At 60.3% G+C, this 57,030-nt stretch carries 53 protein-coding genes, 1 tRNA gene and 2 pseudogenes (1 of these 56 only partly in view); 24 read left to right on the top strand and 32 right to left on the bottom strand.

Translation table 11 applies throughout. The annotated features are described in order from the left end of the window. The 6 genes in view from sctL to FRT59_RS00250 are tightly spaced (at most 55 nt apart) and all read left to right on the top strand, a layout consistent with a single transcriptional unit that may run on beyond the window. Nucleotides 1–37: the final stretch of a type III secretion system stator protein SctL gene (gene sctL / locus FRT59_RS00275; RefSeq protein ID WP_034117985.1), read on the top strand. It extends 536 nt beyond the left edge of the window; only the last 37 of its 573 coding nucleotides appear in the window; its start codon lies off the left edge, out of view; it ends in the stop codon at nt 35–37. 55 nt (nt 38–92) lie between these two features. Next, nucleotides 93–368, top strand: coding sequence for a hypothetical protein (locus tag FRT59_RS00270; RefSeq protein WP_153838960.1), 276 nt, complete (start codon nt 93–95; stop codon nt 366–368). A gap of 1 nt (nt 369) precedes the next feature. Beyond that, nucleotides 370–759 carry a PIN domain-containing protein gene (locus tag FRT59_RS00265; RefSeq protein WP_153870126.1) on the top strand — a complete coding sequence of 130 codons (390 nt, stop codon included), beginning with the start codon at nt 370–372 and terminating at the stop codon, nt 757–759. Between the two features lie 14 nt (nt 760–773). Continuing rightward, the gene (gene sctC, locus FRT59_RS00260) at nt 774–2,912 is read left to right on the top strand and encodes a type III secretion system outer membrane ring subunit SctC (protein WP_153870125.1); all 2,139 of its coding nucleotides are present in this window, start codon (nt 774–776) and stop codon (nt 2,910–2,912) included. Further along, a complete protein-coding gene (hrpT, locus tag FRT59_RS00255) occupies nt 2,909–3,112 on the top strand; it encodes an HrpT family type III secretion system protein (protein WP_153870124.1) in 204 nt (67 codons plus the stop codon). Before sctC ends, hrpT begins: the two co-directional genes overlap by 4 nt. Then, nucleotides 3,109–3,474, top strand: coding sequence for a transcriptional regulator (locus tag FRT59_RS00250; RefSeq protein WP_153870123.1), 366 nt, complete (start codon nt 3,109–3,111; stop codon nt 3,472–3,474). The genes hrpT and FRT59_RS00250 overlap by 4 nt, the downstream gene beginning before the upstream one ends. 268 nt (nt 3,475–3,742) lie before the next feature. Here FRT59_RS00250 and sctU read toward each other — a convergent pair whose 3' ends face one another. The 11 genes from sctU to sctW all read right to left on the bottom strand — a co-directional run bounded on the left by sctU (nt 3,743) and on the right by sctW (nt 13,886). Next, nucleotides 3,743–4,840, bottom strand: coding sequence for a type III secretion system export apparatus subunit SctU (sctU, locus tag FRT59_RS00245; RefSeq protein ID WP_034117978.1), 1,098 nt, complete (start codon nt 4,838–4,840; stop codon nt 3,743–3,745). Further along, on the bottom strand, nt 4,837–5,625 hold the full coding sequence (gene sctT, locus FRT59_RS00240; protein WP_034117977.1) for a type III secretion system export apparatus subunit SctT: 789 nt from the start codon (nt 5,623–5,625) through the stop codon (nt 4,837–4,839). The genes sctU and sctT overlap by 4 nt, the downstream gene beginning before the upstream one ends. A gap of 10 nt (nt 5,626–5,635) precedes the next feature. Continuing rightward, complete coding sequence (gene sctS, locus FRT59_RS00235; RefSeq protein WP_034117976.1) at nt 5,636–5,899, bottom strand: type III secretion system export apparatus subunit SctS; 264 nt, start codon at nt 5,897–5,899, stop codon at nt 5,636–5,638. Nucleotides 5,900–5,906: 7 nt separating this feature from the next. Continuing rightward, a complete protein-coding gene (gene sctR / locus FRT59_RS00230; RefSeq protein ID WP_034117975.1) occupies nt 5,907–6,563 on the bottom strand; it encodes a type III secretion system export apparatus subunit SctR in 657 nt (218 codons plus the stop codon). Beyond that, nucleotides 6,560–7,573, bottom strand: coding sequence for a FliM/FliN family flagellar motor switch protein (locus tag FRT59_RS00225; protein WP_153870122.1), 1,014 nt, complete (start codon nt 7,571–7,573; stop codon nt 6,560–6,562). Before FRT59_RS00225 ends, sctR begins: the two co-directional genes overlap by 4 nt. Beyond that, nucleotides 7,570–7,926, bottom strand: coding sequence for a type III secretion system HrpP C-terminal domain-containing protein (locus tag FRT59_RS00220; RefSeq protein WP_325167929.1), 357 nt, complete (start codon nt 7,924–7,926; stop codon nt 7,570–7,572). Before FRT59_RS00220 ends, FRT59_RS00225 begins: the two co-directional genes overlap by 4 nt. Before the next feature lie 101 nt (nt 7,927–8,027). Further along, nucleotides 8,028–8,456, bottom strand: coding sequence for a type III secretion system stalk subunit SctO (gene sctO / locus FRT59_RS00215; protein WP_153838964.1), 429 nt, complete (start codon nt 8,454–8,456; stop codon nt 8,028–8,030). After that, entirely contained in the window at nt 8,443–9,801 is a 1,359-nt protein-coding gene (locus FRT59_RS00210; RefSeq protein WP_034117971.1) for a FliI/YscN family ATPase, read from the bottom strand. Before FRT59_RS00210 ends, sctO begins: the two co-directional genes overlap by 14 nt. Continuing rightward, entirely contained in the window at nt 9,798–10,703 is a 906-nt protein-coding gene (locus FRT59_RS00205; protein WP_034117970.1) for an FHA domain-containing protein, read from the bottom strand. The genes FRT59_RS00210 and FRT59_RS00205 overlap by 4 nt, the downstream gene beginning before the upstream one ends. A 37-nt stretch (nt 10,704–10,740) precedes the next feature. Further along, a complete protein-coding gene (sctV, locus tag FRT59_RS00200; RefSeq protein ID WP_198809551.1) occupies nt 10,741–12,834 on the bottom strand; it encodes a type III secretion system export apparatus subunit SctV in 2,094 nt (697 codons plus the stop codon). After that, a complete protein-coding gene (sctW, locus tag FRT59_RS00195) occupies nt 12,831–13,886 on the bottom strand; it encodes a type III secretion system gatekeeper subunit SctW (RefSeq protein WP_153870120.1) in 1,056 nt (351 codons plus the stop codon). The genes sctV and sctW overlap by 4 nt, the downstream gene beginning before the upstream one ends. A 264-nt stretch (nt 13,887–14,150) precedes the next feature. On the opposite strand from sctW, the gene FRT59_RS00190 reads away from it, so the two are divergent. Continuing rightward, the gene (locus FRT59_RS00190; RefSeq protein WP_034117967.1) at nt 14,151–14,702 is read left to right on the top strand and encodes an RNA polymerase sigma factor; all 552 of its coding nucleotides are present in this window, start codon (nt 14,151–14,153) and stop codon (nt 14,700–14,702) included. Between the two features lie 341 nt (nt 14,703–15,043). Further along, nucleotides 15,044–15,120, top strand: a tRNA-Met gene (locus tag FRT59_RS00185). Nucleotides 15,121–15,336: 216 nt separating this feature from the next. On the opposite strand, the gene FRT59_RS00180 is transcribed toward FRT59_RS00185, so the two are convergent. Continuing rightward, nucleotides 15,337–15,945, bottom strand: coding sequence for a nucleotidyltransferase domain-containing protein (locus tag FRT59_RS00180; protein WP_153870119.1), 609 nt, complete (start codon nt 15,943–15,945; stop codon nt 15,337–15,339). Between the two features lie 228 nt (nt 15,946–16,173). On the opposite strand from FRT59_RS00180, the gene FRT59_RS00175 reads away from it, so the two are divergent. The 3 genes from FRT59_RS00175 to FRT59_RS00165 are packed head-to-tail and all read left to right on the top strand — an operon-like array spanning nt 16,174 to nt 19,564. After that, entirely contained in the window at nt 16,174–16,953 is a 780-nt protein-coding gene (locus FRT59_RS00175; protein WP_162524923.1) for a PhzF family phenazine biosynthesis protein, read from the top strand. A gap of 37 nt (nt 16,954–16,990) precedes the next feature. Next, the gene (gene ggt, locus FRT59_RS00170) at nt 16,991–18,820 is read left to right on the top strand and encodes a gamma-glutamyltransferase (RefSeq protein WP_153870118.1); all 1,830 of its coding nucleotides are present in this window, start codon (nt 16,991–16,993) and stop codon (nt 18,818–18,820) included. A 27-nt stretch (nt 18,821–18,847) separates the two neighbouring features. Further along, nucleotides 18,848–19,564 (top strand): purine nucleoside phosphorylase YfiH/LACC1 family protein, encoded by a 717-nt coding sequence (locus FRT59_RS00165; protein ID WP_034117965.1) that lies wholly within the window; start codon nt 18,848–18,850, stop codon nt 19,562–19,564. 81 nt (nt 19,565–19,645) lie between these two features. Here FRT59_RS00165 and ddlA read toward each other — a convergent pair whose 3' ends face one another. From ddlA to FRT59_RS00145, 4 genes are read right to left on the bottom strand one after another with little or no spacing between them, the layout of a single operon-like run. Next, the gene (gene ddlA, locus FRT59_RS00160) at nt 19,646–20,740 is read right to left on the bottom strand and encodes a D-alanine--D-alanine ligase (protein ID WP_153870116.1); all 1,095 of its coding nucleotides are present in this window, start codon (nt 20,738–20,740) and stop codon (nt 19,646–19,648) included. A 44-nt stretch (nt 20,741–20,784) separates the two neighbouring features. Further along, entirely contained in the window at nt 20,785–21,423 is a 639-nt protein-coding gene (locus FRT59_RS00155) for a LysE family transporter (RefSeq protein ID WP_034117963.1), read from the bottom strand. Nucleotides 21,424–21,458: 35 nt separating this feature from the next. After that, on the bottom strand, nt 21,459–21,680 hold the full coding sequence (locus FRT59_RS00150) for a helix-turn-helix domain-containing protein (protein WP_153838971.1): 222 nt from the start codon (nt 21,678–21,680) through the stop codon (nt 21,459–21,461). A gap of 7 nt (nt 21,681–21,687) precedes the next feature. Then, nucleotides 21,688–22,248 (bottom strand): DUF2975 domain-containing protein, encoded by a 561-nt coding sequence (locus tag FRT59_RS00145; protein WP_034117961.1) that lies wholly within the window; start codon nt 22,246–22,248, stop codon nt 21,688–21,690. Nucleotides 22,249–22,452: 204 nt separating this feature from the next. Between FRT59_RS00145 and FRT59_RS00140 the strand changes: the two genes are divergently transcribed. Further along, entirely contained in the window at nt 22,453–23,262 is an 810-nt protein-coding gene (locus FRT59_RS00140) for an AraC family transcriptional regulator (RefSeq protein WP_153870115.1), read from the top strand. A 59-nt stretch (nt 23,263–23,321) separates the two neighbouring features. On the opposite strand, the gene FRT59_RS00135 is transcribed toward FRT59_RS00140, so the two are convergent. Next, nucleotides 23,322–24,665, bottom strand: coding sequence for an MFS transporter (locus FRT59_RS00135; RefSeq protein WP_153870666.1), 1,344 nt, complete (start codon nt 24,663–24,665; stop codon nt 23,322–23,324). Between the two features lie 122 nt (nt 24,666–24,787). Here FRT59_RS00135 and FRT59_RS00130 point away from each other — a divergent pair, with 122 nt between their 5' ends. Continuing rightward, on the top strand, nt 24,788–25,672 hold the full coding sequence (locus FRT59_RS00130) for a LysR family transcriptional regulator (protein WP_034117958.1): 885 nt from the start codon (nt 24,788–24,790) through the stop codon (nt 25,670–25,672). A 3-nt stretch (nt 25,673–25,675) separates the two neighbouring features. Here FRT59_RS00130 and FRT59_RS00125 read toward each other — a convergent pair whose 3' ends face one another. The 4 genes and pseudogenes from FRT59_RS00125 to FRT59_RS00115 all read right to left on the bottom strand — a co-directional run bounded on the left by FRT59_RS00125 (nt 25,676) and on the right by FRT59_RS00115 (nt 28,066). Continuing rightward, nucleotides 25,676–26,251: a flavin reductase family protein gene (locus FRT59_RS00125; RefSeq protein ID WP_034117957.1), complete on the bottom strand. Its 576-nt coding sequence runs from the start codon at nt 26,249–26,251 to the stop codon at nt 25,676–25,678. A gap of 60 nt (nt 26,252–26,311) precedes the next feature. After that, nucleotides 26,312–26,743: pseudogene (locus tag FRT59_RS27465) on the bottom strand (methyl-accepting chemotaxis protein); the annotation flags it as partial. Between the two features lie 108 nt (nt 26,744–26,851). Continuing rightward, nucleotides 26,852–27,538: pseudogene (locus tag FRT59_RS27460) on the bottom strand (PAS domain-containing protein); the annotation flags it as partial. A gap of 195 nt (nt 27,539–27,733) precedes the next feature. Beyond that, complete coding sequence (locus FRT59_RS00115; RefSeq protein ID WP_034117955.1) at nt 27,734–28,066, bottom strand: DUF2790 domain-containing protein; 333 nt, start codon at nt 28,064–28,066, stop codon at nt 27,734–27,736. Nucleotides 28,067–28,291: 225 nt separating this feature from the next. Here FRT59_RS00115 and FRT59_RS00110 point away from each other — a divergent pair, with 225 nt between their 5' ends. The 3 genes from FRT59_RS00110 (at nt 28,292) to FRT59_RS00100 (ending at nt 32,120) form a co-directional block, all read left to right on the top strand. Further along, nucleotides 28,292–29,611 (top strand): OprD family porin, encoded by a 1,320-nt coding sequence (locus tag FRT59_RS00110; RefSeq protein ID WP_153870113.1) that lies wholly within the window; start codon nt 28,292–28,294, stop codon nt 29,609–29,611. A gap of 338 nt (nt 29,612–29,949) precedes the next feature. Beyond that, nucleotides 29,950–30,624 carry a heavy metal response regulator transcription factor gene (locus FRT59_RS00105; RefSeq protein ID WP_034117953.1) on the top strand — a complete coding sequence of 225 codons (675 nt, stop codon included), beginning with the start codon at nt 29,950–29,952 and terminating at the stop codon, nt 30,622–30,624. Further along, the gene (locus tag FRT59_RS00100; protein WP_153870112.1) at nt 30,621–32,120 is read left to right on the top strand and encodes a heavy metal sensor histidine kinase; all 1,500 of its coding nucleotides are present in this window, start codon (nt 30,621–30,623) and stop codon (nt 32,118–32,120) included. Before FRT59_RS00105 ends, FRT59_RS00100 begins: the two co-directional genes overlap by 4 nt. On the opposite strand, the gene FRT59_RS00095 is transcribed toward FRT59_RS00100, so the two are convergent. From FRT59_RS00095 to FRT59_RS00075, 5 genes are all read right to left on the bottom strand, one after another. Then, nucleotides 32,038–35,181 carry a CusA/CzcA family heavy metal efflux RND transporter gene (locus tag FRT59_RS00095; protein WP_153870111.1) on the bottom strand — a complete coding sequence of 1,048 codons (3,144 nt, stop codon included), beginning with the start codon at nt 35,179–35,181 and terminating at the stop codon, nt 32,038–32,040. The two genes, FRT59_RS00100 and FRT59_RS00095, sit on opposite strands and share 83 nt — an antisense overlap. 17 nt (nt 35,182–35,198) lie before the next feature. Next, entirely contained in the window at nt 35,199–36,305 is a 1,107-nt protein-coding gene (locus FRT59_RS00090) for an efflux RND transporter periplasmic adaptor subunit (RefSeq protein ID WP_034117950.1), read from the bottom strand. A gap of 19 nt (nt 36,306–36,324) precedes the next feature. Continuing rightward, nucleotides 36,325–37,545 (bottom strand): TolC family protein, encoded by a 1,221-nt coding sequence (locus FRT59_RS00085; RefSeq protein WP_153870110.1) that lies wholly within the window; start codon nt 37,543–37,545, stop codon nt 36,325–36,327. A gap of 109 nt (nt 37,546–37,654) precedes the next feature. Then, on the bottom strand, nt 37,655–38,560 hold the full coding sequence (locus tag FRT59_RS00080; RefSeq protein WP_153870109.1) for a cation diffusion facilitator family transporter: 906 nt from the start codon (nt 38,558–38,560) through the stop codon (nt 37,655–37,657). A 192-nt stretch (nt 38,561–38,752) separates the two neighbouring features. Further along, on the bottom strand, nt 38,753–40,042 hold the full coding sequence (locus tag FRT59_RS00075; protein WP_034117947.1) for an MFS transporter: 1,290 nt from the start codon (nt 40,040–40,042) through the stop codon (nt 38,753–38,755). A gap of 186 nt (nt 40,043–40,228) precedes the next feature. On the opposite strand from FRT59_RS00075, the gene FRT59_RS00070 reads away from it, so the two are divergent. The 4 genes from FRT59_RS00070 to FRT59_RS00055 all read left to right on the top strand — a co-directional run bounded on the left by FRT59_RS00070 (nt 40,229) and on the right by FRT59_RS00055 (nt 45,501). Then, the gene (locus tag FRT59_RS00070) at nt 40,229–41,647 is read left to right on the top strand and encodes a short-chain fatty acid transporter (RefSeq protein ID WP_034117946.1); all 1,419 of its coding nucleotides are present in this window, start codon (nt 40,229–40,231) and stop codon (nt 41,645–41,647) included. A gap of 200 nt (nt 41,648–41,847) precedes the next feature. Continuing rightward, nucleotides 41,848–43,548 (top strand): acid phosphatase, encoded by a 1,701-nt coding sequence (locus FRT59_RS00065; RefSeq protein WP_153870108.1) that lies wholly within the window; start codon nt 41,848–41,850, stop codon nt 43,546–43,548. A 120-nt stretch (nt 43,549–43,668) separates the two neighbouring features. Next, entirely contained in the window at nt 43,669–44,838 is a 1,170-nt protein-coding gene (locus FRT59_RS00060) for a hypothetical protein (protein ID WP_153870107.1), read from the top strand. 138 nt (nt 44,839–44,976) lie between these two features. Then, a complete protein-coding gene (locus tag FRT59_RS00055) occupies nt 44,977–45,501 on the top strand; it encodes an SET domain-containing protein (protein WP_153870106.1) in 525 nt (174 codons plus the stop codon). Here FRT59_RS00055 and can read toward each other — a convergent pair. Next, nucleotides 45,498–46,142 (bottom strand): carbonate dehydratase, encoded by a 645-nt coding sequence (gene can / locus FRT59_RS00050; RefSeq protein WP_010213394.1) that lies wholly within the window; start codon nt 46,140–46,142, stop codon nt 45,498–45,500. The genes FRT59_RS00055 and can overlap by 4 nt on opposite strands. A 139-nt stretch (nt 46,143–46,281) precedes the next feature. Here can and FRT59_RS00045 point away from each other — a divergent pair, with 139 nt between their 5' ends. Then, complete coding sequence (locus FRT59_RS00045; protein ID WP_153870105.1) at nt 46,282–46,686, top strand: serine kinase/phosphatase; 405 nt, start codon at nt 46,282–46,284, stop codon at nt 46,684–46,686. 120 nt (nt 46,687–46,806) lie between these two features. On the opposite strand, the gene rimI is transcribed toward FRT59_RS00045, so the two are convergent. Both rimI and FRT59_RS00035 read right to left on the bottom strand, forming a co-directional pair. Then, entirely contained in the window at nt 46,807–47,259 is a 453-nt protein-coding gene (gene rimI / locus FRT59_RS00040; protein ID WP_034117941.1) for a ribosomal protein S18-alanine N-acetyltransferase, read from the bottom strand. Further along, entirely contained in the window at nt 47,252–47,998 is a 747-nt protein-coding gene (locus FRT59_RS00035) for a hypothetical protein (RefSeq protein ID WP_052224540.1), read from the bottom strand. The genes rimI and FRT59_RS00035 overlap by 8 nt, the downstream gene beginning before the upstream one ends. A gap of 187 nt (nt 47,999–48,185) precedes the next feature. Here FRT59_RS00035 and mksB point away from each other — a divergent pair, with 187 nt between their 5' ends. Genes mksB through mksF form a run of 3 tightly spaced genes read left to right on the top strand, consistent with a single transcriptional unit; the run spans nt 48,186 to nt 52,997 of the window. Next, nucleotides 48,186–49,463, top strand: a complete 1,278-nt coding sequence (mksB, locus tag FRT59_RS00030) for an Mks condensin complex protein MksB (RefSeq protein WP_153870104.1) — start codon at nt 48,186–48,188, stop codon at nt 49,461–49,463. Then, nucleotides 49,453–50,160, top strand: coding sequence for an Mks condensin complex protein MksE (mksE, locus tag FRT59_RS00025; RefSeq protein ID WP_034117938.1), 708 nt, complete (start codon nt 49,453–49,455; stop codon nt 50,158–50,160). The genes mksB and mksE overlap by 11 nt, the downstream gene beginning before the upstream one ends. Beyond that, nucleotides 50,157–52,997, top strand: a complete 2,841-nt coding sequence (gene mksF, locus FRT59_RS00020) for an Mks condensin complex protein MksF (protein ID WP_034117937.1) — start codon at nt 50,157–50,159, stop codon at nt 52,995–52,997. The genes mksE and mksF overlap by 4 nt, the downstream gene beginning before the upstream one ends. Before the next feature lie 180 nt (nt 52,998–53,177). On the opposite strand, the gene FRT59_RS00015 is transcribed toward mksF, so the two are convergent. The 3 genes from FRT59_RS00015 to FRT59_RS00005 are packed head-to-tail and all read right to left on the bottom strand — an operon-like array spanning nt 53,178 to nt 56,743. Next, a complete protein-coding gene (locus tag FRT59_RS00015; protein WP_153870103.1) occupies nt 53,178–55,481 on the bottom strand; it encodes a PqiB family protein in 2,304 nt (767 codons plus the stop codon). Then, the gene (locus FRT59_RS00010) at nt 55,474–56,097 is read right to left on the bottom strand and encodes a paraquat-inducible protein A (RefSeq protein WP_032878056.1); all 624 of its coding nucleotides are present in this window, start codon (nt 56,095–56,097) and stop codon (nt 55,474–55,476) included. The genes FRT59_RS00015 and FRT59_RS00010 overlap by 8 nt, the downstream gene beginning before the upstream one ends. Then, nucleotides 56,084–56,743 carry a paraquat-inducible protein A gene (locus FRT59_RS00005; RefSeq protein WP_153870102.1) on the bottom strand — a complete coding sequence of 220 codons (660 nt, stop codon included), beginning with the start codon at nt 56,741–56,743 and terminating at the stop codon, nt 56,084–56,086. Before FRT59_RS00005 ends, FRT59_RS00010 begins: the two co-directional genes overlap by 14 nt. Between the last annotated feature and the right edge of the window lie 287 nt (nt 56,744–57,030).

The raw sequence follows: 57,030 nt of genomic DNA, 5'->3' as shown, positions 1-57,030 counted from the left end.
GGCGTCGATGCGAGAAATATTGCTTGCACGGGCGTAGGACGCCTCACCGACATAACGGTACAGGCAGGCAATATCCTAAAAGATGGCCTCCGATGGAACTGGTTACAAACAACCCGCCACACAGTTCAGACACATCTGGAGTAAAAGTAATGGACTTCTACGGAAACCTGAAAAACCACCTGTTGAAGCAAGTTCAAACCGATATCAACCGCTTGAATACCGCCTATAAAGACTCGGAAGTTCTAGATACCGATATAGAACATTTCAGCGACCTGATGAAACAACAAAAGCTCTCGATCATCGCCTTCAACGAACAAGTTCGCTCCAGGCATACATTGCTTAAAACAGCACTGGATGGTGTGCAGTAAGTTGCACGCACTCATTGCCGGCTGGTTAAACGGCCACGAAGATCAGCTGATTCTGTTCGAAAATGACGATGAAATCATCTTTCAACGCGTATCGAGCAAACTGCTGGTAAAGGTTCAATTGACGAAAGCGGGGGAGGACAAAACCTTGCTACGAACCTGGATGCGCCTGGGAGGCCCCAGCCTGAGCTATTTTCACGGCGCTGTTGCACTGGCACCGACCACCGGCGCGCTCTGGCTTGTTCAATGTGTCGAGCAGCACCCCGGCGCACAGCCAGCCAAGTGCCTCGAGTCCCTTCTCAACCAACGCGACACCTGGCGCGCCATCGTCGCGCGCCAGGATCGGCCTGCACGCGCATTCATCCCCACGTCGCTGCGTTTGATACCGCACTAATCAGAGACTTTCCCATGCCTGACAAAATCGACAAGCACCAACGCTTGCGCCCTCACCTACCTGCTGCCACGCGCCGCGCCGCCTGGTGCTGGCTCGTCATGCTACCTGGGTGGCTGCTGCCACTGGACAGCACGTTGGCCGCGATTCCTCCTGAATGGAAAAATACGGCGTACGCCTATGAAGCCCAGCACAAACCTGTGCGCGAAGTGCTGGAGGATTTTGCCCAGACTTTTGGCACACAACTTCAGGTCGAGGGCCTGCTTGAAGGTAACGTCAATGGCAAGATCCGCGCAAATACACCCCAGTCATTGCTCGATCGCCTGGGAGTCGAACACCGTTTCCAATGGTACATGTACAACAACACCCTCTATATCAGCACTCTGGACCAGCAAGAGTCCGCACGCCTGGAAGTCTCTTCCGAGACCATTTCCGACCTTAAGCAAGCGCTGACCGATATTGGCCTGCTCGACAGCCGTTTTGGCTGGGGCGAGTTGCCAGAAGACGGTGTTGTCCTGGTCTCCGGCCCCAAGGTCTATATCGAGCAAATCAAGCGATTCAGCAGCCAGCGCCGCTCCGCGGATGAAAAACAGAGTGTTCTGAGCTACCCGCTGAAGTTCGCCAGCGCCGCGGACCGCCAGATGGAATACCGCAACGAAACAATCATCATCCCCGGTGTTGCCACTATGCTGCGGGGGCTGCTGGAGCCGCGCTCAACCTCCACGCCTTCGGCACAAGCTCAACGCTCCACCTCCCAGCCCGCATTCGTCACTCCCGTGGTTCCACGCCTGAGCAATCCGTTACTGGGGCAAATGCTCGGCCCGTCCACGCCGACCGGGCCGAACAGCTCAACCAATGCGGGCATGTCAATTACGCCGCGGGCCCCCGTCAGCCCGGCCCGGATCCGCGTTGAAGCCGACTTGCGCAATAACGCCATCCTGATTTATGACGTGCCGGAACGGCAGGCCATGTACCGCGAACTGATCGCCCAACTCGACGTGGCGCGCAAACTGGTGGAAATCGATGCAATCATCCTCGACATCGAGCGCACGCAATTGCGCGAGTTCGGTGTGAAGTGGGGCTTTCAGAACAGTCGCTTCGGTGGCGGAGCCGATGTGGTTCCCGGCAACTCTCAGTTGACCATTGGAAACCGCGACCGTTTCAACGCCGACATACGCGCTTTGGAGGCCAAGGGCTTGGCAACCATGGTGTCCAATCCGTCAGTGCTGACGCTGGAGAACCAGCCGGCAGTAATCGATTTCAACCGCACCCAATACCTGTCTCGCGGCAGAGAGAACGCAACGATTTTACCGATTACCGTAGGCACCAGCTTCCAGGTCGTGCCCCGGGTCATCACCAGCAAGGGGGGCCACCAGATTCAGCTGTTAGTGGACATCGAGGACGGTAACTTCGAAGAGTCCAACCCTACACCCAACAGCTACGATGTACGCCGAGGCAAAGTCAGCACCCAAGCCATCATGGCGGAAAAACGCTCGCTGGTAGTCGGCGGTTTCCACGTCACCGAAAGCGCTGACAGGCACAGCAAGGTACCTCTGCTGGGGGATATTCCGCTATTGGGCAAGTTGCTGTTTTCCTCGACGGAGCGACAGAACAATCGGCGTGAGCGTTTGTTCATCCTCACGCCGCGTGTCATTGGAGACCAGGCCGACCCGTCACGTTATTTACCACAAGCGGACCAGGTTGAATTGCAGGCCGCTCTCAAACCCCTGGCCAGGCGCTATGACCCTCACCAGCCGGTGGTCAAACGCAGCGACGTTATCAGCACCCTGGCGCACCTGGTCAGCGGAGAAGTGCCCAAGCCCTTCAAGGTAGCGCCGATGCCCCTGGGCCTGACCACCTTGTGCAACACCCGCAACTTACTGGCGCTCAATACTCAACGCAGTCAGTGGTATGCCGGCCCACAGTACAACGTAGCCGTGGTGGTACTGCGCAATCAGTTCAACCGCAATGTGCGTATCGATGAAAAGGAATGCAGTAATTCACAGACCCTGGCCGTCAGTGTCTGGCCGCGCGCCTGGCTCAAGCCGGGTGAGGAAGCAGAAGTGTTCATCGCCATGCGTCCGGTGGTGAAGGATGAACATCTCAGCGTGCCCCGTCCCTCCCTGATCACTCCAACCCAAAAGGCCAAGCCATGAAACACCGCTTGCTGTTCGTCACCCTGATCGGCGCAGCGCTGCTCGTCGCCGGTTGTACACCTACCTGCAAGGGCGACTCCTGCTCACGCCCGCAATCGAGCAAGGATAAGATGGTGATTTGGTGGCCCCCACAGATGCGCGTCGAACCCGGCCCCGCCGGAGAGCGGGCGGACTATCAGACAGTGTCGCTGGAACGATGACCGACCAAGGAACACCGGACGATGAGCGCCAGGTCTTCCTAGACAGTCTGGTGGGCGGCTCTGCCGCTCACCTGACACTGTGCCCCGGAGTGACGGCCAGTGGAATGCAAGCCGGAACCCGCCAGGGGCTGGCCCTGCTCATAGCTCGCGAAACATTGCAGGCTTCACAATTACAGCAAGCGCTGGAGCGTCGTTTCGAGCAAGCCGTGGCATTCGATGGCTGCTTTATCTATATCGATCCACAGGACAACCTGGTGATCTGGCATGCGCTGCCCTCACAGCGCAACCTGCTCGAAAGAACCCTCAGCAGAATGTTGTCGCTGGCCAACCTTGAAACCCTGGATGCACGCACCCGGCGCTAGGGGGCGTTCTCAATTAGTTTCCCCACCGCGTTGTCGCCTTAAAGCGGGCCAGGCAAGGCGCAGGCCGCTGGGAATGGTTGTTCCCTTTCCAAGGCCTGCAACGCAGCATGGCCCGCTTCAAGGCACAACCCGAAGGGCCGGGCCTGCTGCTGTGCAGGGCTGCGTTGCTCGAAGCTTATTTGGAATGACCAAACCACGCTTCTCGCGCCTTGCCCTGCACAGCAGCAGACCCGGCGCGGTGGGGAAACTAATTGAGAACGCCCCCTAGTCAACGCAGATCAAGCTCCGGCAACTCCAGGGTCTCACGCTTGGCTTCATCATCAAGCTCGCGCAAGGTGCGGTAGATCAATGCCACGGCTTGCAGGGTTTCACGAGGAATAGTCGCCCCCAACTTCTTCGTATAAAGCGTACGGGCCAACCACACACACTGAATGACCGGCACATCGGCCGACTTGGCCCGGGCGATTAACGCACGGGCGTCATCATCGGTCCCTTTGTCCACCAACAGAGGCAGCGGTGTTTCGCCCGGGCGGTAATACAAGGCCACGGCAAAGTGCGTCGGGTTGACCACCAGCATATCGGACTCCTCCAGCTTGGGCAGCTTGACCTTGGGCTCTTCCTGGGCCAATTGCTGCGCCAACGCGCGGCGTTGCCCCTTCACATGGGGGTCGCCCTCCATGTCCTTGTACTCTTTGACGACCTCGACCTGAGTCATGCGCATGCGCTTGGCAAAGAAGTACTTCTGCATTGTCAGATCGATAAGGGCGAGCACCAGCAATAACCCCAGGCAGGCATGCAGCAAATAGCGGAACAGCGCGATCAAGGCCAGGATGTAGCTTTGCAGGTCGCTGGTGGCCAGGTTGATCAATGCTCCCAAGGAAGGCCAGATCACCACGTACAGGATCAGGCCCAGGAGCGCCGCCTTGACCACACTCATCAACAGGTTCATCAACGACTGTACAGAGAACATTTGCTTGAGTTGATTGAGAGGGTTAAGGCGGTTGAAATCGAGCTTCAGGGAGTCCGGGGCGAACAGAATCCCGAACTGCATCCAGCTGCTGACCAGCTTCGTGATTATCGCCACCGCGGCCATCAACAAGGCGAACGCGAAAAACATCATCACGCCTTCGACCATCACCTCTTCCATTGCCTGCGGGAAAGGCAAGGCCAGGCGTGAAGTCGGCAGCAGCATCAACTGTTGGAAACGCTGCAGGCTGGTCTCGGCGGTGAACAAGGCGATTTCACTGATGGCGGTCAGCACCATTAACTTACCCACATCCTGGCTTTGGGCGACCTGTCCTTTCTTACGTTGATCACGCAGTTTCTTGGCTGATGCGGGGTGCTTTTTTTCCCCTGAATCACTCATAGGATCGGGACCTTGAAAAACAGCCCCAGGGTGTGTTTGAGGTCTGTGAGCAAGCCCATGCGCCCGACGATCAGGTCCTGCAGCAACTCAAAGTACAGCAGCAGGACACCAATACCCGCCAGGCACTTGAGGGGCGGCGCCAACGTACTCACTTGCAGTTGCTGGCTGTAGACCCCTAACAGTGCAATGCCGAACTCCAGCAACAGCAGCACCGCGATAAAGGGAGCGGCGTAGAGCACCATGTGCGTGAACGTTTCGCCGAGCAGATCGACAAATGCACCGAACCCATCGGCGGCGGGCAGCGGAAACCACACCGTCGGTGGCCACAGCAGATAGCTGTCCCAGATCACCTGGGTCAACGCGCCGAGGCCCATGCTGACCATCAACAGAAAAATCGCCAGTTGCTTGAACAGGTGCCCGGATGGCGTCGCATCCGGCCCCAGCGATGGGTTGAGCTGACCGCCGGCCAAAGCGCCACGCTGGTTATCCAGCAGCGCCCCGACCGACTCGAACAGCCAGAACGGCATAGACAACAACACACCCAGCAATAGCCCCAGGGCCACCTCTTTCAGGACCAGCCCACCGAGCATCAGCGCAGAGTGTTCCTGGCCCGCCAGCGTCGCATGAACGGCCGGCATCGGCACCAGCGCCATGACCATCACGATGGTGTGCCGTGGCATGCCGCGTATATGTTGAAAACAGAATGCCGCCACGAGAAAGGCACAGGGGTAGATACGCGCCATGGCCACCAGCAAGCTGGGTAAATACTCAAGATATAGCAGCACAGGCGAGACCTCAGTGCAGGGCCGAACGGCTAATCATGTCGAACGTCACGTTCATCAGCTGGATCAACTCCACACCGATCCAGCGACCGGTCATGATCAAGGTGATACCCACCGCCACCAGCTTGATCCCGAAAGGCAACGTCTGGTCCTGTACCTGCATCAGCGCCTGTACCAGAGATGTCATGACCCCCACTACCACCGCCACAATCAGCGGCGGCGCCGTCAACAGAACCACCAGCAGCATGCCCTGCTTGAACAGTACGATCGGTTCCATAGGCCACTCAGAGATAGGAAAGGAACAGGCTGTCGAGCAATCGCGACCATCCGGAGACCATCACGAACAGGAGCAATTTGAGTGGCAGGGAAATGGTCATCGGCGAGACCATTTGCATACCCAGCGCCAGCAGGAGATTGGAGACGATCAGGTCAATCACGATAAACGGGATATAGATCAGGAAACCAATTTCGAACCCCGCCTGCAACTGCGACAGTACAAAGGCCGGCACCAGCAGGATCAGGTCCTCACGCTGGACTTCCTGTGCCATCTGCGCCGGCCACATGCGCGCAGTGTTCTCCAACAGGTGAGTAAGAATATCCGGGTCACTGTTGCGCAACATGAAGGTGCGCAACGGTTTGATCGCCTCCACCCCCGTCTGTTGAAGTGCGCCCACGCTGGTCAGGTCAAGGGGCGACACCTTGACGATTTCGGCCATCTCATAACCGACAGGCGCCATGATGAACAGGGTCGCCGCCAGGGCAATGCCGTTGATGGCCATACCCGGAGGTACTTGCTGCACCCCGATGGCATTGCGGGTGATCATCAGCACAATCACGATTTTCAGGAACGCTGTGCAGACGACCAACAGCATGGGCATCAACGACAATGCCCCAAGAAACACTGCCAGGACGACGGGATCTATCCCCTGGAAACTATTCATCGAGAAAAGATCACGCGGGTCATCTGCAGCCCCAGCCGCCCGTCCACTTCAACCAGTTGACCCAGGCCAAGGGGGCGGTCACCGTAGTAAAGACCGGCCGTACCTGGGGCGTACCCAGCCACCCCCAACACGGCACCGGGTGCAAGGTTGCGCAATTCACCGAGGGTCAGGTTCAGCGTGCCGCACCGCACATTGAGCGCCATGCTCAATTCATCGAATGGCTCATGCCCGAATACGTCCGTCACCGCCGTCTCATCCTCATACCCTGAGTAGGTCTGTGTTGCAAAATCTTCGTCCACAAGCGTGTCCTCGATAGAAGTAAGGGTCAGGCGTGTCGGCCCGGATTCAGCGTCGATCCAGCCCACCAGGCGCTGTTTGCCAACCTGCACATGACCGGTTCCCGACGCACTGAAAAAGGCCTGTTCAACCACCAGCACGTCACCGGCCCGCAAGCTGCGTAATTGGTTCATGGGCAACCGCAGGCGCCCAAGCGTCACCTCCACCGCCAGTTGGAACTGCGCCGGCACTGACCCTGCCACGGAGCGCCACGGCCCCGCCTTGCACAACGCCAGAAAGCTTTCGGCAGACAACCACAGATAACCCGTGGCACGGGACGCACCGAGCGTCACGCAGAATCGACAGCCAAAGTTCAATGGCCGGGTGCCTGGCACAAGGCGCAGATGGCCGAACAGTGCCTGCACCTGGGGGCTCATATGATGGTTGAACAAGGCCCAGAACCAGCCGTTCGGATCGTTGCCGGCCTGTGCCAACGTCATTGGGCATTCACCCATCAAGCTGAACTGCGGTCCCGGCTCACTGAAGGCCAACACCCCGCAGGCGGTTTCGAAACAGAGCGGCTGGACACCCACCGGAGCAGGCCCGGGTTCCATTTTCAACTCGCCACTTGAGCCTGCGACCTGGAACGGCATACACACCCCGTGCCCTAACCGCAGCCGGGCAGCCGCGATATCGGCCTTGAACGTGGGAAATACCAGAGGGGGTAACATCATGCTTGCGCCGATTTGGCCAAGTACAAGCTGACAGGCTGATGCAGGCTCGCCGCCAGCCGTTGCTCACATTGTTGGCGTACACCACTGAGCCAGCGCGCCGCAGTGTCTTGCTCCGCGTCCAGCTCAACATTCCAGCTGCCCTCCTCTCGGCGAATACTGGCATTGATCCGCCCCAGGCGGCCGAGGTGAAAGACCGCCATCAAAGGCCACTGTGAACCGACGAGCATTCGCGGCGCCAACTGCTCGGTCAACGCCTCGATCATGGCGACATCGCCAGAGGCTTTGATTCCGTTCAGGGAAGCTCCATATCCGCCTCCGCCCTGGCCGTCATCATCAAACAACTGGGCAAACATTCGCCGTTGCTCCCAAGGCACAAAGGCGCTGAATTCGGGTGCACGATCATCGCGAGGTTCGCGCGGGCGCTGCCGTTCAGGGGGAGCCACTGAAACCTGTTTCATATCGACTCCTGCCGCAGTAACTCAGATAACTCTTGAATTTTTTCCACCTGGCGCAAGCACAAGGTGACCTGTTTTTGTGCCTGACCGATCTCGGCCGCCTGCGTTTGCTGCTGCCCTCGCAGTCGCAGCAAATGGCTTTCTTCACGCTGCGTACCCGCCGATAGCTGCTGCTCCTTGGCGCTCCAGGTTTTCAGCGCCTTGAATGTCACCACTTGTCCCTGGTGCTCACTCAATAGCTGCGCACATTGTCGGGCCTCTTCCTCTCGGGTTTGCTCCAGCACTTGCTGTACCTCAAGGATGTGCGCAACCAGCGCTTGCTGAGTCCGTTTTGCCTCACGCAGCGCACGCTCAGCGCGATCAGCACGATGTCGGCGCAAACGTCGCAAGGTATCGATTTCACCTGTTAACACTTCAGAATGGGACATGGGCGGTCAGCTCAGACAGTTGATCCATGGTGACGGCAAGCGGCGAAGGTTCCCGCAAGTCCTGTCGCAGAAAGCCATCCACCGCCTGCCGGCTGTCGACGGCAAGATCGGTGAGCGCATCATTGCCGGGCTGATACTCGCCCAACTTGAGCATCAGCTCGATCTGCTGGTAAGCCGACAGCAGGCGCCGCAACGCCGTACCGGCACGAATATGCACGGGCTCTGCGACATTGCTTAAAATTCGCGAAAGGCTGGCCAGGACATCGACCGCCGGGTAGTGCCCACGCTCGGCCAGCTTGCGTGACAGGACGATGTGGCCATCGAGCAGAGAGCGCACTTCATCCGCCACCGGATCGTTCATGGAGTCCTGCTCGATCAGTACCGTGTAGATGGCCGTGATCACGCCATCGCGGGTCAACCCGGCGCGCTCCACCAACCGGGGCAACAAGCTGTAGACCGACGGCGGCAAGCCACCGCGCCCCAAGGGCTCACCGGCAGCCAGGCCGATTTCGCGCTGGGCCCGGGCGAACCGGGTCAGCGAGTCGATCAGCAACAACACCCGCTGGCCTTTACGCCGAAAGCCCTCGGCCAGGGCGGTTGCCGTGAACGCGGCGCGTGCGCGCTCCATGCTCGAGCGATCGGAAGTGGCGCATACCAACACGGCCTTGGCACGCAGTTGCTCATCCAGTTCGTGATCGAGAAACTCACGTAACTCGCGGCCCCGCTCACCAATCAGACCGAACACGATCACATCGCATTCCACGTTACGGGCGATCTCGGCCAACAAGGTCGTCTTGCCACAACCGGCACCGGCAAACAGCCCGACACGCTGGCCCTCTCCCAGCGTCATCAGGCCATCAATCGAGCGCACCCCCGTCGCCAGGGCGCGGTTGATCCGCGGCCGTTCCGTAGGAAGGGGCGCCTCGCACAACACCGGGGTTGCTTCCGGCGTGTCCACCTCAACGAACGCACCGACACCCTCACCCGCAATTGGGCGACCGAAACCATCCAGCACCTGCCCTAATAGCTCGTCACCGACCCGTACCTGATGCGGCACCCCCAGCCGCTCGACGCTGGCACCTACGCGCACGCCCTCCAGGTTGCCCAGGGCACTGAGCACCGCATCGCGCTGATCGAACCCGATGATCTCGGCCAGCATGTAGTCGCCGGGTGTTTTTTCGACCTGGCACAGGTCGCCGATACGGGCCTGTGGCAATCGACATTGCAACAGCATGCCGTTCACACGCTGAATGCGACCACGCATCGTGACGGGTGCGAAGCTGCTCAACGCCTGCGACTGGTGCAGTTGCCAAGCCTCCAGACGCGCTTGCAACGAACCCTTCACCAGCCCACCTCATAACGTTGCTCGCCGTCGAAAACCACCTTGCTGTTATCGATCAATACCAGGCGCAAGCCATCCACTTCATCGCCCACAAACAGCCGGGTTCCTTCCTCAAGTACCACATGGCCGTTCGGGCCACCGACAATCTGCAATATTTTGAATGGCAACGTGCCATCACGTACCCGGACGCGACTGATCACCGGCACGACGGTATCGAACTGCTCGGCAAAACGATCGAGCATGCGTGCGATCAGTTCCACTTCCTCCTGGGAAACAACACCATTGAGGGCAATCTGACCATTGACGATTTGCAAGCTGACCCGCTGGACGAGCTCGCGCTCACCGAGCATTCTCATTAGCTGCTGGCGCACCTCAGAGGGCGAGTCCAGCCCGGGCTTCTGAATAACTGCCGGCATCAGCGATGCCTGGGCCTGGCGTTCACCCGTGAAGACAATGCCGACCGCCGCGATGATTACGGCGCATAGCAGGAGCAGGCTGAGCAAGCGTTTTTGCTGCGACGATGAAATGGACGACAGCGTCAGAGGCAGCGGCGCCTGATGCACGGGCTCCGTTGTCGGGCGTTCGGCCTTGGGTACCGCTACTTGTAACCAAGGTTGATCGGCAGGGCTGACACACAAGCGAACGGTGCCAATCACAAACGCGGTGTTGAGCGCCAGATCGCCGATCTGCGCCAACATTTGCCCATCGCTGTTTTTCAACAACCCTGCCTCAGCCTGCACCGACCACCGCCCTTCAGCCAACAGCAGGCGCGCGTGATGCTCGGCAATACCAGGATCATCCAGCAAAAGATCAGCATCCGCGTTGGCGCCCAGGCTCCATTGCTCACCAAACAAAGGCAGCGCGGCGCCTTGATGCAAACCATCCAATACCCGGAGTTCGTACATCAGCGCCTCCCCCCATACTCTGCAAGTAGCGATGTGTTCATGCCAACGTCCCGTGCATCAACTCATCCTGGCCAAGATCAAAACGCCCCAGCACCTTGACCTTGGAGTTGCTCCCCAGCTCGGCGAACGACAGCACCGGCACATGGTTGAATTCCTCGATCAACAAGGTTCGCAAGGGGCTGCGCAAGTCTTGCGCCACCAACATCACGCTTTTACTTTTGGCCCGGACAGTGAAGGCTTGGTTGAGCAGGTTGATCAGCGCCGCACTATTGTCGTTGTCGAGTGCGAAGAACACCCCCGTCTGGGTCTGGCGCAGCGCCTCGCGCAGGGTGTTTTCGGTCTGCGGTGATAACAGCCAGGCATGCAGGCCATCGGCCTCACTGTACTGGTGGAGGATCTGCGACTTGAGGGCAATGCGCGCGTAGTCGGCCAGCGCTTCCGGCTCACGTTCGTGCTGGCCGTACTCGATCAGCGACTCGACAATCAACCGCACGGCGCGCAGTGGCACGCCCTCGCCGGCCAGGCGCTGCAACACCGCCGAAAAGCGCGAGATCGGCATGATGCGCTGCAGCTCCTGCACCAGCTCGGGCTGGTTGTGCTCAAGCCAGCTGAGAATCGCCTTGCTCTCCTGGATCCCCAGGAACTGAGGCCCGCTGAGCATCATCGCCTGCTTCATGCGCTCGACGATCAGGCTCGTCGCACTGAAGCGCTCCAACTGCGAGTCATTGAGCAGTGGGTCATCAGGTGGCAGCCAGAGCCAGTCCTGTTCATTGCGCTCGGCCAATCCCGGGGTGCCATGCTCGGGCTCAACCGTCAGTGCGGCGCGCTCCACGGCCACGCGCTGGACCACCGACGCCCTGACCATCGGCACTTCATGCACACAGAAGCGCATTTCATCGTCAGCCAGTGAATCATCGATCTCGACCTCGAACGGTGGCAATGTCAGACCAATGTTCGCGACCAGGGAATTGCGTACCTGACGGATTCCGTGAATAAGATCCGTCACCTCAGGCGTCCCTCGCAAGGCCGAGGGAAACTGCAACAGATAGGGACGGGACGGATCAAACCCGCGCAGGTCCTCGCTACCGTTTTCCTCGGGCCGCGTGGCGTCGACAGCTTCAGCTTCCGGCTGCTCTTGCCTGCGGCGCCGGCGGTCGAGGTAATAACCCAGGCCGCCGGTCATCATCGATATCAGGATAAACACCAAGGTCGGCATGCCAGGCACGATCGCAAACACCAGCATTGCCACCGATGCGATCATCCAGCTCTTGGGCTCACTGGTCATCTGCCGGGCGATTTCGGCGCCCATGTTCGTGACGCCCTTGCGCCCCTCAGGCGCTACCCGGGTAATGATCATGCCAGCAGTCAGCGAGATCAGCAGCGCAGGAATCTGCGCGATCAAACCGTCGCCAATGGTCAGTACCGAATACAGCGCCATCGAGTCGCCAGCGCTCAAACCGTGCTGGAACATCCCCGTGGAGAATCCGCCCAGCAGGTTAACCACCACAATGATCAACCCGGCGATGGCATCGCCCTTGACGAACTTCATGGCACCATCCATTGCACCGAACAACTGGCTCTCGCGAGACAACTGTTCACGCTTGTCGCGCGCTTGCGCACCGTCGATCAAGCCGGCACGCAAGTCGCTGTCGATGGACATCTGCTTGCCCGGCATCGCGTCCAGACTGAACCGTGCTGCCACTTCGGCCACCCGCTCAGAGCCCTTGGTGATGACCAGGAAGTTGACCAGGGTCAGGATCAGGAAGATCACCATGCCCACCGCCAGGTTGCCTCCTACCACGAAGTTTCCGAAGGCCTCGACGATATCGCCGGCGTCCTGTTCCAGCAGGATCAAGCGCGTGGTGGCGATCGACAACGCCAGGCGAAACATGGTGGTCAGCAACAAAATCGACGGGAAGGAAGAGAACGCCAAAGGCCCGGGCAAGTACAGCGCCAACATGATCAACAAACAGGAAATGCAGATATTCAGCGCAATCAGGATGTCCACCAGCCAAGTGGGCAGCGGCACGATGAAGATGAACACAATCGCCATGATCACCACGGCGCCCAATACCTCGGCACGCTGAGCCAGCTTGAGCAGTACGCCGTTGATGGCGGACAGCACAGTCACGCCAGGATGCTCGAGTCGGGAAAGCGAGGGTTCCTGCCTTCGAGACGGGCAAGCTCGTCCATCACCAGCAGGAAGTTATGCAGCGCTTCTTGGCGGGACCGACTATCCGGCCATAGCGCCAGGGGCAGGCATTGAAACACCGGGTAAAGCATATTGAGAGACACAAGAGTGGGCGTGTTGTCCCCCATATCCTCGGCCAGGCGCATGACTTCATTTGACGCGATGCCGGTGCTGGCATAACCCAGCAGGCGCTGCAGCAGGCTTACCGCATGCAGATCAATCGCCAGTTTCTGGGTCAAATCACGACAACTGCACAAAACGCCACTCAATGCGCCACAGCTGCGCAGCCCTACCAACAAGGTGCGCAACATTGCCGTAGGGACGGACGATGCATGGGCGGCGATGTCGGCCGTCAAGGCGCTGGACATCACGCCCAGCCCATGGGCAAAGCGGTCGTCGCCGTACACACCCAACAGGGCCTGCATCATGGTCGCCAAGGATTGCCGCGTCACCACACTGGCGTAATAGAGCGCGCGTAGCGCCTGGCGCTCCTGTGGATCGCCACCCGCCTTCTGCAAGGCCACGGCGATATTCAGGCCTGCCTGGATCTCTCCTTTAAAGCGAATCTCCAACTTGGCGATGGCATCCCGCGCCAGGTTGGCTTCGGACTTGCGCACTTCGGCATCGGCCTGCTCCAACACCGACTTGAGTACCACGAAGGTGCGGGCCGGGTCACCGCCGGTACTTTCAAGCAACTTTTCGACGCTGGGTTGCGTCAGCAATTGCAGCCTGACCCGCCGCGCAACCGCCGCAAAACTTTCCTGGGCCGGATGCCCCAACTGCTCATAGAGCTGCGCGAACGCCTGCACAGGGGGCACACGCACCCCGATTTTGCGCTTGTCCAATGTGCGGCTGCTGGACTCCACCTCCTGGCTGAAGTGCAGAAAAAGATCATCGATACCTTTGCCCGGCTCAGGCTTGACTACCGGGTTAACGGTGGACGGCTCCAAGCGTGGGGGCGTTAGTACTTCATTGGCAGATTCGACTTTCATGGGCAGGCCAGGGCAGGAAGATAGTGTCCATATGTGGCAAGGCCCGCATAGATGGTTCCATAGAAATCCAGCCTGCCGACATGATGAAAAAACCTGCACACGCCCGTGATGCCTTTTGCAAGTTACGGCACAAAAGCGCGTCGACCATTACGATTTTATTTATATAAATCATTAAGTTATATGTGGATTCTCCTTTGGCACAGGCAGTGCAAAAGAGGTAACCGTCGAAACCATTTCGACTGCGTCTACCTTAAGGAATAAATCATGAGTATCCCTATTGAAGCTTTAGCTCATCTTGTTGGCAGCTCGCCTCAATTCATGCTCCACCTGACAGACGACCAACAGAAGAAACTCCGCCGTTTCATTCACAAGCGAGTGCTCAACCCGGAAGATGCGGATGATCTTTTGCAATTGACCTACCTGGAAGCCTGGCGTAATCGCGAGCGTTTCAGTGGCACCGCTTCGCTTAGCACGTGGATGTGCGGCATTGCGCAGAACCTGATCCGCAATCACTTTCGGCGCTTGTATGCCAAGCCCGCGCATTGCGAATTCGATGAGTCGCTGTGGCATGGTCAGGAAGAAAACAATAGTCTGGACTGGGAGTTTGAGGTCAACCGGCGCCTTGAAAGTACCCTCAGCGCGATTGATCATTTACCGACAGAGATGCGCAAAACCCTGTATGCCTCGCTGGAGACCGACGGCAGCTACCAGGACACTGCGGACGTGTTGGATATACCCATCGGCACCGTTCGCTCACGCCTGTCCCGGGCACGCGAGCAGCTCAAGCGCGTCACCCATAACACGCTGCACCAGTAACCAGACTTAAACGGTCAAGCGTTGGGCGACAGGGATATCTGCCCAACACCGTCAGACCTGGCACGATCGAAAGCATGCAAAGGCCCAGCGCTACAGCGCCCACCGCTCCAAAGCGGTCCCACCCCCGCCCTTTACGTCGGGGACCGCCATCGACTCCATCTCGCTCCCCCTGATGATCAAGCCCGCGCCTACACAGGATTGGATTGGCTGATCGGATGTGCACATCCCCTGCCGCCCGTCGCCCAAAGCGGCGTTTTCCGTTAAACAGTTGAAAGCGTAGAAAAATTTTCAATAAAAAGGCTTGACGCATTGCCGTTCCAGGCGAATAATGCGCGCCACTTGGCTACATAGCTCAGTTGGTTAGAGCATAGCATTCATAATGCTGGGGTCCGGGGTTCAAGTCCCTGTGTAGCCACCAAGTACCGATCCATAGATGTCTACAGCAGTCTATGAATCACCTCAAGAAGCCCGCCTCGTGCGGGCTTTCTTGTTTCTGGCTGTCTCTTCCTGTATCCCCATACCTTCCACCGTGCATCCTCGGTTGATAATTGAACCGAGGGGATATAAGCGCAAATGAAACGATCCGAGATCAAACGCCGCCCCAATGCAGCGGGCAGTTGTTGATCAATAGCGGTCATGAAGGGATTATCCAGTGATGCCCCGGATGAAGCTTCAGCAAATGCTGCCTCAGCCACGCCAACTCCTCAGCGGGCAGCGTCGGCAAGGTCTTGTGAAAATCCTCCTCGTCCTTGGGCCGTACGCGCAAGGCTTTGAACAACAGGATCGCCGCAGGCCGTAAATATGGAATGCCTTCACTGCTCGAATACAACATTTCTGTACGGGGAAACCGGAGAGCCCCATCCCGCTTGTAAACCCATACCTCAGGACTTCCTGATTCAATCATCATGTCCACCCGCCAGGCTTGAGCAACTGGGTCGAAACACCACACCTGCTGAATGTCTAACCCTGGGATATGATCCGCGGGAAGAAAAGTGAGCACTCCGGCCTTCGCGGTGTACATATCGAGATCGCCAAACGCGTGCCGGAATTCCCGGAAATCGTCTCGCAACATCGTGAATTCTATATCGTCATGCTCCCTCGTCTTTTCACCGAGCCATAGATCAAGCGCCCACCCGCCGACAACGCACCATGGACGCGAGACGGTCTTCAGGCGAACAGCCAACTCAGCGGGTGTCCATGAATTCCACAGCGCTTGATCCGGCGCCAAAGTCCGGTCCGTCATAGTCTGATCTCCGATCGTTCTGAGCATTACGTTGCCACATAAATAATCTACAGATACAGATAACTACCAATCCAGTTCGAATGTCTGTGTACCACCAAGTACTAAAAACGGCTTACCGAAAGGTAGGCCGTTTTTTTATGCGCGCAAAAAAACTCCCCAACTGTATTTTGACGCCCCCCAACCCCACTGTTAGTGTCCAGCCTCCCTTCACACACGGAGTGCCTAACGGTGAAACTGGACATCTACCAGGTCGACGCCTTCAGCCAACGTCCCTTTGGCGGTAACCCGGCGGCGGTGTGCCCGCTCACAGAATGGCTGCCCGACGAACAACTACAGAACATCGCGGCCGAGAATAACCTCTCGGAAACCGCATTCTTCGTACCCCGTGGCGAGTTCTATGAGTTGCGCTGGCTCACCCCGCAAGTCGAGGTGGACCTGTGCGGCCATGCCACGTTGGCGGCGGCGTGGGTATTGATCCATATGCTGGCCGATGCCCCCGAGGTGCTGCGCTTTGCCACCCGTAGCGGCGAGTTGCGGGTGACGCGCAATGGCGACGAATTGGCGATGGATTTCCCGGCCAAGCAGCCCGAACGCTGCGAGCCGCCGAGCGGGATGTTGAGTGCGTTGGGGATTGAAAACGCCGAGGTGTTTGGCACCGACGACTACATCGTGCTGGTAGAGGATGAAGCGCAGGTGGCGGCACTCACGCCGGATTTTGCGCGACTCAAGGGCCTGCCTAAACGCGGGATTGCGGTCACCGCCAAAAGCACGCGGTTTGATTTTGTCTCGCGCTGGTTCGGCCCGAATGTGGGGGTCAATGAAGACCCCGTCACCGGCTCGGCGCACACCTCGCTGGCACCGTTGTGGGCCGAGCGCCTGGGCAAATCGCAGTTGACTGCCGAGCAAGGCGGCCAGCGTAAGGGCCAGTTGCGTTGTGAACTCCAGGGCGACCGCGTGATTATCTCCGGCCAGGGCGCGCTGTATATGCAAGGCACGATTTACCTTTAAGAAAGCAAGTACCCAAGGACAACAGATCATTCTCAAAATGAACGGAGTTCAGCGCGTGTTTTTGATTTCTCGCCGCCACCTGACGGTCATCGCAACTGCCCTGGCCCTCGCGGCCTGCCACACCCCCGTCAACGAACAACCACCGGCCCCGGAGCTGGGCTCGGGCTATCGCACCGACCTCAGCACCCGCCACGCCGAACGCCATATGGCCGCCGCCGCCAACCCGCTGGCCGCCGAAGCCGGGCGTGAGATGTTGCGCCAAGGCGGTTCGGCCATCGATGCGGCAATTGCCATGCAAGCGGTGTTGACTCTGGTGGAACCGCAGTCCTCCGGTATCGGTGGCGGTGCGTTCATCATGCTGTGGGATGGGCAAAACGTGCATGCCTACGATGGTCGCGAAACCGCGCCGGCCGGTGCAACGGAGCGTCTGTTCCTGAAGGCCGACGGCACGCCAATGGCCTTCACCGATGCGCAGATTGGTGGGCGCTCGGTGGGCACGCCCGGGGTGTTGCGCGCACTGGAGATGGCGCACAAGAAGAGCGGCCGCCTGCAGTGGGCCAAGTTGTTTGAACCGGCGATCCGTCTGTCGGAGCAAGGCTTCGCCATCTCCCCGCGCTTGCACAGCTTGATCGCGGCTGATCGCTTTATCGCACAATCACCTGAGATGGCGGCGTACTTCCTGAATGCCGATGGTTCGCCCAAAGCCACCGGTACGCTGCTGAAGAACCCAGCGCTGGCCGCCGTGTTCAAGCGCATCGCCAAGGAAGGGCCGGATGCGCTGTATCACGGGCCGATTGCCGATGAAATCGCGCGCAAGGTGCAGGGCAATCGCAATGCCGGCAGCTTGTCCCAGGCCGACCTCAAGGGCTACATCGCCAAGGAACGCACGCCCCTGTGTACCGACTACAAACAATGGAAGGTCTGCGGCATGCCGCCGCCCTCCTCGGGCGGGATTGCTGTGGCGCAGATACTCGGGACCTTGCAGGCATTGGAAGCCCGCGACCCGCGCCTGGCTATCGCACCGATGACGCCGGTCAAAAGCGCCTCGCCTGCCGGGCTTGAACCGACACCCGAGGCGGTGCACCTGATCGCCGAAGCAGGGCGCCTGGCCTTTGCCGACCGCGCACTGTATGTGGCTGATGCAGACTTCACCCCCGTGCCCGTTGCCGGCCTCGTCGCGCCCAATTACCTGGCCCAACGCGCCGCGTTGATCGGTGAGCGTAGCATGAGCATCGCCAAGCCCGGCCAACCCGCTGGCGTTCAAGTGGCGTACGCGCCAGACCGCTCGCCGCTGCGTATCTCCACGTCGCAAGTGGTGGCGGTGGACGACCAGGGCGGTGCCGTGTCGATGACCACCACGGTGGAAGCGGCGTTCGGTTCCCATGTGATGGTCCAGGGCTTTTTGCTCAACAACCAGATGACCGACTTCTCGTTCATCCCAGAAGAAAACGGTCAGCCTGTCGCCAACCGCGTGCAACCTGGCAAGCGCCCACGTTCGGCCATGGCACCGACCTTGGTGTTCGACCGCAAGACGGGTGAACTGCTGGCCACCGTCGGTTCCCCTGGCGGTTCGCAGATCATCGAATACGTGAGCAAATCCCTGGTGGCCATGCTCGACTGGAAGCTCGACCCGCAAGCGGCCATCAGCCTGCCCAATTTCGGCAGCCGCAACGGCGCTACCGAGTTGGAAGCCGGCCTGTTCAGCCCTGCGCTGAAACAGGCGCTCAAAGCCAAGGGCCATGCCCTGAGCGAGATCGATATGACCAGCGGCGTCCAGGCCATCATCCGTACACGGGATGCCCAGGGCAAGGTGTTGCTGAGCGGCGGCGCCGACCCTCGGCGTGAAGGCGAGGCGCTGGGTGACTAAGGTGTTTTGATCAACGGAGAATGCACGGTGCACACAGCCCACAACCTCGGCGCCCTACCCGGCGTCGATCACGGTTTTTGTTCGATTGATGACCCGCTGCGACCTGATGATGTGTTCATCTGCAAGCAGGTGCACAGCGCGTCGGTGATTGAGTGGCAGTCGGGCCAATTGACTAATACGGTTGAGGCGGACGGCGTGTTCACCCGGAGCCGGCAGCCAATTGCGGTCATCACGGCCGACTGTTTGCCCATCCTGATCGCAGGCGGTGATTTAGTGGCCGCCATTCATGGCGGCTGGAAGGGCTTGCAGCGCGGGATCATCGGCAATGCCGTGCAGCGTTTTATCGATGAAGGCATTGCGGCGGACCATTTGCGAGTAGCGATCGGGCCGTCGATCAAGCCGTGCTGCTATGAGGTGAGTGAAACGTTCATTGCCCAGTTCCAAGCGGATCAAGGCCACCTATGGGAGGACCGCCAGGCACCCTGGAGCATTGAGCAACCGGCGCCGCTACAGCCCCCGCACATTACACCGCCCCACGCCAGGCAAGCGGGAAGTGCCTGGTTTGACTTGAGCGGGTATGGACTGCTGTTGCTGCACGCGGCAGGGGTCAAGCGCCAGCTTATCGAGGTGAGTGACGTGTGCACTTACTGCACGTCGCCGGCGTTTGCCAGCTATCGCAGGAGGACGCATCACTTGGAGGAGCCGAAGACGTTGATCTATTCGTGGATTGCTCGTACGACCTGACGGACAGACCGTACTCTTGTGGCGAGGGAGCTTGCTCCCGCTGGGCTGCGCAGCAGCCCTTGAACCGCGGGCCACCAGCAATCAGCGGCTGATCTTCAACCCCTTGCGCCCCGCATGCCGCTCCAGCGCCAACTCGATCAACCGGCTCACCAACTCGCTGTAGCTCATGCCCGCCGCCTGCCACAGCTTGGGGTACATGCTGATGCGGGTAAAACCAGGCAGTGAGTTGACCTCGTTGATCAGGACTTCGCCCTCATCCGTCAGGAACACATCCACCCGCGCCAGCCCTGCGCAACCCAACGTCTCAAATGCTTCGATGGCCAGGCTGCGAATTCGCTCGCTGGCTTCAGGGCTGATAGCCGCCGGTACTACCACTTGGGCGGCCTGATCGTCGATGTATTTGCTGTCGTAGGAATAGAAGCCGTTGCTCACCACGATCTCGCCACAACCGCTGGCGATGGGGTGGTCATTGCCCAACACGGCGCATTCGATTTCACGGCCTTGAACGGCGGACTCCACCAGCACTTTTTCATCAAAGCCCAACGCCAGCTCAACCGCGGCGCGGTACTCGGCTTCGCTGCCGACTTTGCTCACGCCCACTGAGGAGCCCTGGTTGGCGGGCTTGACGAACATCGGCACACCGAGCTTGTTCGCGGCCGCTTCAAAGGAAGTGCGCGCCGCGTTGCCACGGGTGAGGGTGATGAACGGCGTGACGGCAATACCGGCGTCACGCAGCAGGCGTTTGCTGATGTCTTTGTCCATGCACACGGCCGAGCCGAGCACGTCGGAGCCGACAAAGGGCAAGTCAGCCATACGCAGCAAACCTTGCAGGCAACCGTCTTCGCCAAGAGTGCCGTGGACAATGGGGAAGATCACATCGATGTGTTCCAGCAGGCCCTGGCCGGAGGTTTCCACCACTTGCTGGCTCGCCTTGCCGGGCACCACCGCCAATTCACGATTGGATTGGTTGAGGGCGATCAGTGCCGGGTTTTCCTGGTTGATCAGGAAGTTCGACGTGTCGTTGAGGTGCCAGTGACCGGCCTTGTCGATACCGATCAGGATGGGGTCGTAGCGCGAACGGTCGAGGGCATCGACGATGTTGCGCGCCGATTGCAGCGAGACCTCATGCTCAGTCGAACGACCACCAAAAATAATACCTACCCGCACCTTGCTCATGACTCGGCCTCACTGTTGAAAGTAAGGCTTCTTACCACGAGCAGTCAGCGATTCGCCACCAGATGCGCCCCGAACAACAGATAGCAGCTGCCGGCAAAGCGGTCGAGCCACTTGCGCGAACGACTGTAGAGGTTGGCCATGCGCTCGCTGGAGAACACCAGGGCTACGCTGGAATACCAACTGAACGACAACGTAGCCATGGTGATGACCGCCAAAGTCAGCAACGCCGGCGAGGGTGAGGGCGGCATGGTCGAGGCGAAGGCCGTGGCGACGAACAGCGCGGCCTTGGGGTTGGACAAGTTGCCGAGCAAACCAAAGCGCCAGGCGGAAAACAACGAGCGTCGCGGCTCATCGGGCAACACCGCCTGCCCCGTTGTCGGCGCCGAGCGCTTGAACAGCTTTAGCCCAAGGTAGATCAGGTAGCAACCGCCGATGATCTTGAACGCCAGGTACAACATGGGCGCGGCGGTAAACAGCGACTTGATACCCAGGCCACCTGCCAGCCCCCAAATAATCGTGCCCGTCGCTACGCCCGCCGACGCCACTACACCGTGACGTCGCGAACAACTGGCGGCCAATTGCGCCGTATTAAAGAAGTTGGGGCCGGGCGTCACTACGGCGACCGTCCAGAGCAACGCCAATGGCAACAAAGACGCGAGATAAGGCAGGTCGGAGAACAACATGGGCGATCCCTCTTTACGTTAATAGGCTCACACCGCTAAAGGTCGCTCGCCGGTTCGGGCGTGTGCACCAACAGGTCCCCAGGCTGACAGTCCAGGTAGGTGCAAATGGCATCCAGCGTGCCCAGCCGTATGCCCTTGACCTTGCCCTGTTTGAGCAACGACAGGTTCTGTTCGGTAATCCCGATGGCGGCCGCCAGGTCTTTGGATTTGACCTTGCGCCGAGCAAGCATAACGTCCAGTTCAATCACAATGGGCATTTCGATCTCAAACAAAAGTGCGGTTTTCAGAATCCACTTCACTGGCCTGCCACAGGATACGCGCGATTACCGCAATACAGGCAGCAAGAAACAATGCGACGAAGCTCGGCGGGGCGAAGCTCAATGTGAAAAATCGCTCGCCTTGCGGCTCATTCATAGAGACCCAGAGGCCGAGCAATGGCTCGCATAAAAATTCCAGCAATACCCACAATGCGACTGCTCGCCCAACTTTACCCAGATGCTGGGCCGCTGCGCTGGAAAAATACTCACCACGGGCGTAGTTGCGAAACAGTTTGCGCAGATGGTTCAAACCCGACACCAAGGCCATCAGCGGAATACTGGAAAGTACTATACCGCCCACCCCTTGCCACCAGGGGAGCAGTGCGATTTGCACGCCGCTGTCCTGAATCCGGTTGCTCAAGGAAAAACTAAGCCCTAGGCCGTCGGCGGTAGAACCCAGCACCGGGAACAGCCACACGGCGGTGTTGAGCACAAGCATTGCGACAATCAGCAGAAGGGTAACCAGCGACATGCGCTGGCTGAGTTGTGCCAGACGTTGGGTATTCATAAACAACCTCGGTAAGTGATGAGGGTGCAAAATAATATATAAATTATCGTAAAACAATCATTTTTTAATGCAAATCAATATATCCAACGCGAAACAGCCTCATCAAAAACCCGCAGACCGTACGCACAATCATTCAAGACCTCGACAGACAACTCACGTCAGACTGGGTTAACGTATTTCCACCTCCTTCTGTGACAAGTCACCATGGGCAAACCCACCCACACCCTCGACTGGCTGCACCGCGCCCCGCACGCCAGTGGCCTGGACCGTATCGAGGCGTACTTTGCCGGCTTCGCGTTCGACCCCCATCGCCACGACACCTACGCCATCGGGCGCACGTTGTTAGGCGTGCAGAGCTTTCATTATCGCGGCGGCGTGACCCACAGCATGCCCGGCACCACCATGGTGATTCACCCGGATGAAACCCATGACGGCCGCGCAGGCAGCGACGAAGGCTTCAAGTACCGGATGATTTATGTGGAGCCCGCGCTGATCCAGCAGATCCTCGGCGGCAAGCCCTTGCCGTTTATCCCCGGCGGCTTGTCCACCGACCCTCGGCTGCACCGCGCCAGCGAAGTGCTGCTGCAAAGCCTGGATTGCCCGATTGACCCGATGCAAGAGCAGGACGCCATGTTCGACCTGGCCCAGGCGCTGAGCAATGCGTCGGGCGCCATCGTCAGCCGTAAATCCTTCGACTACGTCGCTGCCGAACGCGCCCGTGAATTTATCCACAGCGCCCTGGGCCGCAGCATCACCCTGGATGAAATGGCCGACCACGCTGGCCGCGATCGCTGGGCCTTGTCGCGGGATTTTCGCGTGTTGTTCGGCACCAGCCCTTACCGCTACCTGACCATGCGCCGGTTGGACCTGGTGCGTCACTTGTTGGCCCAGGGCCAATCTCTGGTGGATGCCGCGATGACCGCCGGCTTTACCGACCAAAGCCACATGACCCGACAATTTCGCAGCACCTACGGCATGCCGCCATCGCGCTGGGTGAAGATGCTCGGGCGCTGACCCGAGACTTGGAAATGCAATCAAATGTGGGAGGGGGCCAGCCCTCTCCCACATATGAGTCAACTTGTTTTCAATACCGGCCTCGACGTCTTGTCGCGCGAGTTGTGCCCCAACGCCAACACCGCCCCCGCCAATGCAATCGCCGCACTCCACCACAACGCCAACTCAATCCCGCCGGTATTGGCCACCGACACCAGCACCGCCAACCCCAACGCTCCACCAACCTGCTGGCTGGTAGACGCCATCCCCGCCGCTACACCTTGCTCTGCGGGTCGAATACCCAGGCCCGCCGCCACCCACATGGCTGTCCAGGTCATGCCCTGGCCGATGCTCAAGATAAAAATCCCCGGCAGCAGCGACCAGAACCCCACGCCTGTCGGCAAGGCCCAACACACCAGCCCGATGCCCACTGCGCCCGCCAACTGCCCGTAGACCAGTGTGTTGCGCAACCCAAGCCGGCCCAATGAGTGCTCCGCCAGCCAGATGCCGAACGTACACACCAGGGTCGCTGGCAAAAATGCCAGCCCGGTCTGCAACACGCTATAGCCGTAGACCTGTTGGTAGTACACCGCAAGGAAGTAGTACTGCACACCAAAGCTGCTCATGAAGACCGCTGTCAGGACCATGGCCATGCGCAGTTCGCGATAGGCGAACAGGCGCAGTGGCATCAGCGGGTCGCGGCCGCGGTGCTCGATCCAGGCGAACACGCCCAGCAATGTTACGGCCAGGGCGATACAGCCTAGGGTGGCAGGCGCCGTCCAGCCCCACTCCGGGCCCTGTACCAAGGCAAACACCAGCAAGGTGCCTCCGACCGTCACGGTCAATGCGCCGCTGATATCGAACTTGCGCCCGCGCACCCGCTCGCCATCGGCAGGAATCCAATAGCGCGCCGCCCAGGCACAGCCACCGGCCAACGGCACATTCACCAGGAATACCGCCTCCCAGCCCCACACCTGGGTCAGCACGCCTCCCAGTAGCGCGCCCAGGGCCAGGCCTGCTGCCGACGCCGCGCTCCACACCGCGAACGCACGGTTACGCGCCGGGCCTTCGGCATAGTGGGTGTTGATCAACGCCAAGGTGGCCGGGAACAACATCGCCCCGCCCACGCCTTGCACCGCGCGCGCCAGCACCAGCAACAGCGCGCTGCCACCGAGCACCGCTGCCAGGGACGCCAACGCATACAGCGCCTGGCCCACTCGATACAAACGGCGCTTGCCCAACAAGTCAGTGGCGCGGCCGCCCAGCAACAGGAAGCCACCGAACGCCACGCTGTAGGCGCTCACCACCCACTGTAATTGCTGGGCGGAAAACGCCAGGTGCGTGCCGATTTGCGGCAATGCGACAAAGACGATGGTGGCATCGAGGGCGATGATCAGTTGGGCGGTGGCCAGCAGCAACAGCATCCAGCCTGAAGGTTTAGTGGGAGGCATCACAGCGTCCTATCCGAAAATGAAGTGCGGCCAGTGTCTTTTATGCGTCGCGGATGATAAATAGCGTTACCACTCTTTCACTGATGATTTAAATCATGGATCTGAACGCTGTACGCCTACTGGTCCGCGTCGCCGAAACCCGCAGTTTCACCCGGGCCGCCGGCGACCTGGGGCTGACTCAATCGGGGCTGTCCCGCGCCATTTCCCGCTTGGAACAGCAGTTGGGCGTGCGCTTGCTGCAACGCAACACCCGCAGCGTCAGCCTCACGCCGGATGGGCAAATGCTGTATGAGCGCAGTGCGCCGTTGCTGGCCGAGTTGGCCGAAGCCGAAAAGCTGATGCTCGATCGACGCAGCAACCCGTCCGGCCTGCTGAAGATCAGCACGCCCTCGCTGTTCGGGCGCAAGGTGGTGATGCCGGTGATTGGCGACTTGACCTTGCGCTACCCCGAGTTGCGTATCGAAGCGGTGATGACCGACCGCCTGGTGGATATCGTCGATGAGGGTTTCGACGCACTGCTGCGTACCGGCGAGATTCAAGACCAACGCCTGATCGCCCGCACACTGGCGCCGCTGCGTTGGATCACCGTCGCCTCGCCTGCCTACCTGGCACGGTTTGGCACGCCGCAAAGCGTCGATGAACTCAAGGACCACCACTGCCTCACCGTGCGCAACTTACGCAGCGGCCGCATGGTGGATTGGCAGTTCATGCTCAATGGCAAGGTGCAGGACGTAACCGTCGAAGGGCGGCTGATCTTTGATATCGGCGATGCCCTGGTCGATGGCGCCGTGGGCGGTTATGGCATCGCCCAAGTCATGGATTTCGCGGTGCGCGATGACCTCGCCGCCGGACGCCTGGTGCCTTTGCTGGAAGGGTTTGCCGGGCGCAGTCGAGGGATCTCGTTGGTCTACCCGCCGTCCCGGCAGTACTCACCGAAATTGATGGCGTTTGCCGAGGCGCTGGCAAACGCACGCTGGTAGCGGTTAGAGCTGGCGGCCGACAATCGGCTGGCCGATGGTCAGGTAATTCCCGCCCGCCACATGGTGCAACGTACGCAGTTGATCATAGCCTTCAAAATGCCAGCGGCCCTCGCTGAACACCCGCTCATCAGCATAGGCCGCGACCACTTCACCCAGGAACAGGTCATAGGTCTGCTGGTTATGGGGCTCGGGCAGCAGGCGGCATTCCAGCCAAGCCACGCAACCTTCCAGCATCGGTGCCTCGGTGTGTTCGCCGTTAAAACTTTGCAGGCCGTAGGTTGCGAATTTGTCGGTTTCAGAGCCTGTGGTGTTGCCCACCGTCTGAACCAGATCGGCCTGCGCCACGCAAGGTACCTGCAACACGAAGGTGCCGGCGCCTTCCAGCAGTTGGCGGGTCCAGGTGGCCTTGTCGAGCACCACCGCGACTTTCGGCGGTTCGAAATCCAATGGCATGGCCCAGGCTGCGGCCATGATATTGCGCTGGCCATTGTGGGCCGCGCTGACCAACACGGTTGGCCCGTGGTTGAGCAAGCGGTAGGCCTTGGACAGTGGGACGGGGCGACGGTAAGTAGGGCTCATGGACGATCAGCTCTGCAAGCGAGAAAAGCCCTAAGATACCTCAAGCACAAGCCCGACAGATCAGCTCGACAGCTGATTGGCAAACTGCCCGACCGCACTCACCACTTTTTGCGCGCCGTCCTGGATTTCCACAATCACCGTGCCCGCCTCGGCCGCCAGGGCCAGGCCTTGTTCAGCTTGCAGGCGACCGTCAGCCATCAGGGCGACCGCGTCGCGGGCCATGTCCTGGTTCTGGCGCACCACGCCGACAATCTCTTCGGTGGCTTTACTGGTGCGAGAAGCCAGTTGCCTAACCTCATCGGCCACCACCGCAAAGCCACGCCCCTGCTCACCGGCACGCGCCGCTTCGATGGCCGCGTTGAGCGCCAACAGGTTGGTCTGCTCGGCGATGCCGCTGATGGTCTTGACGATAGTGCCGATCACTTGGGACTGGGCGTTGAGCGCCTCAATACCTTCGCCAGCCTGTTGCATGTGCTGGGCCAGGTCACGCATCACATCCACCGCCTGGGTCACCACGGTAGTGCCGCGCTGGGCGCTATCATCGGTTTGCAAGGAAGTGCTGTAGGCAATGTTGGCGGCCTCGGCCACTGCCTGCTCGCGGTTGACCTGGTCGGTGATCACCGTGGCGAACTTGACCACTTTGTACAGCCGCTCATTGGCGTCCAGCACCGGGTTATAGGTGGCTTCCAACCACACCACGCGGCCATGGCTGTCCACACGTTTGAAACGCGCCGCGACGAACTCACCGGCGTTCAGGCGTTTCCAGAACTGTTGGTACTCGGCGCTGTTGTATTCCTGCGGCTCGCAGAACATCCGGTGATGTTTGCCCTGGATCTGCGCCAGGCTGTAGCCCATGCCGCTGAGGAAGCGGTCATTGGCGGTGAGCACGTTCCCGTTCAGGTCGAACTCGATCACGGCCGTAGAGCGCACCAGCGCGGTGATCAGGTTTTCATGTTCGCGCGAGCTCTCAATGGTGCGGGTGAGGTCACTGGAGTAGATCGAAAAATGCTTGATACGCCCATCCGAACTGCGCACCGGCTGCACGATTGAACGCAGCCACGCTTCCTTGCCATTGCCACGCAGCAAGCGCACGGTGCCGGCGAAGTGTTCACCGCGGGCCAGCGCATGCTTGAAACGCAGTTGGAATTCGTCCTGGCGCACATGAGCCGGCACCAGGTCTTCGATAGACTGCCCCACAATGTTGCTCGCCTGGTAGGCCAGTTCCTGCAGGAAGTTGGCATTGGCCCACTCCACCCGGCCGTCGGGATCCAGCGTCAGGCACAGCATTTCGCTTTCCAGGCTTTCCTTGACCTGCAGCAAGCTCGACAATTCTTCGCGAAGAGCGGACAGCTCCTGCTTCAGGCGGGTATTGAACATAGGGCACCGGTGGGCAAATGGGCGGGACGATTAACGCTGCATCGGCGCTGCCAGCGTTTTCTGAATAGCGCTTCAGCCCATGGCCCAACTATATTTTTGGATCCATCAACCGCCATTGTTTCGGCACACACCCATCACCTGATACTCCAGGGTATTGAGCTTGCCACTGGAGTCCTCATAGGTCATGCGCGACGGCACTGGGTTGCACGAACGAATCGGCGGCGTCACGTTGACCACCTCGGCAATGTCCAGGTCCATGCCATAGCGGTAGGCCTGTACCTCGGGCACCGGCTTGCCTTTTTTGATCGCGTAGGCGGCCATGGCTTTCTCATTGCGCTCCATCATCAGGGCAAAGGTACGATCCCCACCCCCTTCGGCCAACGCACCAAATGACAAGACTGCGGTTAATACGCCTAACCCTAGTTTATAAAAATTCATCACAAGTTCCTCGACTGAAAAGTTCAGTGTCGAGATTAACCAGCGAACCCTGACGCCATGTTCACCAGAACATTACGTATTTGTTAGATGGCCGTTAGTTTCCAGAATTGTCATCTTTGCGCAATGCAGCTGTTATCCGCCGTTTGCAACTATCGACCCGGGCCATATTAATAAAAACGCCCACCTCTATAAGAGCTGATAACTGCCATCACCGAGGAGCGCATCATGAGCATTCGTCACTACACCCTTCCCTTTTCACTGATGGCCGCACTGCCCCTGGCTGCGGTGGCCGTGGAAGACAAGCCCGAAGGTTTTATCGAAGGCAGCAGCGTGAACGTGCTGGCGCGCAATTTTTACTTCAACCGCGATGATCGCAAGGGCCAGTCCAGCCCCACCGGCAATGGCTACTCCGAAGCCTGGGCGCAAGGCTTGATCGGCAAGTTCGAATCCGGTTTTACCCAAGGCACCGTGGGGTTTGGCCTGGATGCGTTTGCCATGTACGGCCTCAAGCTTGACTCAGGTACCGGCCGCAGCGGCGGCAAAGGCTCGTTCGGCGTGCTGCCAGTCAACAGCGACAACCAGCCGCAAAGCAGCTACGGCAAAGTCGGCGGCGCGGCGAAACTGCGCGTGTTCGACACGGTGATCAAAGCCGGCGATGTGTTCCCGCTCACTCCCGTGGTGGCGTACGGCGACTCACGCCTGTTGCCGGAAAGCTTTCGCGGCGTCACCGCACAAAACACCAGCCTGGAAGGCCTGAGCCTGCAAGGTGGGCGGCTGAGCGGCATGAGCCAGCCCAGTGAAAGCGGCATGAACAAGGGCTTTGCCACCTTCTATGCGGGCAAGGTCGATTCGCCCTGGGTCGGCTATTTCGGCGGTGACTACCAACTCAACAAACACCTCAGCGTCAGCCTCTACAGCAGCCGCTTGAAGGACGCCTGGGATCAGTACTACTTCGGCAGCGCCGCCAGCTATCCGCTGAACGACGACGTGTCGCTGTTCGGCGATTTCAACTACTACAAGGCCGTGGACGAAGGTAAGAAACTGCTTGGCGAATTCGACAACAACATTTGGAGCGCCAGGCTCGGGGTCAAGGTCGGCGCCCACAGCGTGGCCGTGTCGCACCAGCGCAACAACGGCGACGATGACTTCGATTACCTGCGCCAGTCGGACTCGATCTTTCTCAACAACTCGATCCAGTACAGCGACTTCAACTCGCCCAAGGAGCGTTCATGGATGGTGCGCTACGACCTGGACATGCAGGCGTTCGGCATCCCGGGCCTGTCGTTCATGACCCGCTACGGCAAAGGCACCGGCGCCGACTACAGCAACGCCAACGCGTTGTATATGCGTCGCGATGCAGCGGGTAACCCGCTGACCGATCAACGCCGCTGGGAGCGGGATATCGAGGCCAAGTACGTGGTGCAAGGTGGGCGCTTGAAGGACCTGTCGCTGCGTTTGCGCCAAGCCACAGTACGCTCCAGTGCGTTCGAATCAGACCTGGAAGAAGTTCGCCTGATTGCCGAATATCCACTGGCCGTGCTGTGAAGCTTACATTCGCTCGCGATTAACTAACATCTGTTCACAAATAGCCGGCTATCAAAATTGTAATATTGGCCCCAGCTTCTCGTTAAGTTGAACTTTCTATACTCGCTTCAACTTATTCACCGAGCACATTCATCTCTGAAGCTTTTGTGTAGCTCCTTTGGAAAGAGATGAATTTTTAACGCCCCGCCTGGGGCGTTTTTTTTGCTCGCGGCACCATGCGACCGATGGTCGCAGTTGACCCTAAAGCTACTTCATCGTTCAGACTTTTCCTACTCCCCTGATAACAGCCGCCATAAGGAAATGGGCGCCTTCTCTCCCCAAATTAAGAGGTAACCCCCATGCGTATCCTTGTGGTTGAGGACGAGCAAAAAACCGCTGACTACCTGCAGCAGGGCCTGAACGAAAGTGGCTACGTGGTCGACTGCGCCGCCAATGGTATCGACGGCCTGCACCTGGCTGGGCAGCATGCTTATGAGCTGGTGATTCTCGACGTCAACCTGCCCGGCAAGGATGGCTGGCAAGTGTTGGAACAACTGCGCCGCAACGGTTCCCAGCGCGTGATGATGCTGACCGCCCGTGGCCGGCTGGCTGACAAGATCAAGGGCCTGGACATGGGCGCCGATGATTACCTGGTCAAGCCGTTCGAGTTTCCCGAGCTGTTGGCACGGGTGCGTACGCTGTTGCGGCGCAGCGAACACATCCCGCAGCCGGAAGTGTTCCGCGTATCGGACCTGGAGCTGGACCCGCGCCGCCATCGCGCTTATCGCGGCACCCGGCGCATCGACCTGACCACCAAGGAGTTCGCCCTGCTGCAAGTGCTGATGCGCCAGTCCGGTGAAGTGCTGACCCGCACACAGATTATTTCCCTGGTGTGGGACATGAATTTCGACTGCGACACCAACGTGGTGGAAGTCTCCATCAGCCGCCTGCGGGCCAAGGTGGACGACCAGAGCGAGGTCAAGCTGATCCACACCATTCGCGGCGTGGGCTACGTGCTGGAAGCGCGCCCATGAGAACCAGCAGCCTGTCGATGCGCCTGGGCTTGACCGTCAGCCTGATGGGCGCAGGCCTGGTGTTGCTGCTCGCCACACTGGCCTATCTGGCCCTCACCCATGAGTTGGAAAAGCTGGCGCGCAAGGGCCTGGAAAGCAAGATGGAGCAGATCCAGCACAGCCTGGCCCTGGGCCTCGATGCCCAGGCCATCCGCGCCCGTCCCCATTCACTATTGGACCTGGTCATCGGCCATGACAATTTCTACCTGACCATCGTCGGTACCGCCCCCAATGACAGCGTGCTACTCAACATCGGCGCCAAGCCCCAAGAGCCGTTGCTCACTGACTTCAGGCCACGGGAAACCCTCGGCTACCTGAACTGGACCGACAACAACGGCAACCAGGTGCTCAGCGCCTCCAGCCTGATGCGCCTGGCCAGCGGTGAACGCGTGCGGGTGCTGCTGTCCCTGGACCGCATGGACGACCAGGCGCTGCTCAGCGCCTACCTGCGCGCCACGCTGATTGCGCTGCCGCTGCTGTTGATCCTGATCGGCATGGGCGCCTGGTGGCTGGTGCAACGTGGCTTGGCACCGTTGAAGCAGTTCAGCCAGGTGGCGGCGAAAGTCACCACCCAGGACCTGACTCATCGTTTGTCCGTCGACAACTTGCCCCTCGAACTGGGTGAACTCGCCCAAGGCTTCAACGTGATGCTCAACCGCCTGGATGCCGGAGTGCAGCAACTCTCGCAATTCTCCGATGACCTGGCCCACGAATTGCGCGCGCCTCTGACCAACCTGATGGGCAAGGCCCAACTGACCCTGTCGCGCCAGAGGCCGCCTGAAGAATATAAGGCGGTGCTGGAATCCAGCACCGAAGAGCTCGAACGCCTGGCGCGTATCGTCAGCGACATGTTGTTCCTGGCCCAGGTCAGCCATCCGGCGGCACGGGCCTCATTCACCGAAGTGTGCCTGGCACAAGAAGCCCAGCGGGTGATGGAGCTGTTTGCCCTGAGTGCCGAAGACAAACAGGTCACCCTGAGCCTGCGCGGCGATGCCTGGGTGACCGGCGATCGCCTGATGATCCAGCGGGCGATTTCCAATTTGCTCTCCAATGCCATTCGCCATACGCCTGAAGGCTCAACCGTGTTGCTGTTGGTGGAGACCTACGGCGAGAGCGTGTCGCTGTCAGTGGGCAACCCGGGGCGTGGCATCGAAGCGCACCACCTGGCGCACCTGTTCGAACGCTTCTACCGCGCCGACAGCAGCCGCACCCGTGCAGAGGGTGGCACCGGGTTGGGGTTGGCTATCGTCAAGTCGATCATGCATTTGCACCAAGGGCACGCTCATGTCACCAGCCAGCTCGGGCGTTTCACGCGGTTCAGCCTGGCCTTTCCCCTGAAGCCAACACCGGTCCAATGTGGTGCATTCAAGGTTGTCAGGCAGGCTCTTCTTCACGGCGATGAGCCCACTGATACAACGCCGGTAGCACCAGCAGTGTCAGCAATGTCGATGAAATAATCCCGCCAATCACCACCGTCGCCAACGGGCGTTGTACTTCGGCGCCGGTGCCGGTGGCGAGCGCCATGGGGATAAAGCCGAGGGAGGCCACCAACGCGGTCATCAGCACCGGGCGCAAACGGGTCAGCGCGCCTTCGTGGATCGCCACCGATAACGAGCGGCCTTCCTCGCGCAGGTTGCGGATAAAGGCGATCATCACCAGGCCGTTCAGCACCGCCACACCGGACAACGCGATAAACCCCACCCCCGCCGAAATCGACAGCGGAATATCCCGCAGCCACAGCGCCATGATCCCACCGGTCAGCGCGAACGGAATCCCGGTAAACACCAACAAGCCGTCCTTGAGGCTGTTGAACATCATGAACAGCAACCCGAACACCAGCAGCAACGCCACCGGCACCACGATGCGCAGGCGCTCGGAGGCCTCTTTGAGTTGTTCGAACTGGCCGCCCCAAGTGGTCCAGTAACCGGCAGGCACTTTCACCTGGCTGAGGATGGCGGCTTCGGCATCCTCCACAAACGAGCCGATATCACGCCCACGTACGTTGGCGCTGACGATCACCAGACGCTTGCCGTTCTCGCGGCTGATCTGGTTGGGGCCCAGCACCAGGTCGAGGCTGGCGACCTGGGACAAGGCGATAAAGCCCAGTTGCCCAGACGTGTTGCTGGCCAGCGCCGGCACCGGAATCAACAGCCGTGACAAGCCTTCGATATCCGTGCGCAGCGCGTCGGACAAACGCACGACCATGTCGAAGCGCCGATCACCTTCGTACAACGTACCGGCCTGTCGCCCACCGACGGCAACGGAAATGGTGTCCTGCACATCGCCCACATTCAGGCCAAAACGGGCCGCCTTGTCGCGGTCGATATTGATGGTCAGCACCGGCAGCCCGGAGGTCTGCTCCACTTTCACTTCCGAGGCACCGTCGAGCTTCTGCAAGGTCTCGGCGATTTCCGCGGCGGTGGTGTTGAGCACCGCCATGTCATCGCCAAACACCTTCACGGCCACATCGCTGCGCACCCCGGAAATCAGTTCGTTGAAGCGCAGCTGAATCGGTTGCGACAGCTCGTACGCGCTGCCCGGCACTATCGCACTGGCCCGTTGGATATCGGCAATGATGGCCTCGCGGGACTTCTTCGGATCGGGCCATTGGTCCTTGGGTTTGAGCATCACGTAGCTGTCGGAGATGTTCGGCGGCATCGGGTCGGAGGCAATTTCCGCCGTACCGGTGCGCGCAAACACCCGCTCGATTTCCGGCACCTCGGCCAGCAAGGTTTTTTCCAGTTGCTGCTGCATCTGCACCGATTGCGTCAGACTGGTGCCAGGTACACGCAGTGCCTGCTGGGCAAAGTCGCCCTCACTGAGGCTGGGGATAAATTCGCTGCCCATGCGGCTGGCGACAGCGCCCGACACGACGATGGTCAGCAGCGCCAGGCCGAACACCAGCGGGCGGCGCGTCATCACCCAATTGAGCACCGGGTCATACACCCGGCGCGCACTGCGCATGACCAGGTTTTCTTCTTCCTTGACCTTGCCGGTGACGAACAACGCAATCGCCGCCGGTACGAAGGTGACTGACAGAATCATCGCGCCGAGCAAGGCGATGACCACCGTGAAGGCCATCGGGTGGAACATCTTCCCGGCCACGCCGGTAAGGGCAAAGATCGGCAGGTACACCACCATGATGATCAGTTGCCCGAAGATCAGCGCCCGTCGCGCTTCTTTGGCCGCGGCAAAGACTTCGTGCAGGCGCTCACTGCGGGTCAGCAGGCGGCCATGGCGCTGCTGTGCATGGGCCAGGCGGCGGATGGCGTTCTCGACGATCACCACCGCGCCGTCGACGATAATGCCGAAGTCCAACGCGCCGAGGCTCATCAGGTTGGCGCTGACTTTGTTGGTAAACATGCCGGTAAAGGTGAACAGCATCGCCAGCGGAATCACCATCGCAGTGATCAGCGCCGCACGAATATTGCCGAGGAACAGGAATAGCACTGCAACGACCAGCAACGCGCCTTCGAAGAGGTTTTTCTTCACCGTGGCGATGGCTTTTTCCACCAGGTTGGTGCGGTCGTAGACGGTGACCGCCACAACGCCTTCGGGCAGGGTGCGGTTGATCTCCTCGAGCTTTTTCGCCACCGCCTGGGACACGCTGCGGCTGTTCTCGCCAATCAACATGAACACCGTGCCCAGCACCACTTCACGACCGTTTTCGGTGGCAGCACCCGTGCGCAGTTCACGACCGATGTCGACCTGGGCCACATTGCGTACGCGGATCGGCGTGCCGTCCGAGGTGGTGATGACGATGTTGGCGATGTCGTCGATAGACGCCACTTGCCCCGGCGCACGGATCAACAACTGCTCGCCGCTGCGCTCGATATAACCGGCGCCGACGTTGGCGTTGTTGCGCTCCAGCGCTGTGACCAGGTCATTGAGCGTCAGGTTGTAGGCGGCCAGGCGCTTGGGGTCTGGCGCAATCTGGTATTCCTTGGCGAAGCCGCCGATTGTATTGATCTCGGCTACGCCCGGCACGTTGCGCAGTTGCGGTTTGATGATCCAGTCCTGGATCACCCGCAAGTCAGTCGGTGTGTACGGCGTGCCGTCGTCTTTGCGAGCACCGTCCTCGGCCTCAACGGTCCACAGGAAAATCTCCCCGAGGCCGGTGGAAATCGGCCCCATCGCGGTTTCGATGCCATCGGGCAATTGCCCGCGGGCTACTTGCAGGCGCTCGTTGACCAGTTGGCGAGCGAAGAACAGGTCGGTGCCGTCCTTGAAAATCACCGTGACCTGGGACAAGCCGGACCGCGACAACGAGCGCGTTTGCTGCAGGCCGGGCAGACCGGCCATGGCGGTTTCAATGGGAAAGGTGATGCGCTGCTCGGTTTCCAACGGCGAGAAGCCGGCCGCTGCCGAGTTGATCTGCACCTGCACGTTGGTGATATCAGGCACCGCGTCGATGGGCAGTTTCTGATAGCTGGCGATGCCGATACCGGCCATCAACAGCACCGCCAGCAGCACGATGATGCGCTGCTCGATGGCGAATTGGATAAGGCGCTCAAACATGGGAAATCACTCGCAGATCAATGGGCGTGTTCGGCCGAGCCTTTGCCCAGTTCGGACTTGAGGATGAAGCTGCCAACTGTCGCCACCTGCGCGCCGGCCTCCAGGCCTTTGCGCACTTCGACGTAGCCGTTTTCACTGACACCCAGTTCAAGATGGCGAGTGACAAAACCGTCTGCGGTGCGCACGAACACCGAGGGTTTGTCCTCGACGGTCTGGATCGCGGCTTGCGGCACGGTGACCTTGGCCTGGTAGGTATCGGTGGCCACTTGTACGGCCACGAACAAGCCTGGGCGCCAGGCGTCGTCGGGGTTGGGTACCGTCACGCGGACGGTGGCGGTGCGCGTCTGCTCACCGAGCAAGTTGCCGACATACGCCACGGTGCCCAGCACTTCGGTGCCCATTTCCGTCGAGCTGACTTTCACCGGTTTGCCCACGCGAACCTTGTTCAAGTCCTTGGGAAATACGCCGAAGGTGACCCACACCTGGGACAAGTCCGAGAGCGTGAACGCGTTGCTGGTTTCACTGACCACCTCGCCCACGCCCAAGTGTTTTTCCACCACCACCCCGGCGAACGGCGCACGCAGCTCATAGCGATTGCCACCGGCCAACACCGCGCTGCCGCTGAGGGCGGTCATCTTTTGCCGGGCATTGTTCAAGGCGATTTCGGCTTCTTGCAGGGTTTGCCGCGCCAGCAGGTAATCCTGCTCGGCGGAGATTTTGTCCTGCCACAACTGGCGCTCGCGCTGGAAGGTGGTGCGCGCCAGCTCGACCCGGCGCTCGCTGGCCGCCAGCTCACTGCGCTGGTCCGAAATCTGCTGGCTGGCGATCACCGCCAATAGCTCACCCTTCTTCACCGACTGGCCAAGATTGACTTTCACCGCCTCCACCACACCTGCGGCGCGGGGCACGATATGAGAGGTGCGGTCTTCATCGAAGCGCACCTCGCCCGGCAGCGTCAGCACGGTGCTGATCGAACGCGGTTGAGCCTGGGCCAGTTGGATGCCGGCGGCCTGGATCTGTTGCTCAGTGAGTTCGAGGTGGCCTTCTTCTTCGTCGGCGTGGGCGAAGCCGGACAGCATCAGGCCCAAGGCGACGGCGAACGCCATGCCATGTTTTTTATTCATCAGGAGACTCCAGGAAAAATCAAAGCCGGGCGAGGTCGCCGTAAATTCGTTCGATGCGTACCCAGGCGTCGGTGGCCTGGGCGGTCGCCGTGAGGTACTGGGTGCGGGCCGCGATCAACGTGCGCTGGGCGTCGAGCACATCGAGGAAGTTGAACTTGCCCATCTCGAAACCACGGGTGGCGCTGTCGACCGCACTTTGTGCGGCGGGCAGGATCTGCTGGTTGAACGCGCGCACTTCGGTATTCGCCGTTTGCCACAGGTCCAGGGCCTGGCGGGTTTCGGTGCGCAGGCGCAGCTCGGCAGCGTTGCGCAGATCGCGGGCCTGGTCGGTGCGCCGGCTGGCGGCCAGGATGTTGCCCTGGTTGCGGTTGAATAACGGGATCGGCATCGACACACCCACCAGGTTGACTCGCTCGCGCACGCTGGCGTCGTACTGGCTGCCGATGGACACATCCAGGTCCGGAATGCGCTGGGCTTTTTCCAGGCCCACGCTGGCTTCGTTTTGCACGATATTCAGTTCGGCCAGGCGTAGCTCGGCGGTCTGCTCAAGACGCGCCAGCAATTGCGCGGCGGCGGGTAACGCGGGTACGGAGGTGTTTTGCGTGGCGACCGCCTGGAAGTCGGTGGCGGCGCTGCCGGTGCTGGCGGCCAGGCGGCGGTAGGCATCGGCCTGGCCAATGTGTGCGCGATTCAACTCCAGGCGGATTTCCGACACCTGCACCTGGGCGCGGGTGGCTTCCACCGGTGATGACTTGCCAGCGGTGACACGCCCGTTGGCGACCACCAGGCCGCGTTCGGCCAAGGCCATTGAGCGTTGCGCCAGGTCGAGGCGCTCCTGGGCGCGCAGGGCGCCGTAATAGCTGTCGATCACCTCGGCACGCAGGACGTTGCGGCGCTGCTCCAGGGTCAATGCGGCGGCGTCCTGGGCGCGGGTAGCGACCTCGATGCGCGCACCGCGTTTGCCACCCAGTTCCAGGGTCTGGCTGAGTTTGATGCTGGTGGTGCGGCTGTTGCGGCGGGTGTCTTCGGCGTCCCAGGAGGCCACCGGGTTGGGAATCAAACCGGCCTGCTGGCGACCGCCTTGGGCGATGTCGATTTCCCATTGCGCGGCCGCCAGACCCGGGTTGTTGGCGAAGGCGGCTTGCAACGCTGCATCGAGGGTAAGGGGTTGTGCCTGGGCGGCGTTTGCGGCTACCCACAACGCCGCCGCGCTCAACAGTGTTCTAACGGAAATTGCCATAACGAGAGTTCCACGCCCATGAAGTCGCTGAGGTTTCCCAGCGGGGGCAATGTAGCTTTCGGTACTTATCAGGGCCGTGGGTGGAAGATTACAAATCCGTTAGCCAGGCTCAGGCATGCACCTCGTCGTGGTCGTCATGCTGGAAACCTTCGCCTTCGACCTGGATCGTGGCGTGGGAAATATCGAATTGTTCGTGCAGCAATTCCGTCACTCGACTGAGGATTTGTTGCTCGCTGCCTTGGGACGCATCCGCGACCAAATGCGTACTCAGCACGTTCTTGCCGCTGGTGAGGGCCCAGATGTGCAGGTCGTGCACGTCCTTCACCCCGGGCACACTGCGGATGCCCTGCTCCACCTGCTCGATATCAACACTCTCCGGCACACCTTGCAGCAGTATGTTCATGCTGGCCTTGAGCAGCGTCCAAGTGCGCGGCAGTACCCAGAACCCGATGGCGGCCGCAACCACGGAATCGATCAAACCCCAGCCGGTGAACATGATCACCACCGCCGCGATGATCACGCCGACAGAGCCGAGCATGTCACTCCAGACTTCCAGGTAAGCACCCTTGACGTTGAGGCTCTCGCCACTGGCCGCGCTGAGCAGGCGCATGGAAATCAGGTTGACGATCAACCCCAGCAGCGCAATCACCAGCATGCCGGTGGACTGGATCTCGGCGGGCGCCTGCAGCCGCTGGTAAGCCTCGTACAAAATGTAGAACGCCACGGCGAACAGCAGCAGCGCGTTGAAGGCTGCCGCGAGAATCTCGAACCGCGCATAGCCGAAAGTGCGCTTGCGATCCGCCGGGCGCTTGGCGACCTGGATCGCCACCAGGGAAATCGCCAGCGCCAGGGCGTCAGTCATCATGTGCGCGGCGTCGGACAACAGCGCCAGGCTGCCGGTGACAAAGGCGCCGATAACTTCGGCAATCATGAAGCTGCCGGTCAGCCCCAGGGCGATCCATAACTTGCGTTCGTGGCCGGCGCGTACTTGGGCGTGGCTGTGTCCTGCGCTCATGAAATGTCCTCGTGGGTTGGGATGGGGCGGATCATAGAGCTATAGGCCAGATCCATTGGCATGGTTTGCAAAATTGTCATCCGCGCGCCAGTGCGTCGTTACTTTCAAGCGCACCAAATTGCCCATGAGACGATTGTCTCGGTGGTCGGGCTGGCGGGCACCTTGGTGCTCTGGCACTTCTTGACCTGATCTTCAGGCGGCCAAAGTGTGGCGTTTGCCAAACAACGCCACACTCGCCACCCCTACCGCGCCCATCACCACGCAATACCCCACGCAGATCCACGGGCTGGTCGGCATCAGCGCGATCAACAGCAACGGTGTGGTACTCGCCCACAGCGCATAGGCGATGTTGTAGGTAAAGGAAATCCCCGACACCCGCACCTGCGCCGGGAACAGCCCGACCATCACCGACGGTACCGCGCCCACCACGCCGCAGCTCAAACCCGCTACAGCGTATGCCGCGCCCAGCCACACGCCGCCACTGATCAGGCTGGCATACAGAATGAAAATCCCCAGCGGCAGCAGCAGGCTGTACACCAACACCGCGCGCCAGGCGCCGATGCGATCCACCAGCAGGCCGGCAAGGACGCAGCCGATATTCAGGAAGACGATGCCCAACGCGCTCAGGGCGAAGGTGTGGCTGGGGCTCATGCCGAAGGTTTTCTGCATCATGGTCGGGGTGATGACCACCAGTACCACGACGGCCGAGGTGAGCACGCAGGTGAGGATCATTGCCGGCAGCAGCACGGCGCGATGGTCGCGTAGCACGGTGCGCAGCGGCATTTCGGCTGCCGCCTGGCGGCGCGCCTGCATTTCGAGGAACACTGGGGTTTCGCTGAGCCAGCGGCGCAGCCAGACGCCGATCACGCCGAATACGCCGCCGAGCAAGAAAGGGAAACGCCAGGCGTAGTCGAGGATTTCGGCGGGGGTGAAGACTTGCGCCAGCAAGGTGGCGGTCAGTGCGCCCAGCAGGTAGCCAAAGGTCAGGCCGGCTTGCAGGAAACCCAAGGCGTAGCCGCGGTGGTGGCGCGGCGCGTGCTCGGCGACGAAGGTCCAGGCGCTGGGCACTTCGCCGCCCACCGCTGCGCCTTGAAGCACGCGCAGTGCCAGCAGGATCAGCGGAGCGAAATAGCCGATTTGCGCATAGGTCGGCATGATGCCGATCAGCAAGCATGGCAAGGCCATCATCAGGATGCTCAGGCTGAACACGCGCTTGCGTCCCAGGTGGTCGGCAAAGTGCGCCATCAGGATGCCGCCCAGCGGGCGGGCGAGGTAGCCGGTGACGAAGATGCCGAAGCTTTGCAGCAGGCGCAGCCACTCGGGCATTTCCGGGGGGAAGAACAGTTGGCTGAGGGTCAGCGCAAAGAACACGAAGATAATGAAGTCGTAGATTTCCAGGGCTCCACCGAGAGCGGCCAGGCCCAGGGTTTTGTAGTCGGAGCGGGAAAAACGCTGCGCCCGTGGGGAAAAGGTGGCAGTCATGTGCAGGCTCGGCAGGCAAACAAAATGGCGTGCAGGTTATGAGCTGAGCCCAGTGATGGCAATCGCGACGGATATATTTGTTTTACTCATCGATCGTTGAAGATAACTGGATTCCCAAATCAATGGGTGTAGAGGAATATCCCGTAAAACTGCCAAAACCCATAATAAATACAAGAGGAAAGCTTCATGGCCGATGCTATCGAAGACAGCCGCTATGCCCGGTTTGCGCTGCGTTGCTCCAACTTTGCAGAGCGCTGGTTTCCGGACTCCTGGGTGTTCGCCGCCCTCGCCGTGATCATCGTCGCCGTGGCGACCCTGGGCATGGGCGCCGCGCCGGCCGAAGCGGCCAAGGCGTTTGGCGACGGGTTCTGGAGCCTGATCCCGTTCACCATGCAGATGGCTTTTGTGGTGATCGGTGGTTATGTGGTCGCCAGCTCCCCGCCCGCGGTGAAGTTGATCGACCGCCTGGCACGCATCCCCAAGAATGGCCGCTCGGCGGTGGCCTGGGTCGCGTTGATCTCCATGGTGGCTTCGTTGCTTAACTGGGGCCTGTCCCTGGTGTTCGGCGGTTTGCTGGTGCGGGCGCTGGCCCGCCGCACGGATCTACGCATGGACTACCGCGCCGCCGGCGCTGCGGCGTACCTGGGCCTGGGTGCCGTCTGGGCGCTGGGGCTGTCGTCGTCGGCCGCGCAGTTGCAGGCCAACCCGGCCAGCTTGCCGCCGTCGATCCTGTCGATCACCGGGATGATCCCATTCACCGAGACCATCTTCCTGTGGCAATCCGGCGTACTGTTGCTGGCGCTGATCGTGGTGTCGCTGATCATCGCCTACGCCACCGCGCCCGGCCCCAACAGCGCCCGTGATGCCAAGGCCTGTGGCGTCGACCCGGCCTTCAACCTGCCCAAGCCGCAACCACCGGCGCGCCCAGGTGAATGGCTGGAACACAGCCCGTTACTGACGATTTTGCTGGCATTGCTGGCGGCCGGCTGGCTGTTCCATGAGTTCTCGACCAAGCCGGCGATCAGCGCCATTTCGGGGCTCAACACCTATAACTTCCTGTTCATCATGGTCGGCGCCCTGCTGCACTGGCGCCCGCGCAGCTTCCTCGATGCGGTGGCCCGTGCCGTGCCGACCACCACCGGCGTGCTGATCCAGTTCCCGCTGTACGGCTCGATTGCGGCGTTGATGACCGTGGTCAAGGGCGGCGACGGCCAGACCCTGGCGCACCATATCTCGACGTTCTTCACCTCCATCGCTTCCCACGACACTTACGCGCTGCTGATGGGTGTGTACTCGGCGGTGCTGGGTTTCTTCATCCCATCGGGTGGCGGCAAGTGGATCATCGAAGCGCCCTACGTGATGCAAGTGGCCAATGACCTGCAATACCACCTGGGCTGGGCGGTGCAGATCTACAACGCGGCCGAGGCGCTGCCGAACCTGATCAACCCGTTCTATATGCTGCCGCTGCTGGGCGTGTTGGGGTTGAAGGCACGGGATTTGATCGGGTTCTCGTTTGTGCAGTTGCTGGTGCACACGCCGCTGGTGTTGTTTTTGTTGTGGGCGTTGGGGACGACGTTGGCTTATTTGCCGCCGGTTATGCCATAACGCGGTCAGTGTGGGAGCGGGCTTGCTCGCGAATGCGGACTGTCAGTCAACGGATTCATTAACTGATCCACCGCATTCGCGAGCAAGCCCGCTCCCACAGTTTGTTTTGTAGCGCCCTCAGGCCTGTCTTCGTTCCGTCACATTCCATTGCTACCGTCCTGCGAAATATCTTGCAACATCTCGCCAAGGACTCCTCCGCAATGAGTGACGAGCACGAAGACCGCCCCGCCCCCGATTCCGCCATCCAACCGCCGGTAGACACCAGCCGCCGGCGCTTCCTCGGCGGGGCGGCGGTGTTGGGGGTCGGTGCGACCTTGAGTGCCTGCGGCAATACCAGCGAAGCACCGAGCCCACCGGTGGCGCGGCCGCTCACGCCGCAGGAACTGGACAAGGCGTTGCACGACCAGGTGAAGACCGTGGTGGTGATCTATGCCGAGAACCGCAGCTTCAATAATCTGTTCGCCGATTTCCCCGGGTTGGAGAAACCCCTGTCAGCCTTAACCGCCACTGACGCCCAGCAGCGCGACCGCGACGGCAGCGTAATGACCAGCCTGCCTCCGACCTGGGGCGGTGTGTTGCAGGTCGGCCCGCAAACCGTGGATGGGGTGACCTACCCCAGCGAGGTGCAATTCCAGCAGAACCTGCCCAACGCACCGTTCGCACTCAAGGGCCCAAATGCCGAAGACCTGCCGCTGAGCCTGGTGACCCGCGACCTGTGGCACGTGTTTTACCAGAACCAGATGCAGATCAACGGCGGCAAGAACGATGGGTTTGTCGCCTGGGGTGACTCCGGTGGCCTGGTGATGGGCCATTACGCCCAGAGCCGTTATTCCCTGCGCCTGTGGGACGTGGCCAACGAGTTTGTGCTCTGCGATAACTTTTTCCAGGGCGCATTTGGTGGTTCGTTCCTTAATCACCATTACTTGATCAGCGCCACGGCGCCGTTTTATCCCAATGCCGCGCAGTCGGTGGCCAAGGCGCAGATCGCCACGCTGCAAAGCGATGACCCCACCGACACACGCCTCAAGCCTTTGGACAAGTCGCCGGCCAGCGCCATGACCGGCCCGCCGCAGTTCGGGCCTAGCGCGCTGACGCCGGATGGTTACGGCGTGAACACCCTGGCCCCACCTTATTGGCCCACCTGGATTCGCGACCCAGAAAACCCGGATTATTCCAAACCGGACCTGCCCAACGTACTGGTGCCGCAAACCCACGAACATATTGGCGACAAGCTGTCGAAAAAGAACATCGACTGGGCCTGGTACGCCGGCGCGTGGCAAGCCACCCTGGAGCAGTTCAAGGACTCCGGCGGTATCCCCAAGATTCCGAACTTCCAGTACCACCACCAGCCGTTCAACTACTTCAAGCAGCAAGGGCCGCAAAACCGTGTGGAGCGTGATAAGCGCCTGCGCGATGGCGGCCTGGGCGATGAGTCGACCACCAACAAGTTTTTCGCCGACGCCCAGGCCGGCAAGCTGCCTGCGGTGAGTTTCTACAAACCTCAGGGCAACCTGAACATGCACGCCGGTTACGCCGATGTGGCCTCGGGCGACCGCCATATCGCCCGCGCCTTGAAGGTGCTGCAAGAAAGCCCGCAGTGGAAAAACATGGTGGTGGTGGTCACCGTCGATGAAAACGGCGGTTGGTGGGACCACGTTGCACCGCCCAAAGGCGATCGCTGGGGCCCGGGCACGCGGATCCCGGCCCTGGTGGTGTCGCCGTTCGCACGCAAAGGCACCGTTGACCATACGGTGTACGACACCGCATCGATCCTGCGGTTGATCACCCGGGTGTTCCAGTTGGAGACCCTGGACGGCCTCAAGCAGCGCGATGACGCGATGATTTCCCGCGGCCAGAAGCCCATGGGCGATCTGAGCAACGCCTTGCAGTTCAACCTGTAGGAGGCTTATCCAATAACGACATGCCTGGCGATTTAACACGCGGTTTTCCTGGCCAGCCGCTACTGTGTGCAGGTGGGCTTTTATCCCGCGCAGACGGGCTTCGCTGACAAGGAACCAACTATGTTTAAACCGACCAGGCTGTCCTTCACCCTGGCCGCACTGCTGGCGAGTGCGGTCGTACAGGCCGACATCGAAGTGCCATTGGGCAGCACGCAGCGTGTCACCCAGTTGTTCGCGTTTCCCAATAACTGCAACGTGATCTGTTTTCGCCCATGGACGCTGGAGCAAACCGCCGAGCATTACCTGAACCAGAGCCTGCAGCGTGATGGTTACAGCCGGGCCAAGGTCAGTGTTAAGACCCGCGACGGCCAGGTCGCGGCGACCTTCAGTGGCGTACCGGACACCTACGGCCAATCGTTGATCACCTTGCTCAACACCGCCGACCTGGCTTACCAGGGCGCCAGCCAGCTCAACAGCGACGGCAAGTGGGCGTATAACTGGTACCTGTTCCTGCCGCTGGGCATGGCACTGGAGAACCGCAAGAGCGTCGAATTGCTGCACTTTCCACCGGATTACTCGCTCACCCAGGCCCAGGACTACCTGGAGTCAGCCACCACCGACCGTTGGGCAGCGTTGCTCACCGACAACGGCATACCAGCCAGCGAAACACCGGCGTATCAAACCATCATCGATATCGCGCCCATCGCCGCGCCGTCCAATGCAGGGAAAGACCTGCAAACCGTCTATAGCTACTTCACTGACTACCAGACCCGCATGGTCAAGGAACTGAGCCTGCATGCCAACGGTTCACTGCCGATGATGGCGTTCGGCGCGCCGGTACGCAGTTGGATCAAGCAACAATACGGCCAGAGCGTGGGCGTGCTGGAACTGGCGCAGATAAGCCCGGCCGCGGGCAGAACCGTGTCAGTGCTGGGCGCCAACCACCCCAGCTACATCTGGTACGCGGCTGACCCGGCAAGCTATGACGGCGATGAGCAAAAAGCCGACGAGGCCGGGTTGAAAGTGATGGGGCAGGATTTGAGCGCGGCCTGCTGGCAAGCCGGTATGGGCCAGAAACCCGCCAGCGACGCCAATGTATTGCTCAAGGCCTGCCTGAACACCTGGCAGGTCACGCGTAAAGAGCAGACCTGTGCGTTGTTCTACACCTCGGTGCGCAACCTGCCCCCGGAGCAGGCTAACGCCAAATGCGCCACCCCGCCCATCAAGGCGCAGTTGAAACAGCTGAGAAGTGCCCCGCCCGCCCCCACTGCTCTGCCGCCTGTGCTTTGACACGAATAAACCGTCTCTACTGTCAAGTTTGACAGTAGATATAGGCTCCGACTTCGGCGACTCTTGGGCCGCGCCCATTTGCTGCAAGGCTCGCAGTCAGACAACCCGCAGGTCCATGCAGCCCAACTCAGGAGAGTGATGAAAACTCAAGCCATGGATAAGGCTAAGACCGCGGTGAGTGCCTGCCTCTATCCCTTCAAGACGCTACTCGTGGAACAGGGTTACCCTTCGACCGAGCACTTCCAGGTCCAGCAAGACGCGCATGGGATGACGACCGGAGTCATAGCGCGGATCGCTTTTGACAACCGCGTGCGCATTGCGCAGGTATCTGGCTATGCCGTCAGCGAGCGACGCCCGCACACGCTGCAGCTGTCTCCGCGCATCCACTTGTACGATGGTTGGTTCTGCGGCCTGTTACAGCACTCGTGCAACCCGAACGTGTTCTTGGACGCTACATATCTGGAGCTATGGACGGTACAAGCCATCCCCGCCGGCAGCCTGCTGACGCTCGATTACGCCACGACCGAAGACGCGCTGGCCCGGCAGTTCGCTTGCCAGTGCGGCGAGCTGAACTGCCGGGGTTGGATCACCGGCAGCAAGGAACCACTGAACGCCGAAGGCCAGGCCTTCATGGCGTGGTGGCGCGAGCACAAGCGGCCTTAGGCTTCACCCAACGGACGCAGGCGGTACTGCGGCGGCAATTGCTCGAAGCCACTGATGGTGGTGTTCAAGCTCTTCCAGCGGCCATCCTTGATGCCATAGATGCAGCCGTGGATCGACAGGCTCTGCCCGCGGTGCCAGGCGTTCTGCACAATGCTGGTATGGCCTACGTTGGCCACCTGCTGGATCACGTTGAGTTCGCACAGGCGATCGACGCGTTCTTCTTCAGTGGGCAATTGGGCCAGCAGGTCGCGGTTCTCGTAGTAGAGATCGCGGATAGTGCGCAGCCAGCCGTCGATCAGGCCGAACTGGCGGTCCTGCATCGACGCACGCACGCCGCCACAGCCGTAGTGGCCGGTGACGAGGATGTGTTTGACCTTGAGCACGTCCACCGCGTACTGGATCACCGACAGGCAATTGAGGTCGGTGTGCAGCACCACATTGGCCACATTGCGGTGCACGAACAGATCGCCGGGCAGCATGCCGACGATCTCATTGGCGGGTACACGGGCATCGGAACAGCCGATCCACAGGTACTCCGGGGTCTGCTGGCGGGCGAGCTTGGCGAAGAATTCGGGATCTTCCTGTTTGATCGCATCCGCCCAGCGTTCGTTGTTATCAAGCAGGTCTTGTAGTTCGTTCATCAGGGAAAGCCTCAGGAATGATGCGCAGTTTTGTGACTGACAACCCATCGTCCAGGTCACGCCACGCGCAAATTAGCTTGAATCTTTGGGGAGCCCAGCCTGTCCACACACTATAAGCCCCACAGTATGAGGATTGGCCATGACTGATTCACGACGTCCCTACGGTGCTACGCAGCCCGAACCCATTGATGACAACGAAGACCGCATGGGCTCGATGCGCGAGCTGGATTTTGACGAAGAAGAACCCACGGCGGAAATCGGCGATGAAATACCGCGCCGCGAACGCGAGCACCTGCTGCCCGACGAACGGGTGCGCGAAGCCGGGATGACCGGGGCTTCGACCGCTGATCATGAATCGACTGATGACGATATGAGCCCGGAGACGCTGATCCATGAGGATGGCGCACGGGATGCGCGAGAGGCCGGGGAAGACAAACCTGCCGACTTCGACCTCAGCATTGTGGACGAGGATGAGATTGGCGGCGGCAATGGCCTGGATGAGGCCGAACTGGCCGATATTGACCCTGTAGACCGTAACCGCTGAAAAAACGCGGTTCAACATGTGGGAGGGGGCTTGCTCCCGATGGCGGTGTGTCAGGCACTTAAGTAAGTCACTGACCCACCGCTATCGGGAGCAAGCCCCCTCCCACATCTGGATGTGTAATTAGTCGACCAGCGTGCAGGCCATCACGACTGCATCTTCGCGACCACCAACCGCCGGGTAATAGTCCCGACGCCGGCCAATTTCATTGAAGCCATAGCGCTCATACAGCCGGAACGCCCCGCTATTGCTGTCACGCACTTCCAGGAAACACTCCCGGGCATTGGCCGCATACGCGCGGGACATCAGGTGCTCCAGCAACGCCAGGCCCAATCCGCGGCCCTGGTTTTCCGGTTTGACGGTGATATTCAGCAAATGCGCTTCATCGAGAATGATCTGTACCACCCCGTGGCCCACCTGCTGCTCGCCCTCGAACATCAGCCAGATCTGGTACTTGCCCAGCCCGTCGAGAAAGATCCCACGGGTCCAGGGGTGGCTGAACGCCGCGTATTCGATTTTCAGCACGGCGTCGAGGTCGGCCTCGGTCATCGGGCGGAAGGATAAAGCCTCACTCATCAGTTGTTTTCCAGCGCGCCATCAGCCGGCGCATGGCTTGCCAGACATCAGCCTTACGCTGTGGCTCTTCCATTAATAATTCCAGGCCCGGCAGGGCCCACACCGAGCCCAGGCTGTCGACCTGCAGCTCGCGGTACCAGGCCTCGGCATTGGCTTCGCCGGCAAACCGCACGGCGGGCAGGCCGATCAGCCACAGGCACACGCAGGGTTCATCTTCCAGACGCGCCGAGACAAACCCCTGGACAAAATCCCGTGCAGCCTCTGGGCCCTGGTCCATGGTGCCGCGCACCAGCAAAGGCCAGCGCACCGGCTCACCGATGATCTGCGGGCTGTCGGGCAGGCCGGCGGCGCGCAGCATGTCCTTGAGCAGCAGGTAGGCTGGGTCGCGGGACTGGAAACGCTCGCCAGTGGGCAGTTCCACCAGCAACAGACAACGCCCGGCCCGCAGCAATTGCAGGGCAAAGCGTGGCGGCGGTACCACCGGCGCCTTGACCACCACCGCAGCTTCTTCGACCACCTTGGCCGCCTTGGTCACCGGCGAAGGGCGTGGCACGTCGATCTTGGCCCGCTCGACCGCCGGGCGCGTTTCGGGAGTGGGTTTGACCACCACCACGGGCGCGGCCGCCTCTTCTCCCGAAGACTCGAACGCCTCATAGGGCTCAGGCGCCTGCAACAACTCCGGCCGCGACGGCGCGGCAAACGGCAGTTCGGTGCGGGGCAGCCAGTTGACCACCTGCATGGCGGTCAAGTAAGCGCGACGTCGGGACTCGATAAGCACAGCTCGGCCACTTGTGGATAAGTAAAGAGCGGGGATTCTACCGCTGTTCGGTAACAATCGCCCACTGTGCACTGACCGGCTGTGGATAAATCCCGCGCCTGATGCAGTACAATCGCGACTTTTAATCGCCAACCAGCCGGCCATTCCCATGATCGAACCCAAGCGCGTCCTGCGCGCCCTCGCCGAACACTGGGCCTTACTTGAGCCTCTGTGCGAACACTTCGACCAAGGCACCCTGAGCCTGGGCGAGCTGCGCGCACAGTTGGCCGCCCAACAACTGGACAGCACGCCCCAGGACATCACCAGCCTGCTGGACGTGTGGATTCGCCTGGATATCCTGGTGCCTGTGGCCAAGAGCCCGAACCGTTTCGAGCTCAACGCGCAGATCCACGACTTCCTCGCCTATCTTCGCAAGGAGCACCGGCTTGGCCTGTGCCTGGAAATCGAAGCCTACCTGCGCCATCTCGAGCGCCTGGCCGGTTATATCCAGGACGCCTTCGACATCCGTGACGGCCATGACCTGGCCCGGCAACTGCGCCTGCTGGACATGCGCGTGCGCGACGTGCTGAAAAAACTCGCCAACGACGAACAGGCCCTCGCCGCCGTTGCCGACCGCGCCAAGACCAGCGACCGCCAGATCCCGTTGCGCCAGCGTTACGCCGAGGTCTTGGCGACGTGGGACGAGTATGTCGAACCGATGATCCAGCTGGTGAACGCCGACGGCGCGTTCGAGCAAGGCGTGCGCAAGGTCGAGAACGTGCTGCTGCGCATGCTCACCGAGCAGCAGCGTCTCGGCCACCTGGTGGACGACGATATGCTGCTGCGCACCCACGCGCGCATCCTCGAAATGCAGACCAGCGCCCAACTGACCTTGCGTCATGCGCGGGAGTTGCTGTTGCCGCTGCGTGAAGAAGCACGCCGGCATAATGCTGTGACCCGTGGCGCGGCGCTGGCCCTGTCGGCAATTCGCCGTAAAGGCCTGGACGCGGTGCCACAGGCCGCAATGCCAATGTTCACCCGGCCACAAAGCACCTTCCTCGGCAGTGCCAGCCAGGTCGAGGCTTATGTGTATGCCCTGGCGAACTTCGAGCCCAAACCGGCACGTTTCCCCAAGGCGCACAAATCCCACAAGGGCGAAGCCCAGCGCGCACCGCGGACGGTCAAGGAAATGCTCGAGCGCTGCGAAGACGCGCTGCCAATGCCCGACTTGATGACCTGGCTGCTGGAGCAGGAACCGGACGGCGCCACCGACGAATTGCTGTACTGGTTCTCACGCCTCTCGCGGGAAAAACGCTTCAAACGCGAGCGCCTGGAACGTCGCGACTACAACACCCACGAGCACCAGGTCAGCCTGCGCTCCTTCGCCCTGCTCCCGGCCGGCTCTGATGCCGCCGAGAATTCTGCGAGCACCCCTTATGCATCTTGATCTATCCGAACTGTCCCAGCTGGCGCCGATCTTTCGCGAGCTGTTCAAGGGTTACCACGTCAGCCGCCGCGACCCGGAGCTGTACGCGCAACTGTCGAACTTCCAGGACCAGTACCGCACACTGTTCAAGGCCCTGGGCTTTGAGTTGGTGTGCGATACCCGCGGTTTCTACTACTTCGTGCCGGACACTGCCGTGGCCGCAGCGCAAGTGAACAAGACCGCCCAGCGCCTGGCCTTGTTTACCTTCATCATCGTCGAACATCTGGCCGACCAGGGCCGCGACCCGGTTGCCGTACTCGACGGTGGCAGCCTGGGCCGCGATGAACTGCCTTCGCTGCTGGAGAAATACCGCGACCTGTTTATCCAGGCCGAAGTGCAGACCCAGGAAGAGCTCGAAGAAAAAATCATGCGCCGCATGACCCAACTGGGTTTTGCCAGCGAAGACAACGGCATCTACCGCTTCCTGCCGCCGATGCACCGTTTCCTCGATGTGTGCCTCTCCGTGCAACAGGACCGCGACCTGGCCGCCAGCGTGCACAGCGTATTGCCGCTGCCGGCGCCGGTGATCATTGACGAAGACAGCGATGAAAAACTGCTGAAGACCGATGACCCGCTGGACCTGAGCGGTTTCAATGAAGAAAGCGAAGAAGATGCCCTGGCCCGTGCCATTGCCGAAGAACAGGAGACCGACGCATGAGTAAGGAACGCTACGGCATCCGCCGCTTCGCCCTATTGAACACCGCTGGCTACAGCCTGGGCTTGTTCCCGCTGGAAGAGCCGCTGTCGGTGTATGGCGCCAACAACCTGGGCAAATCCGCCTCGATCAACGCCTTGCAGTTCCCGATCCTGGCGCGCATGTCGGACATGAGTTTCGGCAAGTACACCCTGGAACAATCGCGGCGTTTCTACTTTGCCACTGACACCAGCTACATCCTGGTGGAAGTCTCCCTGCCTCACGGCCCCCACGTGATCGGCGTGGTCGGGCGCGGCCCGGGCGGCGGTTTTGGTCACCAGTTCTTTGCCTATGCCGGCAAGCTGGACCTGGCCCATTATCAGAAAAACGACACCTGCCTGCGTCAGAAAGAGCTGTTCACCAACCTTGAGCGCGAGGGCCTCAAAGCCTACGAACTCAAGCCTGATGAACTGCGGCGCTTGCTGGTGGGCGGCCATACGTCGATCCCGCTGGACCTGACCCTGATTCCGCTGCGTTCTACCAGCGAACAGAGCTTGAAGACCTTCCGGGCGCTGTTTATCAACCTGCTGCACATGCGCGAGATCACTGCGGCCAAGCTCAAGCAGCTATTCCTCGATGCCTTCGAACACAGCCTGCGTTCCGGCAGCGTCGATTACATCGCTGCGTGCGAAGAAGCCTTCCGCGATGTGCGACGCATGGAGCAGGACTACAACTCGCTGGTGGCTGCCGGGCCGTTGGTCGAGGCGCTGGCCAATGGCGTGAAACAACGCGATGCCTTGCGCGGCAAACTGCATCGCCTGTCACCGCTGCTGGATTCGTTGCTGGGCACCTGGTCGGACTACGCCAGTGCGCGTAAGGAAGAGCTGACCATCCAGGCCGAGCACTACCGCAACGAGCAGGACGCGCTGCAAAACGACCAGCGCGGCGGCACCCAGGAGCTGATGCGCCTGGAGCGGGAAATCAGCGGCATCCAACGTTGGCTGGGCGAGTTGTCGGTGCTCAAGCACCGCTTTGCGCTGGTGGATGACGTCAAGGTGCTGGAGCAGCAATTGCTTGCCGCCAAGGATGCTCACGATGAACTGGCGGGCGCTCTGGCGCAGTCGCGGCAGTTCAGCGCCGAGGACTTGGAAGAGCGTCTGCGCGATCTGGAAAAACGCTTGAAGTCAGTCAAGCAGCAGCTCGATCACGCGGACAACAACAGCTACGCCAAACTGCGCGAAGAGTTTTCGCAGCAGGATGTCGAGCGCCTGATGCGCCTGTTCAACAGTTCGCTGTTCAGCCTGCCACTGGGTGAACATGGCATCACCCTGGACGAGGACGGCCAGTGGGTCAAATCCCTGGAGCAGATCCTCGATGGCTTCAAGGGCGAGCGCTTTGAAGTGCCGGGACTGTCCATCGACATCTCGCACATCGAGCCACCAGCATTGCAGGCCCTGGCCGATCGCGCCGCGTTGCGTGACCAGAAAGAACGCCTGGAAAAAGAACTCAAGCAACTGAAAACCCAGCAAGCCGTGGCTTCCGACCGGGCGGCGAGCAAGACCCAGACCGAAGCGCTGTACCAACAGGTGCTGGACGCCCAGAAAGCCTTGGAAGACTTCCGTCGCACCCAGACCCTGAGCGCCGAAGAAGGCGAGAAACTGGAAAACCTGGCGCAGATGGAAGCCGCCCAGGACGAGTTGAAGCGTTCCAGTGATGCCTTTACCGAGCGCGTGCAGCAACTGTCGGCCAAGCTGCAACTGGTCGGCCGTCAGATTGGCGATATGGAAGCCAAGCAACGTACGCTGGATGACGCGCTGCGTCGTCGTCAGCTGTTGCCGGCGGACCTGCCGTTCGGCACGCCGTTCATGGACCCGGTCGACGATTCCATGGACAACCTGCTGCCGCTGCTCAATGACTATCAGGACAGCTGGCAGGGCCTGCTGCGCGCCGATGGCCAGATCGAGGCGCTGTACGCCCAGGTGCGCCTCAAGGGTGTGGCCAAGTTCGACAGTGAGGATGATGTCGAGCGTCGCCTGCAACTGCTGATCAACGCCTATGCACACCGTACCGATGAGGCGCTGACACTCGGCAAGGCACGCCGTGCGGCAGTCACCGATATCGCCCGTACTTTGCGCAACATCCGCAGCGACTACGACAGCCTGGAACACCAGCTGGCGTTGTTCAACCGCGAGATCAACAAACGCCAGGTCTCCAACCTGCAAAGCTTCCGCATCGTGCTGGCACCGAACAAGGAAGCCCTCAAGCATATCGACCAGATCATCCACAGTGCCGGTCAGTATGAAGAAGGCGAGACGCTCTCGGTGTTCGACCTCAGCCAGAGCGCCGAGCAGGACAACAAGAACGAAGAGGCCAAGGAATACCTGGCCCGCCTGGTGGCCGCCAACCATAACCAACTGGGCCTCAAGGACTTGTTCGAGCTGGCGTTCGAGATCACCAAGGTACACGGCCAGCCGGTGATCCATACCGACATCGATGGCGCTGCGTCCAACGGCACCACCATGACCATCAAGGCGCTGACCAACATGTACTTGTTGTTGCACCTGATGGACCGTGACCAGGCCGGTCGTGTGCGTTTGCCGTACTACCTGGACGAAGCGGCGGACATCGATGAAAAGAACCAGGCCGCATTGCTGGAAACCAGCCTGCAACTGGGCTTCGTGCCCATCCTGGCGAGTGTGAAGCCGCAGGTGTCCGCCCAGGTGGCGATCGACCTGGAAGGCGGTAGCGGGCCGAACGGCATCTACATCGACGAGGCGGACTGGAAGTATATCCGTCGCCATGATGTGGTGAAGGCGACGGTGAATGTGCAGGCGGACGAGCCGGAGTTGGATGAAGTCTGACGTGCTGCGTTGAAATGCAAAAAGGCCGCGATCTTATGGATCGCGGCCTTTTTTGTGAGCGTTGAAGTGATTTGAAGGGCCTCATCGGGGGCAAGCCCCCTCCCGCAGTTGCCCGCGTTTATCCGGTAGGAATGCGGTCGAATGTGGGAGCGGGCTTGCTCGCGAAGACCGCGCCTCGGTCTACTTGCCCAGTGGAATCTTAGGCGCCCAAGTCAGCCACTCGTCCTCAAACTTGTCGAATAGAGGGAAGGTCTGCTGCGGCCGTGCCGGGTTACCCATGCGCTCGCCATCAGGCGTGGCAAAGGCGATACCGCCAGCCACCAGAGTCTCCAGCGACTCGGTGCGCACCGTGGCACCCTTGAACAGGCCGAAGTCGAGCCCGAAGCCACTGGTATTCCAGAAGCGGCTGCCACTGCGCACCAGCGGCGCGTATTTGGGCTCGATCAGGATGTGCACCAGCACGCGGTCGGCGGTTTGACCCAATTCATAGCCGGTGACTTTACCCACCGTGACTTCTCGGTAAGTGACCGGCACGCCTTCCTTCAGCGAACCACGGCGTGCGGCGCTGAGTGTGAGGCTCAGGCCCGCTTCCTGATGGACAGCCTCGGGTGGCTGGGCCAGGGCAACAAAATTCTTCTGCGGGCCTGCGTTCTTCGCGGCCGGTAGCACTTCGATATATTGGCCGGTGACGAGGGTTTCCAAATTGGCAGTCTTCATCAGCCCCAGTTCAGGCTTGATCACCCAGAACTGGCTGCCCGTACGAGCGATGCGGTCCGCCACTTGGGTGATTCGCGCCTTGAGCAGCACCGACTGCATGTCGGCACTGAGGTCGACACTCTCGATCTTGCCCACGTCCAGGCCTTTGAAACGCACCGGTGTGCCAGGGCTCAGGCCGTCGGCGCGGTCAACTTTAATGGTCACCAGAGTGCCATGCCGGTTGGCAGCCTCACGGTCTGCAAACAAGCGGAAGCGCGGGATGCGTCGTTTCAACGGTACATTCGGTTCCGGCGTTTCGAAGGCGATGCCGCCAGACATCAGGCTGGCCAGGGATTCACTTTTGACCTGAATACCGCCGGTCAATCCGCCGGTGAGGGTGACACCGCTGGCATTCCAGAAACGCGTCGAGCCGTTGACCAGGCTTTCATATTCTTTCTCGATATGAACACCGATCACTAGTTGTTTTTTCTTGCGTGAAAACTGGTAGCTCTGAACCGAACCTACTTTGACCTGTTTGTACAGAATCGGGCTGCCCACATCCAGCGAACCCAGGCTGTCGGTGAGCAGTACCATATGCAGGCCAGGGGAACGCAGGTCCAAAGGCGGCGCCTTGGCACGGGCCACGTACTCACGTTGTGGCGGCGTGCCTTTGTCACCCGGGCGGATCGCGATGTAGTTGCCTTTGACCAATGCCTCCAGGCCGGTGATGCCTGCCAGGGAGATGGAGGGTTTGACCACCCAGAATTGTGTGTCCTGGACCAGGTAGTCCTCGGCCAATGGATCGAGGGTCAGCTCAGCGCTGGCACTGGACAGGTCCGGGTCGATCTTCAGGGTTTTCAGGCTGCCAACCTGAATGCCTTTGTACATGACTGGGGTTCGCCCGGCCTGGAGGCCTTCGAAGTCGGTGAGCTTGACCTTGACCTTGATGCCCGCTGCAGCGGCGTCAAAATCTTCGTATAAACGGAAAGGCAGGCTCGGGTCGGTGGGCGGGCTGTCTTTGCGATTCTCCGGCGTGGCGAAGGCAATACCACCGGCGACAATGCTCGAGAGCGATTCGCTGCGCACCTTCACGCCGGAGAGGTTGGCGTCAATGCTGATGCCGCTGGCGTTCCAGAAACGCGTGTGTTTGCGCACCAGGTTGGCGTAGGTAGGTTCGATGTAGACCTTGATTTCGACGGTGCTCTGGTCTTCAGACAGCAGGTAGCTTTTGACCTGGCCGACCTGGATCTGCTTGTAGAACACTGGGCTGCCACGGTTCAGCGAGCCGAGGCGGTCAGCCTTCAGGGTCAGGTGCAAGCCAGGCTTGGCGTCGGATAACGGGGGTTCTTCGGAGAGCGCCTTGAACTTGCGTGTAGGCTCACCATCCCCTGGGCTGGCGGCGATGTAGTTACCCGATACCAGGGTTTCCAGGCCGGTGATGCCAGCGAGGCTGACGCTGGGCTTGACCAACCAGAAGCGGGTGTTGGTCTTGAGATATTGCTCGACGTCCTTGTTCATCTCGATGGTGGCGATCACCCCGCGATTGCTGCCCTCGTCATCCAGGGCCAGGGTCTTGACCTTGCCCACGGTCATGCCTTTGTAGACCACTTCGGTCTTGTTGACCTGAATGCCTTCGCCACTCTCGAAGCGAACCTGGATCTCGATGCCTTGCTGGGAATAGGCACGCCACCCCAGCCATCCACCGATGATCAGAGCAATCAGGGGCAACACCCAAATGGCCGACCAATTGGAGGCCGGGCGGGTTTTAGCTTTAGGCAAATCACTCATGGTCGTCGTCCGACTCCGTGTTATCCCAAATCAGTCGGGGATCGAAAGTTACTGCGGCAAGCATCGTCAAGATCACCACACTGGCAAACGCTGCAGCGCCGAGATTGGCCTCGACACTGGCAAGCCGCCCAAAGTTAACGACCGCCACCAGGATGGCGATCACGAAGATATCCAACATGGACCAGCGGCCAATGAATTCGATAAAGCGGTACATCACAATGCGTTGCTGCGCGGACAGCGGTTGGTGACGCTGTACCGAAAAGAGCAACAGGCCGATGCCTACCAACTTGAACGTCGGCACCAGGATACTGGCGATAAAGACCACAGCGGCGATGGGAAACATCCCGTGCTGCACCAACTGGATCACTCCTGCCATGATGGTACTCGGGTCGCCTTGACCGAGGGAGTTGACGGTCATGATGGGTAACAGGTTGGCGGGAATATACAGAATCGCCGCGGTGATCAGTAATGCCCAGGTGCGTGTGAGGCTATTGGGGCGACGCGCATGGATCAGCGCACCGCAACGGGTGCAGAGTTGCTCATCGGTATCCGCTTCTTGCTTGTTCAATTCATGGCATTCGGTACAAATCAGAATGCCCGCATCAATCGCCCGCATGGTCATTCTCTCCAGACAGTGCTTGCCAGATCTGGTGGGGCGACATCACCACCTCAAGCAGAACTTGAACCATTAATAGACTGACGAAACAGACCAGACCCAGGCCGACCGTGATAGAGGCCATATCGGCGAGCTTTACGATTGCCACCAGCACGCCCATCAAATAGACCTCCAACATCCCCCAATCCTTCATGTGGTGGTAGATGCGGTACAGCAGCAGCCCGTAATTGCGCCCGATGTTCCAACGGATGCTGAGCAGCACTGCCAATTGGCAGAGCAGCTTGAGCAAGGGGATGCCCATGCTGCAAAGGAACACCACAGCAGCAACGCCTTGCATGCCGGTATCGAACAGGCCGACGACGCCGCTCCAGACGGTGTCCTCTGAGGACTGCCCGAGTAGATTGAGCTGCATGATGGGTAAAAAGTTCGCAGGGATGTACAACAGCAGTGCTGCGATCACTAAGGCGAGGCTTCGCTCGACCACATTGTGGCGGTGAGCGTAGAGCTCGTAGCCACAACGTGGGCATTGGGCTTTTTCGCCGAGGGCGAGCGTTGGTTTGCGCATCAGCAAGTCGCACTCATGGCACGCCACCAGGTCGTCCAGTGGTAAATCCGACACCTGACGGGCATCAACCGGTTCGGGCATAGATAGGGCTCTGACTCTAAAAATGGTTAGGTGGCTATTCTAATGGCCTGGCTCGGAAATAACTGTGCAAATTTGTCGGGGGCTGAGGCGTTCAGAGAGCCGGGGGTAGCGTCGACAATCTTCGCGAGTTGGCCGCTACAGAGATGGCCGGCATTTTTCGAGCGCCCAAAACAAAACCCCAACTGCTTTCGCAATTGGGGTTTCGGAATTTAATCTTGACGATGACCTACTCTCACATGGGGAAACCCCACACTACCATCGGCGATGCATCGTTTCACTACTGAGTT

Source organism: Pseudomonas haemolytica, assembly GCF_009659625.1.
Taxonomy (GTDB): Bacteria; Pseudomonadota; Gammaproteobacteria; order Pseudomonadales; family Pseudomonadaceae; genus Aquipseudomonas; species Aquipseudomonas haemolytica.
This window is presented reverse-complemented; position numbering and strand designations above follow the sequence as displayed.

Bases quoted from the DNA above. Each gene is read 5' to 3' on its own strand.
- FRT59_RS00270 (WP_153838960.1), top strand. From the start codon at position 93: ATGGAACTGGTTACAAACAACCCGCCACACAGTTCAGACACATCTGGA.
- sctC (WP_153870125.1), top strand. From the start codon at position 774: ATGCCTGACAAAATCGACAAGCACCAACGCTTGCGCCCTCACCTACCT.
- hrpT (WP_153870124.1), top strand. From the start codon at position 2,909: ATGAAACACCGCTTGCTGTTCGTCACCCTGATCGGCGCAGCGCTGCTC.
- FRT59_RS00250 (WP_153870123.1), top strand. From the start codon at position 3,109: ATGACCGACCAAGGAACACCGGACGATGAGCGCCAGGTCTTCCTAGAC.
- sctU (WP_034117978.1), bottom strand. From the start codon at position 4,840: ATGAGTGATTCAGGGGAAAAAAAGCACCCCGCATCAGCCAAGAAACTG.
- sctS (WP_034117976.1), bottom strand. From the start codon at position 5,899: ATGGAACCGATCGTACTGTTCAAGCAGGGCATGCTGCTGGTGGTTCTG.
- sctR (WP_034117975.1), bottom strand. From the start codon at position 6,563: ATGAATAGTTTCCAGGGGATAGATCCCGTCGTCCTGGCAGTGTTTCTT.
- FRT59_RS00225 (WP_153870122.1), bottom strand. From the start codon at position 7,573: ATGATGTTACCCCCTCTGGTATTTCCCACGTTCAAGGCCGATATCGCG.
- FRT59_RS00220 (WP_325167929.1), bottom strand. From the start codon at position 7,926: ATGTTTGCCCAGTTGTTTGATGATGACGGCCAGGGCGGAGGCGGATAT.
- sctO (WP_153838964.1), bottom strand. From the start codon at position 8,456: ATGTCCCATTCTGAAGTGTTAACAGGTGAAATCGATACCTTGCGACGT.
- FRT59_RS00205 (WP_034117970.1), bottom strand. From the start codon at position 10,703: ATGTACGAACTCCGGGTATTGGATGGTTTGCATCAAGGCGCCGCGCTG.
- sctW (WP_153870120.1), bottom strand. From the start codon at position 13,886: ATGAAAGTCGAATCTGCCAATGAAGTACTAACGCCCCCACGCTTGGAG.
- FRT59_RS00190 (WP_034117967.1), top strand. From the start codon at position 14,151: ATGAGTATCCCTATTGAAGCTTTAGCTCATCTTGTTGGCAGCTCGCCT.
- FRT59_RS00180 (WP_153870119.1), bottom strand. From the start codon at position 15,945: ATGACGGACCGGACTTTGGCGCCGGATCAAGCGCTGTGGAATTCATGG.
- ggt (WP_153870118.1), top strand. From the start codon at position 16,991: ATGAACGGAGTTCAGCGCGTGTTTTTGATTTCTCGCCGCCACCTGACG.
- ddlA (WP_153870116.1), bottom strand. From the start codon at position 20,740: ATGAGCAAGGTGCGGGTAGGTATTATTTTTGGTGGTCGTTCGACTGAG.
- FRT59_RS00155 (WP_034117963.1), bottom strand. From the start codon at position 21,423: ATGTTGTTCTCCGACCTGCCTTATCTCGCGTCTTTGTTGCCATTGGCG.
- FRT59_RS00150 (WP_153838971.1), bottom strand. From the start codon at position 21,680: ATGCCCATTGTGATTGAACTGGACGTTATGCTTGCTCGGCGCAAGGTC.
- FRT59_RS00145 (WP_034117961.1), bottom strand. From the start codon at position 22,248: ATGAATACCCAACGTCTGGCACAACTCAGCCAGCGCATGTCGCTGGTT.
- FRT59_RS00140 (WP_153870115.1), top strand. From the start codon at position 22,453: ATGGGCAAACCCACCCACACCCTCGACTGGCTGCACCGCGCCCCGCAC.
- FRT59_RS00135 (WP_153870666.1), bottom strand. From the start codon at position 24,665: ATGCTGTTGCTGCTGGCCACCGCCCAACTGATCATCGCCCTCGATGCC.
- FRT59_RS00130 (WP_034117958.1), top strand. From the start codon at position 24,788: ATGGATCTGAACGCTGTACGCCTACTGGTCCGCGTCGCCGAAACCCGC.
- FRT59_RS00125 (WP_034117957.1), bottom strand. From the start codon at position 26,251: ATGAGCCCTACTTACCGTCGCCCCGTCCCACTGTCCAAGGCCTACCGC.
- FRT59_RS00115 (WP_034117955.1), bottom strand. From the start codon at position 28,066: ATGAATTTTTATAAACTAGGGTTAGGCGTATTAACCGCAGTCTTGTCA.
- FRT59_RS00110 (WP_153870113.1), top strand. From the start codon at position 28,292: ATGAGCATTCGTCACTACACCCTTCCCTTTTCACTGATGGCCGCACTG.
- FRT59_RS00105 (WP_034117953.1), top strand. From the start codon at position 29,950: ATGCGTATCCTTGTGGTTGAGGACGAGCAAAAAACCGCTGACTACCTG.
- FRT59_RS00100 (WP_153870112.1), top strand. From the start codon at position 30,621: ATGAGAACCAGCAGCCTGTCGATGCGCCTGGGCTTGACCGTCAGCCTG.
- FRT59_RS00095 (WP_153870111.1), bottom strand. From the start codon at position 35,181: ATGTTTGAGCGCCTTATCCAATTCGCCATCGAGCAGCGCATCATCGTG.
- FRT59_RS00090 (WP_034117950.1), bottom strand. From the start codon at position 36,305: ATGAATAAAAAACATGGCATGGCGTTCGCCGTCGCCTTGGGCCTGATG.
- FRT59_RS00085 (WP_153870110.1), bottom strand. From the start codon at position 37,545: ATGGCAATTTCCGTTAGAACACTGTTGAGCGCGGCGGCGTTGTGGGTA.
- FRT59_RS00080 (WP_153870109.1), bottom strand. From the start codon at position 38,560: ATGAGCGCAGGACACAGCCACGCCCAAGTACGCGCCGGCCACGAACGC.
- FRT59_RS00075 (WP_034117947.1), bottom strand. From the start codon at position 40,042: ATGACTGCCACCTTTTCCCCACGGGCGCAGCGTTTTTCCCGCTCCGAC.
- FRT59_RS00070 (WP_034117946.1), top strand. From the start codon at position 40,229: ATGGCCGATGCTATCGAAGACAGCCGCTATGCCCGGTTTGCGCTGCGT.
- FRT59_RS00065 (WP_153870108.1), top strand. From the start codon at position 41,848: ATGAGTGACGAGCACGAAGACCGCCCCGCCCCCGATTCCGCCATCCAA.
- FRT59_RS00060 (WP_153870107.1), top strand. From the start codon at position 43,669: ATGTTTAAACCGACCAGGCTGTCCTTCACCCTGGCCGCACTGCTGGCG.
- FRT59_RS00055 (WP_153870106.1), top strand. From the start codon at position 44,977: ATGAAAACTCAAGCCATGGATAAGGCTAAGACCGCGGTGAGTGCCTGC.
- can (WP_010213394.1), bottom strand. From the start codon at position 46,142: ATGAACGAACTACAAGACCTGCTTGATAACAACGAACGCTGGGCGGAT.
- FRT59_RS00045 (WP_153870105.1), top strand. From the start codon at position 46,282: ATGACTGATTCACGACGTCCCTACGGTGCTACGCAGCCCGAACCCATT.
- rimI (WP_034117941.1), bottom strand. From the start codon at position 47,259: ATGAGTGAGGCTTTATCCTTCCGCCCGATGACCGAGGCCGACCTCGAC.
- FRT59_RS00035 (WP_052224540.1), bottom strand. From the start codon at position 47,998: ATGCAGGTGGTCAACTGGCTGCCCCGCACCGAACTGCCGTTTGCCGCG.
- mksB (WP_153870104.1), top strand. From the start codon at position 48,186: ATGATCGAACCCAAGCGCGTCCTGCGCGCCCTCGCCGAACACTGGGCC.
- mksE (WP_034117938.1), top strand. From the start codon at position 49,453: ATGCATCTTGATCTATCCGAACTGTCCCAGCTGGCGCCGATCTTTCGC.
- mksF (WP_034117937.1), top strand. From the start codon at position 50,157: ATGAGTAAGGAACGCTACGGCATCCGCCGCTTCGCCCTATTGAACACC.
- FRT59_RS00015 (WP_153870103.1), bottom strand. From the start codon at position 55,481: ATGAGTGATTTGCCTAAAGCTAAAACCCGCCCGGCCTCCAATTGGTCG.
- FRT59_RS00010 (WP_032878056.1), bottom strand. From the start codon at position 56,097: ATGCGGGCGATTGATGCGGGCATTCTGATTTGTACCGAATGCCATGAA.
- FRT59_RS00005 (WP_153870102.1), bottom strand. From the start codon at position 56,743: ATGCCCGAACCGGTTGATGCCCGTCAGGTGTCGGATTTACCACTGGAC.